Origin of the sequence: Arthrobacter oryzae (genome assembly GCF_030718995.1) — a bacterium.
GTDB lineage: Bacteria > Actinomycetota > Actinomycetes > Actinomycetales > Micrococcaceae > Arthrobacter > Arthrobacter oryzae_C.
The window spans coordinates 57,672-115,342 of the sequence record NZ_CP132204.1; the positions used below are offsets into that span (position 1 = coordinate 57,672).

Annotated in this window: 46 protein-coding genes (1 of these 46 only partly in view); 16 read left to right on the top strand and 30 right to left on the bottom strand. The window is 64.9% G+C overall.

The window, feature by feature from the left end:
* Positions 1-675 carry the beginning of an acyltransferase family protein gene (locus tag Q8Z05_RS00285; protein ID WP_305941562.1) on the bottom strand. 1,317 nt of this gene lie to the left of the window's left edge, so only the first 675 of its 1,992 coding nucleotides appear in the window; the start codon lies at positions 673-675; its stop codon lies off the left edge, out of view.
* Positions 676-984: 309 nt separating this feature from the next.
* Between Q8Z05_RS00285 and Q8Z05_RS00290 the strand changes: the two genes are divergently transcribed.
* Positions 985-2,118 carry a polysaccharide pyruvyl transferase family protein gene (locus Q8Z05_RS00290; protein WP_305941563.1) on the top strand — a complete coding sequence of 378 codons (1,134 nt, stop codon included), beginning with the start codon at positions 985-987 and terminating at the stop codon, positions 2,116-2,118.
* Positions 2,119-2,177: 59 nt separating this feature from the next.
* Here Q8Z05_RS00290 and Q8Z05_RS00295 read toward each other — a convergent pair whose 3' ends face one another.
* The 5 genes from Q8Z05_RS00295 to glf are packed head-to-tail and all read right to left on the bottom strand — an operon-like array spanning position 2,178 to position 7,528.
* A complete protein-coding gene (locus Q8Z05_RS00295) occupies positions 2,178-3,080 on the bottom strand; it encodes a glycosyltransferase family 2 protein (protein WP_305941564.1) in 903 nt (300 codons plus the stop codon).
* Positions 3,077-4,702 carry a glycosyltransferase gene (locus Q8Z05_RS00300; RefSeq protein ID WP_305941565.1) on the bottom strand — a complete coding sequence of 542 codons (1,626 nt, stop codon included), beginning with the start codon at positions 4,700-4,702 and terminating at the stop codon, positions 3,077-3,079. The genes Q8Z05_RS00295 and Q8Z05_RS00300 overlap by 4 nt, the downstream gene beginning before the upstream one ends.
* 44 nt (positions 4,703-4,746) lie before the next feature.
* Positions 4,747-5,478, bottom strand: coding sequence for an ABC transporter ATP-binding protein (locus Q8Z05_RS00305; protein WP_305941566.1), 732 nt, complete (start codon positions 5,476-5,478; stop codon positions 4,747-4,749).
* The gene (locus tag Q8Z05_RS00310) at positions 5,478-6,344 is read right to left on the bottom strand and encodes an ABC transporter permease (RefSeq protein ID WP_305941567.1); all 867 of its coding nucleotides are present in this window, start codon (positions 6,342-6,344) and stop codon (positions 5,478-5,480) included. Before Q8Z05_RS00310 ends, Q8Z05_RS00305 begins: the two co-directional genes overlap by 1 nt.
* The gene (gene glf, locus Q8Z05_RS00315; RefSeq protein WP_305941568.1) at positions 6,341-7,528 is read right to left on the bottom strand and encodes a UDP-galactopyranose mutase; all 1,188 of its coding nucleotides are present in this window, start codon (positions 7,526-7,528) and stop codon (positions 6,341-6,343) included. Before glf ends, Q8Z05_RS00310 begins: the two co-directional genes overlap by 4 nt.
* Positions 7,529-7,726: 198 nt before the next feature.
* Between glf and Q8Z05_RS00320 the strand changes: the two genes are divergently transcribed.
* The gene (locus Q8Z05_RS00320; protein WP_305941569.1) at positions 7,727-11,767 is read left to right on the top strand and encodes an FtsK/SpoIIIE domain-containing protein; all 4,041 of its coding nucleotides are present in this window, start codon (positions 7,727-7,729) and stop codon (positions 11,765-11,767) included.
* On the opposite strand, the gene Q8Z05_RS00325 is transcribed toward Q8Z05_RS00320, so the two are convergent.
* Complete coding sequence (locus Q8Z05_RS00325) at positions 11,724-12,230, bottom strand: hypothetical protein (RefSeq protein ID WP_371745900.1); 507 nt, start codon at positions 12,228-12,230, stop codon at positions 11,724-11,726. The genes Q8Z05_RS00320 and Q8Z05_RS00325 overlap by 44 nt on opposite strands.
* Positions 12,231-12,469: 239 nt before the next feature.
* On the opposite strand from Q8Z05_RS00325, the gene Q8Z05_RS00330 reads away from it, so the two are divergent.
* A complete protein-coding gene (locus Q8Z05_RS00330; RefSeq protein ID WP_003804966.1) occupies positions 12,470-12,718 on the top strand; it encodes a WhiB family transcriptional regulator in 249 nt (82 codons plus the stop codon).
* 116 nt (positions 12,719-12,834) lie between these two features.
* On the opposite strand, the gene Q8Z05_RS00335 is transcribed toward Q8Z05_RS00330, so the two are convergent.
* The 4 genes from Q8Z05_RS00335 to Q8Z05_RS00350 are packed head-to-tail and all read right to left on the bottom strand — an operon-like array spanning position 12,835 to position 21,206.
* Positions 12,835-14,304 carry a sensor histidine kinase gene (locus tag Q8Z05_RS00335; protein WP_305941570.1) on the bottom strand — a complete coding sequence of 490 codons (1,470 nt, stop codon included), beginning with the start codon at positions 14,302-14,304 and terminating at the stop codon, positions 12,835-12,837.
* Positions 14,305-14,337: 33 nt separating this feature from the next.
* Entirely contained in the window at positions 14,338-19,191 is a 4,854-nt protein-coding gene (locus Q8Z05_RS00340) for an NAD-glutamate dehydrogenase (protein WP_305941571.1), read from the bottom strand.
* A 57-nt stretch (positions 19,192-19,248) separates the two neighbouring features.
* Complete coding sequence (locus tag Q8Z05_RS00345; RefSeq protein ID WP_305941572.1) at positions 19,249-20,565, bottom strand: AAA family ATPase; 1,317 nt, start codon at positions 20,563-20,565, stop codon at positions 19,249-19,251.
* Positions 20,562-21,206, bottom strand: coding sequence for an SAF domain-containing protein (locus Q8Z05_RS00350; protein WP_305941573.1), 645 nt, complete (start codon positions 21,204-21,206; stop codon positions 20,562-20,564). The genes Q8Z05_RS00345 and Q8Z05_RS00350 overlap by 4 nt, the downstream gene beginning before the upstream one ends.
* Before the next feature lie 153 nt (positions 21,207-21,359).
* Here Q8Z05_RS00350 and Q8Z05_RS00355 point away from each other — a divergent pair, with 153 nt between their 5' ends.
* Positions 21,360-21,575: a helix-turn-helix domain-containing protein gene (locus tag Q8Z05_RS00355; RefSeq protein ID WP_305941574.1), complete on the top strand. Its 216-nt coding sequence runs from the start codon at positions 21,360-21,362 to the stop codon at positions 21,573-21,575.
* A 75-nt stretch (positions 21,576-21,650) separates the two neighbouring features.
* On the opposite strand, the gene Q8Z05_RS00360 is transcribed toward Q8Z05_RS00355, so the two are convergent.
* Positions 21,651-22,223 (bottom strand): hypothetical protein, encoded by a 573-nt coding sequence (locus Q8Z05_RS00360; protein ID WP_305941575.1) that lies wholly within the window; start codon positions 22,221-22,223, stop codon positions 21,651-21,653.
* Between the two features lie 158 nt (positions 22,224-22,381).
* On the opposite strand from Q8Z05_RS00360, the gene Q8Z05_RS00365 reads away from it, so the two are divergent.
* Positions 22,382-23,146 (top strand): LysM peptidoglycan-binding domain-containing protein, encoded by a 765-nt coding sequence (locus Q8Z05_RS00365; RefSeq protein ID WP_305941576.1) that lies wholly within the window; start codon positions 22,382-22,384, stop codon positions 23,144-23,146.
* Between the two features lie 57 nt (positions 23,147-23,203).
* Positions 23,204-23,764 (top strand): Rv3235 family protein, encoded by a 561-nt coding sequence (locus tag Q8Z05_RS00370; protein ID WP_305941577.1) that lies wholly within the window; start codon positions 23,204-23,206, stop codon positions 23,762-23,764.
* A 151-nt stretch (positions 23,765-23,915) separates the two neighbouring features.
* Here the strand turns inward: Q8Z05_RS00370 and secA are convergent, their stop codons facing one another.
* From secA to mtrA, 7 genes are all read right to left on the bottom strand, one after another.
* Positions 23,916-26,657 (bottom strand): preprotein translocase subunit SecA, encoded by a 2,742-nt coding sequence (gene secA, locus Q8Z05_RS00375; RefSeq protein WP_305941578.1) that lies wholly within the window; start codon positions 26,655-26,657, stop codon positions 23,916-23,918.
* Between the two features lie 70 nt (positions 26,658-26,727).
* Complete coding sequence (locus tag Q8Z05_RS00380) at positions 26,728-27,975, bottom strand: winged helix-turn-helix domain-containing protein (protein ID WP_305941579.1); 1,248 nt, start codon at positions 27,973-27,975, stop codon at positions 26,728-26,730.
* A gap of 49 nt (positions 27,976-28,024) precedes the next feature.
* Entirely contained in the window at positions 28,025-28,750 is a 726-nt protein-coding gene (hpf, locus tag Q8Z05_RS00385) for a ribosome hibernation-promoting factor, HPF/YfiA family (RefSeq protein WP_305941580.1), read from the bottom strand.
* A 177-nt stretch (positions 28,751-28,927) separates the two neighbouring features.
* Positions 28,928-29,845: a ComF family protein gene (locus Q8Z05_RS00390; protein ID WP_305943439.1), complete on the bottom strand. Its 918-nt coding sequence runs from the start codon at positions 29,843-29,845 to the stop codon at positions 28,928-28,930.
* 180 nt (positions 29,846-30,025) lie between these two features.
* Positions 30,026-31,747, bottom strand: a complete 1,722-nt coding sequence (locus Q8Z05_RS00395) for an LpqB family beta-propeller domain-containing protein (protein ID WP_305941581.1) — start codon at positions 31,745-31,747, stop codon at positions 30,026-30,028.
* On the bottom strand, positions 31,744-33,534 hold the full coding sequence (gene mtrB / locus Q8Z05_RS00400; protein WP_305943440.1) for an MtrAB system histidine kinase MtrB: 1,791 nt from the start codon (positions 33,532-33,534) through the stop codon (positions 31,744-31,746). Before mtrB ends, Q8Z05_RS00395 begins: the two co-directional genes overlap by 4 nt.
* Before the next feature lie 97 nt (positions 33,535-33,631).
* Positions 33,632-34,306 carry an MtrAB system response regulator MtrA gene (mtrA, locus tag Q8Z05_RS00405; RefSeq protein ID WP_043482640.1) on the bottom strand — a complete coding sequence of 225 codons (675 nt, stop codon included), beginning with the start codon at positions 34,304-34,306 and terminating at the stop codon, positions 33,632-33,634.
* A 259-nt stretch (positions 34,307-34,565) separates the two neighbouring features.
* Between mtrA and Q8Z05_RS00410 the strand changes: the two genes are divergently transcribed.
* From Q8Z05_RS00410 to Q8Z05_RS00435, 6 genes are read left to right on the top strand one after another with little or no spacing between them, the layout of a single operon-like run.
* Complete coding sequence (locus Q8Z05_RS00410; protein ID WP_305941582.1) at positions 34,566-35,975, top strand: DUF7847 domain-containing protein; 1,410 nt, start codon at positions 34,566-34,568, stop codon at positions 35,973-35,975.
* The gene (locus Q8Z05_RS00415) at positions 35,972-36,694 is read left to right on the top strand and encodes a DUF4129 domain-containing protein (RefSeq protein ID WP_305941583.1); all 723 of its coding nucleotides are present in this window, start codon (positions 35,972-35,974) and stop codon (positions 36,692-36,694) included. Before Q8Z05_RS00410 ends, Q8Z05_RS00415 begins: the two co-directional genes overlap by 4 nt.
* On the top strand, positions 36,691-37,908 hold the full coding sequence (locus tag Q8Z05_RS00420; RefSeq protein ID WP_305941584.1) for a DUF4350 domain-containing protein: 1,218 nt from the start codon (positions 36,691-36,693) through the stop codon (positions 37,906-37,908). Before Q8Z05_RS00415 ends, Q8Z05_RS00420 begins: the two co-directional genes overlap by 4 nt.
* The gene (locus Q8Z05_RS00425; RefSeq protein ID WP_305941585.1) at positions 37,905-38,933 is read left to right on the top strand and encodes an AAA family ATPase; all 1,029 of its coding nucleotides are present in this window, start codon (positions 37,905-37,907) and stop codon (positions 38,931-38,933) included. Before Q8Z05_RS00420 ends, Q8Z05_RS00425 begins: the two co-directional genes overlap by 4 nt.
* Positions 38,934-38,937: 4 nt before the next feature.
* Positions 38,938-40,230 carry a DUF58 domain-containing protein gene (locus Q8Z05_RS00430; RefSeq protein ID WP_305941586.1) on the top strand — a complete coding sequence of 431 codons (1,293 nt, stop codon included), beginning with the start codon at positions 38,938-38,940 and terminating at the stop codon, positions 40,228-40,230.
* A gap of 28 nt (positions 40,231-40,258) precedes the next feature.
* The gene (locus Q8Z05_RS00435) at positions 40,259-40,972 is read left to right on the top strand and encodes a DUF4166 domain-containing protein (protein ID WP_305941587.1); all 714 of its coding nucleotides are present in this window, start codon (positions 40,259-40,261) and stop codon (positions 40,970-40,972) included.
* Here the strand turns inward: Q8Z05_RS00435 and Q8Z05_RS00440 are convergent.
* The 6 genes from Q8Z05_RS00440 to Q8Z05_RS00465 all read right to left on the bottom strand — a co-directional run bounded on the left by Q8Z05_RS00440 (position 40,969) and on the right by Q8Z05_RS00465 (position 48,121).
* Positions 40,969-41,994, bottom strand: coding sequence for a hypothetical protein (locus Q8Z05_RS00440; RefSeq protein ID WP_305941588.1), 1,026 nt, complete (start codon positions 41,992-41,994; stop codon positions 40,969-40,971). The two genes, Q8Z05_RS00435 and Q8Z05_RS00440, sit on opposite strands and share 4 nt — an antisense overlap.
* A 3-nt stretch (positions 41,995-41,997) precedes the next feature.
* Positions 41,998-42,441 carry a chorismate mutase gene (locus Q8Z05_RS00445; RefSeq protein WP_305941589.1) on the bottom strand — a complete coding sequence of 148 codons (444 nt, stop codon included), beginning with the start codon at positions 42,439-42,441 and terminating at the stop codon, positions 41,998-42,000.
* A gap of 106 nt (positions 42,442-42,547) precedes the next feature.
* Positions 42,548-44,242 carry an ABC transporter ATP-binding protein gene (locus tag Q8Z05_RS00450; RefSeq protein ID WP_305941590.1) on the bottom strand — a complete coding sequence of 565 codons (1,695 nt, stop codon included), beginning with the start codon at positions 44,240-44,242 and terminating at the stop codon, positions 42,548-42,550.
* A complete protein-coding gene (locus Q8Z05_RS00455) occupies positions 44,239-45,264 on the bottom strand; it encodes an ABC transporter permease (protein ID WP_305941591.1) in 1,026 nt (341 codons plus the stop codon). The genes Q8Z05_RS00450 and Q8Z05_RS00455 overlap by 4 nt, the downstream gene beginning before the upstream one ends.
* A gap of 1 nt (position 45,265) precedes the next feature.
* Positions 45,266-46,357, bottom strand: coding sequence for an ABC transporter permease (locus Q8Z05_RS00460; RefSeq protein ID WP_305941592.1), 1,092 nt, complete (start codon positions 46,355-46,357; stop codon positions 45,266-45,268).
* 129 nt (positions 46,358-46,486) lie between these two features.
* Complete coding sequence (locus Q8Z05_RS00465) at positions 46,487-48,121, bottom strand: ABC transporter substrate-binding protein (RefSeq protein WP_305941593.1); 1,635 nt, start codon at positions 48,119-48,121, stop codon at positions 46,487-46,489.
* Positions 48,122-48,415: 294 nt separating this feature from the next.
* Between Q8Z05_RS00465 and Q8Z05_RS00470 the strand changes: the two genes are divergently transcribed.
* Positions 48,416-49,243 (top strand): caspase family protein, encoded by an 828-nt coding sequence (locus tag Q8Z05_RS00470; protein WP_305941594.1) that lies wholly within the window; start codon positions 48,416-48,418, stop codon positions 49,241-49,243.
* Between the two features lie 37 nt (positions 49,244-49,280).
* On the opposite strand, the gene Q8Z05_RS00475 is transcribed toward Q8Z05_RS00470, so the two are convergent.
* Positions 49,281-50,921: a hypothetical protein gene (locus tag Q8Z05_RS00475; RefSeq protein ID WP_305941595.1), complete on the bottom strand. Its 1,641-nt coding sequence runs from the start codon at positions 50,919-50,921 to the stop codon at positions 49,281-49,283.
* Between the two features lie 132 nt (positions 50,922-51,053).
* On the bottom strand, positions 51,054-52,175 hold the full coding sequence (gene mnmA, locus Q8Z05_RS00480) for a tRNA 2-thiouridine(34) synthase MnmA (RefSeq protein WP_305943441.1): 1,122 nt from the start codon (positions 52,173-52,175) through the stop codon (positions 51,054-51,056).
* A 254-nt stretch (positions 52,176-52,429) separates the two neighbouring features.
* On the opposite strand from mnmA, the gene Q8Z05_RS00485 reads away from it, so the two are divergent.
* The gene (locus Q8Z05_RS00485; RefSeq protein WP_305941596.1) at positions 52,430-53,680 is read left to right on the top strand and encodes an NAD(P)/FAD-dependent oxidoreductase; all 1,251 of its coding nucleotides are present in this window, start codon (positions 52,430-52,432) and stop codon (positions 53,678-53,680) included.
* Here Q8Z05_RS00485 and Q8Z05_RS00490 read toward each other — a convergent pair.
* Positions 53,659-54,888, bottom strand: coding sequence for a cysteine desulfurase family protein (locus Q8Z05_RS00490; protein ID WP_305941597.1), 1,230 nt, complete (start codon positions 54,886-54,888; stop codon positions 53,659-53,661). The two genes, Q8Z05_RS00485 and Q8Z05_RS00490, sit on opposite strands and share 22 nt — an antisense overlap.
* 57 nt (positions 54,889-54,945) lie before the next feature.
* Between Q8Z05_RS00490 and Q8Z05_RS00495 the strand changes: the two genes are divergently transcribed.
* A complete protein-coding gene (locus tag Q8Z05_RS00495; RefSeq protein ID WP_305941598.1) occupies positions 54,946-55,824 on the top strand; it encodes a DMT family transporter in 879 nt (292 codons plus the stop codon).
* Here the strand turns inward: Q8Z05_RS00495 and Q8Z05_RS00500 are convergent.
* A complete protein-coding gene (locus Q8Z05_RS00500; protein ID WP_305941599.1) occupies positions 55,811-56,473 on the bottom strand; it encodes a helix-turn-helix transcriptional regulator in 663 nt (220 codons plus the stop codon). The two genes, Q8Z05_RS00495 and Q8Z05_RS00500, sit on opposite strands and share 14 nt — an antisense overlap.
* Positions 56,474-56,561: 88 nt before the next feature.
* Between Q8Z05_RS00500 and Q8Z05_RS00505 the strand changes: the two genes are divergently transcribed.
* Positions 56,562-56,981 (top strand): hypothetical protein, encoded by a 420-nt coding sequence (locus Q8Z05_RS00505; protein ID WP_305941600.1) that lies wholly within the window; start codon positions 56,562-56,564, stop codon positions 56,979-56,981.
* 4 nt (positions 56,982-56,985) lie between these two features.
* Here the strand turns inward: Q8Z05_RS00505 and Q8Z05_RS00510 are convergent, their stop codons facing one another.
* Positions 56,986-57,639 (bottom strand): hypothetical protein, encoded by a 654-nt coding sequence (locus Q8Z05_RS00510; protein WP_305941601.1) that lies wholly within the window; start codon positions 57,637-57,639, stop codon positions 56,986-56,988.
* Between the last annotated feature and the right edge of the window lie 32 nt (positions 57,640-57,671).

Genomic DNA, 57,671 nt, shown 5'->3' on the forward strand with positions numbered 1-57,671 from the left:
CACAGCACTGGCAATCAGGCCGCCGAACCCCAGGAGCGCGAGTACATTTGCGGCGACGGCGGGGAATTTAAGCCTGTTGACCATCAGGGCCAGCCCGGCACCAACGCCGAATTCCCAGAGCCTTACATGCGTGTAGAAGTAGGCCTCGTGGTGCCCTGCCCCGGCAAGATAGGCGGAGAAGGCGAACGACCCGGCGGCTGCCACGGCGATGCCCGCAGCAACGACAACCCGGGGACGGACCCTTAAGCGCGCGGCGAGTGTTACCAGGCCTACCATCAGCAGGGGCCAGAGCAGGTAGAACTGTTCTTCTACGGAGAGCGACCAGTAGTGCTGAGCCACGGTGGCGGATGCGGTTGATGCGGAATAGTCAACGGCGTTGGCCGCCAGCACCCAGTTCTCGGCATAGAGCGCACTGGCCAGGACCTGCTGGGCGGTGTCCGTCCATCTGGAGTACGGAAGGATCATCAGGGCCGCAACGAGGGAGACGCCAAGTACTGCGAACGCCGCCGGCAGCAGCCGCCGGATGCGCCTGGAGTAGAACGCCGCCAGGCGCAGCTTCCCCGTCGCGAAGATTTCCTTCGACAGGTGGGACGTAATGAGGAAACCGGAAATGACGAAGAACACGTCAACACCCACATAGCCGCCGGTGAGCTTATTGGGCCAGAGATGGCTCAAGACCACCATCCCCACCGCAATGGCGCGGAGGGCTTGGATATCGGCGCGAAATCCGCTTTTCGTTCCGGAAACGGGCCGGGGTCGGCGTTCGCGCTGCCGGAACTCCGCCCCTTGCCCCAACGGCATCGTTCGACTAGTCGACAAACCCACCCAACTCCTCAGACTTTCGCATTAGTGGGTCGCGTAGAGCCGGGCCCATGGTAGCTTATGTCATCGTCAGCCACCGGCCCAAGTTGGCGGCCGCAAGGACGCCCTATTGCCGGCTGTATCAATTGGGTTGGCGCCAACGGAAAGTGTTAACCTTGGCCGATGACTGAGAACCTCTATCTCGTTGCCTCCGGTGGAAATCCGAACTATGGCGATGAGCTGATCGTTGCTGCGTGGCTGCGGTTCCTGGCCCGCATCCGGCCTGACGCCGCCGTCTGGCTGGACTGCCCGCAGCCGGGTACCGCAAGCGCCCTTTTTGCCGGAATCCATCCTGGGTTCCGCGCCACGAATACGCTCTGGCGGGCGTGCGCCGAGGCTCCGGACCAGTCTGCCCAGGGCGTATGGGAGCATGTGGCCAATATTGTTGCCCACGGCGGCACCCCCATGTACGACGTCGGCCTGATGGTGCTGGGCCAGGCCGACTCGATCCACCTTCTGGGCGGCGGCTATGTCAATGGTGTCTGGCCGGACCACGTGGGACTCGTCGCGGGCATGGCGGCCGCGCGCAAGCTGAACGGCTGCCGGCTGTTGGGGTCCGGGCTTGGCCTGATGCCGCTGCCTGAGAACGCCGAACTATTGGCGAAAACCTTCGCGGACTTCTCGGCGGTCAGCGTCCGTGATGACGCCAGCGCGGAATTCCTCGGCCTCGAAACGGGGCTGGATGATGTCTTCCTGGGCCTGCTCCATGAGCTGCGCCGGAGTGCGGAATCCGAGCGTGTCCAGTCCCGCGCCAAGGATGTGATGTTGTGCATCCAGAGCGACATGACCGATGAACCGACGTTCTCCCGGCTCAGGAACAAGCTGCGGGTGGTTGTCGAAAACTCCCTGGCCAAAGGACTCTCAGTGGGCTATGTGGAGGCGATTCCGGGATCGGACCGTCGAATGTTCGATGCCCTTGAAGGACTCATTCCGGAGGAGAACTTCACCCCGTTCACACAAGTGTGGGGTGAAGGCTTGCCGGTCCGCCGGGGACAGCAGTGGTACACCTCCAGGTTCCATCCGCACATGGTTGCGGCCGCCGCGGGCGCCAAAGGCGTCGCCATCGGCATCCTTGATGACTACTACGACATCAAGCACCGCTCGCTGCTGGAGCTCGGCTCCGGTTGGACCTACGCCGCCGCGGGCAGCGATGCAGAACTTCCGGAAGCAACCGGCTCGGCCGGCTTTGAAGCTGCTGCGACCCGGTTGGCGGGCAGCAAGAGGACCGAAGCGCTGGCTTTGTATCCGGTCCGCTAGGCCGGAACATCAACAAAAGGGGGCCCGCCCGGGCCCCCTTTTGTTATGCCGTTGACGCCTCAGCGGACGCTTCGGGCCATTTTCGGCTTGGGATCAAACTTCAGACCGGCCAGGATCTGTTTTGCCACCCGCAGCTGCAAACGCCGCCCAACGCCGCCCTTGACCATCCAGGCATACGTTGTGGCCACAAACTGCACCCACGCAAGCTTGTCGTCGTGGTGCCAGCGGTATGACGATTCGTTCCGCGCTCCGTAGAGGAACTTCCAGGCGTTGCCGGGATTCAGATCCCCGAAGTTCACGCCGCGGTTCGTAGGCATATCGTGGGTCACCACGCTGTCGAGGATCTGGACGCCAGGTCCGTCAGCGCTGATCCGGAGCGTGTACTCCATGTCGTCGAACCAGATGAAGTACTCAACCAGCGGCAGGCCATATTTCGCGATGGAACGGCGCGGAATGAGGACCGAAACGAATGAGCAGTTGGTGATCAGCACCGCACGCTGGCCTTTGGCGATCAGGCGCCCCCAGTCCCACGTGGCGCCGGCGTTGTTCATCTCGCAAATCGAGCCGTCGGTGTAGCGGACGAGGGAGCAGCTGTACGGCACGTTGCGTCCGAGTTCCTGCTCAGCATCTGCGTGGCCCGCAAGAAGCTTCTCCAAGGCGTTTTCCTCGGTGTAGCAGTCGTCGTCCATGATCCACACCCAGTCGGCGCCGCGCTCGTAAGCTCGCTCCATGCCGGCAGCAAAACCCCCTGCACCGCCCGTGTTGGAGTCCAGGCGGACAACTTCCACCCGCGGGTCGTCTTCGTAAACTGCCAGGAGTTGTGGCGTGGAGTCCGTGCTCGCGTTGTCGATGACAATCAGCCGGTCAACGGACCGGGACTGGGCAAGGATCGAGTCGAGAACCCTCCCGAGCTTGTCAACACGGTTGTAGGTGACGACTACGGCTGCGACCTGGTCGGTCATGCTTTCCATCCTTCGTAAAGTTCTGTGGTCCATTCCCGTGCTTCCGGGAGTTCCTTCAGGGCGGCGATCTTTTGCCTTTGCTCTTCAACGATCAGTTCGCGCAGCTCCTCCGAGGCCATGATGTCCTTGGTGCGCTCGACAGCTTCCTTGATAAAGGCCAAGGGCTGTCTGGGAACGAGCACCTTGTCGGACACGAGCGACGCCTGCGATCCAACGTCGGTGGACAGGACCGCAACGTCCTGGGCTGTCGCCTCAAAGGTCGTCAGGGTGAGTCCCTCATTGTCCGAAGAAATCACCAGCAGGTCCGACTCAGCCAGGGTGTCATCCACGGAACGCGGCGGCTGACGCAGCTCAAGGCAGTCCGACAGGCCGTACTTCGCGACGAGCCTCGACGTCTCTTCAGCCAGGGCCCCTGATCCGTGCAGGATGAACCTCACCTCCTGGTCCGTGGAGCGCCGAAGCTGGGCGGCGTAGCGGAGGAAGAGGTACGGGCGCTTCTGCTGGCTGAGGCGCCCGATGAAGGACACCGTAAAGGGACGTCCGGGGGCTTTTTCAACCCGTTCCGCATTCCCTGCCCCGCTCAGGCCGTACAGCGGAGCGAGGGCCACCCGTTCCTTCGGCACATCCCGCTGCAGGACCATGTAGTCCCTCAGCTGTGGCGAGATGACATGGTGCATATCGATGGCATTGGACAGTTTGACAGCCACTTCAACGAAGCCGCCGGTCCTCCATTCAATGACGTGGAGCGAGTCGGCTGTCCGGATCCTTGGATCCATGGCTTTGAACCACGCAAGGCGGTGGTAAAGCCAGCCGTTGTGGTGGACGTGGATGCCGTGAACAGAGAACTTCGTCAGCAATGCCAGCAGGAGTTCCGATTCCTCCTCGTCCGAAATGGGAAGCGTCAGCGGCAGGACCAAGGCGCCGTCCAGTTCGGGGCGCACGATCCACGGGTGGGCTGACTCGCGGTCGGTCAGCACGATGGGCAGGAAGCCGGCCTCACGTGCGAGGGCGATGGTTTCGATGGCCCATCGTTCTGCCCCGCCCATCTCCAGCCAGTGCAACCCGAAGATGATGGCAGGCTCGCCGTGCTCGGACGGGATGCGCGGCGGTGCAGTGGATTCGATCGGGGCCATCCGCGGCGGCCGGCGGTTCGGAGTGACGCGCTTTTCGTAGTAGTCGGTCAGTCCCTGGCGCAGGGCGTCGAAGGCGATCGGCGCTCCGAATCGGGCCCGGCGAAGGATCTTAGCTTTGCGGCCGGGACGGTCATAGTAGGTCGCTCCCCCTTCTGAACGCTCTCCGCCCAGATCGAGCACGAGGGGAACGAGGGCCGGGTCTGCGGATGCTGTTGCCGGAACCGTACTCCTGACTCCCACGGTGCACACTACTGTCCGGTTCGGCTCCCACTCGTGGCGGTGGCAGGCATAGCCTGTCAGGCGCGGAAACTCGCCGTCCGGGGCGCGGAGGACAATGACCTTGAATTCACGGCCAGGCTGGATCAGTGAGTGGTAGTTCAACCCGCCAACAAGCAGGCCGAGCTCCCGATCGGAGAGTCGGCCCTCTCCGCCTGCCAGACCTGAACCGCCGTCGTCTACAACTTCGAAGAGCTTACGGGCCCTACTCATCTAAACTCCCTACTGCAATCGTGTTCATATGCGTCAGCTCCGTCTCAGCCTTCCCGGAGAAGGCGTACTGCTTCCCCGATAGGCCCGTCCGCGACTTTCTTGCCCTGCCGCAGCACGACGCCCCTGTCGCAAACTTTGCTCACCATGTCGAGGTCGTGGCTGACGACTACGAGCGTGCAACCCGACTCCCGGAGTTCCTGGATGCGCGCCAGGCACTTCTTCTGGAACGGTTCGTCGCCGACCGAGAGGATCTCATCGATCAGGAAAACATCGGGATTCGTGTGAACGGCGACTGAAAATGCCAGGCGCAGGAACATCCCTGAGGAGTAGAACTTCACCTCCGTGTCGATGAATTTTCCGATTTCGGAAAATTCAACGATCTCGTCAAAGCGCGCTTCTGTTTCCTTCTCCGTCATTCCCAGGAGTACACCGTTGAGGAACACATTTTCGCGGCCTGTGAGGTCCGGGTGGAATCCCGCGCCGACTTCAATAAGACCGGCAACCTTGCCGCGTGTCCTGACACTGCCTGTATCGGTGCTCATGACGCCGGAAATGAGCTTGAGCAGGGTGGATTTTCCGGAACCGTTGAACCCCAGCAGCGCCACCGATTCACCGACGCCGACCGTTACGTCCACACCATCCAGTGCCATGAACGTCGAGGAGAGGTCCCCCCTGCGTCCTTTGAAAAGCCAGACCACGGTCTCTTTCAGGGACCGCGTGTGCCGGAGGTTAAAGCGTTTGGATACCTTTTCTACAATGATTGCTTCTGCGGCCATCACAACTCCTGCGCGAATCTGCCCTCAAGGCGACGGAATACGGTCTGGCCAATGGCGAGCAGCACCAACGAAATCAACAGACCCACCGGCAACCACAGCGAAATGAGATTGTCCGGCATCCTGGCGCCTTCGGCGGCCGTCCGCACCGCAGTTGTTGGCGCCCAGAACGCGAAGTGGAACAATTCGACGGCGATCGTCATAGGGTTCAGCTGGTAGAAGAAGTAGAACGTCTCCCCCAGCGTGTCCCGGACCAGGTACCAGGCATAGAGGACGGGCGAGAGCCACGTGGCCATCATGAGCATCAGGTCAACGATGTTTTCAGAGTCCCGGAACATCACATTGGCAGCCGCAAACAGCAGTCCCAGGCCCAGCGACAGCATGGCGACAATGCCGAAAGCACCTACGGCGCCCAGAAGCTGCACGATGCTCGGGGTCCACCCAAAGAAGAAGCACGCCACCAGCAGGATCAGGAACTGGGGCAGGAAATGGACCATCGCCACCCAGACCGACGCCACCGGAAAAAGCTCGCGCGGCAGGAAGATCTTCTTGACCAGGGCCCCATTCGCAACAATGGAGCGCGTTGCGTTGCTGAATGCCTCCGAAAAAAAGTTCACCAGGATGATGCCCGAGAACATGTAGATGACGAAGTTGGGCTGCTTGTTCAGGCCTAGGAAGACTCCGAGGGCGAAATAGAACACGATGAACTGCACGCCCGGCTTGACGTAGCTCCAGAGCAGGCCCAGCACGGAGCTGCGGTAGCGGACCTTGAGTTCCTTCCGCACAATAAGCCGGAGCAGTTCACGGCGCCGGAACACGTCAAGGAGGCCGCCGCCCTTGTCGGGAGCAGCCAGTAACTCAGCGCTCACGCGTCTACCCCTCCGCTTTCAAGCGTTGTTCCACTCTCGAAGTGCGGACGGATTTGGTTGTCAAACATGGTCAGGGCCGAGCCGATTGCCATGTGCATATCGAGGTACTTGTACGTTCCCAGCCTGCCGCCGAACAGCACATCCTTCTCGGCAGCCGCGAGGTCGCGGTATTTGAGCAGTCGTTCGCGGTCTGCTGCGGTGTTGATCGGGTAGTACGGTTCGTCACCCTTCTCAGCGGCCCGGGAGAACTCACGCATGATCACGGTCTTCTCGGTCTGGTAGTCGCGTTCCGGGTGGAAGTGGCGCGGTTCGATAATTCGCGTGAAGGGGACATCGTCGTCGTTGTAGTTCACTACGGACGTACCCTGGAAGTCGCCGACCTCGAGGACTTCCTCTTCGAAGTCGATGGTCCGCCAGGACAAATCGCCTTCCGAGAAATCAAAGTACCGGTCAACTGGTCCGGTATAGATCACCGGGATGTTGCCGACAACCTTGTTCTTGCTGTATTCGTGTGACTCATCGAAGAAGTCTGTGTTGAGCCGGACCTCGATGTTCGGGTGCTCCGCCATCTTTTCAATCCACGCAGTGTAGCCGTCGGTCGGAAGGCCCTCGTACGTGTCGTTGAAGTAGCGGTTGTCGTAGTTGTAGCGCACCGGTAGGCGGGAGATGATCCCCGCAGGCAGGTCTTTCGGATCCGTCTGCCACTGCTTGCCCGTGTAGTGCTTGATGAAAGCCTCGTACAGCGGCCGGCCGATCAGCTGGATGCCCTTGTCGTTCAGGTTCTGCGGATCGGTGCCCGCGAGCTCGCCGGCCTGCTCCTTGATGAGGGCCTGCGCCTCCCCCGGAGTCAGGTTGGAGCGGAAGAACTGGTTGATCGTGGCCAGGTTGATCGGCAGCGAGTACACCTCGCCCTTGTGGACCCCATAGACCTTGTGCACGTAGTTGGTGAACGTGGTGAAACGGTTGACGTACTCCCACACGCGTTCGTTTGACGTGTGGAACAAGTGGGCCCCGTAGCGGTGCACCTCGATGCCGGTCTGCTCTTCCTTTTCGCTGTAGGCATTCCCGCCGATATGGTGGCGGCGGTCGAGAACAACGACCTTCAAGCCCAGCTCAGTGGCGGCCTGTTCTGCGATTGTCAGGCCGAAAAAGCCCGACCCTACGATGACGAGGTCAGCGGTCACAAAATCTCCTGATTCGAATGCGGGCAGCCCAATGTTGTGCATTGGCTGCTGCTCTAGCCTACCCGAGCCTGCAGCGCCACCTGTGAATCCCGGGTACGGGCCGGGCTTTTCCACATAGACCTTTTCGGGCAGTGCCCCCGCGGGGTGCCCGCAGGTAGCTTGGGCAGCAAGCGCCTCCGCCCCAAGGGAAAGCACCCGATGAAGCTTCACTGCACGCTTGTCCGTGGACCCCATGCCCCCAGCCCCGGTCCGCCGCTCGAACTGACGGTTGAGGCGCCGCAGGGATGCGCCGGGACCGAACTGCAGCACGCTTTGGAGCGCCAATTCGGCGCGGGAGACCTGTCCGTTTCCGGACAGCCGCTGTCCTGCCTGGTACTCGGCGTACCGCCGCTCGCCACCGGGGCTGTCATCGTCGACGGCGCCGGCGGACGGACTTCGCGAATCGGTGCGGAAGACTCCGCGTCGCTGCTGGTTGCCGTGCACAGCGGTCCCGCTGCAGGGACAGTGTTGCCGCTGCGACGCGGTACGTACCGGATCGGCCGGAGCGGCACGGATATCGCGCTGCCGGACCCCGCCGTGTCTCGTGAACACGCCCGGCTGGATGTAACTGACACAGCCGTCACCATCGCCGACCTGGACAGCGTCAACGGATCGTTCGTGGACGGGAAGCGGGTGGCGCAGGGTGAGGTCTCAACGGACTCGGTCATCAGTTGCGGGAGTTCGACGCTGTCCGTCGTGTTCGGCCCACGGCCCGCAGGACGGCCCCTTGAGTGGGACGCTGCCGGGGCCAGTGTGACGGAGCCTCTGACGATTCCGCATAGGCCGGAAGGCGGAAACCGGGGCCTACTCCTGCTCACCGCGGTACTGCCGCTGCTCATCGGCGTGGGCCTGGCTGTCGTCACTGGCATGTGGATGTTCCTTGCCTTTACGGCGGTCTCTGCCGTCTCCATGCTGGTTCCCCTGATCGCCGGCCGCCGCCAGCGGCGCCGGCTCAAGTCACTTTTGGCTGCCGCCGTCCACGAAGACAGGGAACGACGACGACGGTCCGCACCGTCGGCGGCCGAACTCGCGCTGAGGGGCCAAACACCACCTGCCGGCAGGTCAGCCGGACCAGCTGCGCCCGACGAAATCGCGCTACGTCTTGGGCTCGCGGAACAAGTGGCCAACATTCGCCTGGATCCGGTCGACCCTGATTTCGAGGCGCCGGCTGCCGGACTCATGCCATTCATCCTGCAGCTGTCAGGCATTGCGTTTGTCCGTGGCCCGAAGCAGGACGTCGCCGGTCTGGTCCGGTTCATGATCATGCAGCTCACCAGTTACCGGTCTGCAGCACGGACCCGGATCCTCGTGCACGGGCCGCCCTGCACCCTGCCGCTGTCCGCCCGGTACCTTGCGCCGGTTGTCCTTTCGTCGAATGCACAAACGACATTGGCGCTTCTGGAGCGTGGCATCGACCGGACCCAGGAACGGGGCATTCTCGTCCTGACTGGCAGCGGTGACGAACCGGCGGAAGCTCCAGACCTCTCTGACACCGCAGTCGGTCGCGGCTGGCAGGTTCTGGACTGCACCCTGGATGGTCCCGCGGAGTCCGGCGAGGTCATCGAGCTGCGCGGAGCCATCGCGCGGTTGTGCAATACGGACTCCGCGAAGGACTTCCTCCCCGACCTCGTTCCGGAGGGGGTCTTCGACCAATATTGCCGGAGCATGGCGCTGCAGCGTGAGTGCAGCCCCCAGGCTGAACCTGTTGTGCCGCAGAACTGCTCGCTGGCCGAGGTCCTTCCCTGGTCCGCCGCAGATGTATCGGCCCGCTGGCTTGCCGGAGACCTGCGGCCCGGGCTCTCCGTCCCTATCGGGATGGCGGCCCAGGGTCCCCGCACGCTTGACCTTGAGTCGGACGGCCCCCATCTGTTGGTGGCCGGAACCACCGGTTCCGGAAAGTCCGAACTCCTCCGGAGCCTCGCGGCCGGCCTGGCTCTCAGCTACCCCCCGTCCAGGATCAACTTCCTCTTCTTTGACTTCAAGGGCGGTTCGGGCCTTGGACCGCTGACCGGGCTTCCCCACTGTGTGGGGATGCTCACGGACCTCACCAGGAGTGAACTGGACCGCGCCCTGAGCTCCCTGCGCGCCGAAATCCGGTACAGGGAGGAAGTTCTTTCGGCTGCGCAGGCGTCGGATCTGGAAGACTACAGGGCCGCGGGCTCCCCGGCCGGTCCGCTGGCCCATCTGGTCCTCGTCATCGACGAGTTCAGGATGCTCGTCGAAGATGCCCCCGAGGCCTTGAAGGAGCTGATGCGGATTGCGGCCATCGGCCGGTCACTGGGCATACACCTGGTCATGGCCACACAGCGCCCCCAGGGGGCCCTCACAGCTGACATCCGTGCAAATGTCACGAGCAGTATTGCGCTGCGCGTCCAGTCCGAGATGGAATCGGTCGACATCATCAATTCCCGGGTCGCCGCCGGCATCGGGGTGGGCAGTCCCGGCCGCGCCTACCTCGCCCGCGGAACGGAGGACCCGGTCGAGTTCCAGACCGCGTCTCTCGCTGGCGCCAGTGCCGCGGGGAACACTTCCGCGGTCCGGGTCCGCCTCGCAGCGGAGGCTTCCGGCACGTCGGCGCCGGACGACGACGGACAATACGCTGGCAGGCCTACTTCGCCGGCCGAGGCAGCTGGTCCCCTTGTTGAATCGCTGGTGAATCTCTGGGACGGTATGGGATGCGTTGCGCCACGCCGCCCCGTAGCACCGCCGTTACCCGCGCAGGTCGCCCTTCCCAAGACCGCAGCCACCTGCGGATCCACGCCCGGCGCCTGGACCGTAGAGATGGGGCTGATTGACGAGCCGGACCGGCAGCGGGTGTCCCCGCTGACGTGGTTGCCCTCCGACCATGGCCATCTGGGATTCATCGGCTCCACAGGGAGCGGAGTGGACGAAGCCTTGGACCTGGCATTGCAGCAACTGATCGGGCATGACGTGGAGTCCCACGTCTACCTCCTCGACGCGGGAAACTTATTAAGCTCCGCCGACTCCCAGCCGCGGGTGGGCGCGGCCGCCGGACCACATGAACTCCGCCGGGCTGTTCGGATCCTGGAACGCATTGCCCTCGAAATGTCCCTGCGGCTCAACCGGCCGGCGAAAGAAGTTGCGCCGCCTATTGTTCTGGTGCTTGGCGGCTGGGGCTCATGGGTTTCGTCGCTCCGGGCCGGGCCGCTGGCCTGGGCCGAAGACCTGGTCCAGGACATCGTCCGGGATGGCGCCAAGGCGGGCGTGACGGTGCTCATTGCCGGCGACCGGGAGGTTGTCACAGCCCGCTTTTTCGCGTCCGTCCCCAACCGGGCATACTTTCCAACAGGCTCCACCGACGAAGGCCGCCTTGCGTGGCCTCGGCTGCCGGACGTCACGCGGCTCCGCGGACGGGCGGTAGTCTTCGGCCCGCTGACAGGCAGCGCGGGATCGGTGGCCCAGTTTTATGATCCACCCCCAACAGGATGGGCAGACGCAGCACTGGTCAAGGAACCCGCTGTCAGGCCATTCAGAATCGAAGCCCTGCCTACGCGCATAGGTGCACCCGAGGTCCTGGCACGTATCGAGTGCCATTCCGCGTCATCCGGAGGCACGGCGGCTGCCCTCCGGGGCGGAAACAAGAACCGCAAGATCATCGTCGGTATTGGCGGTGACGAACTCATCCCGGCAGCTGTACGTCTTCAGCCTGCAACCATTTTGCCGGTTCTGGGGGGTCCAGCGTCCGGCAAGAGTTCCCTGCTGACAACCATTCCACTCCTGAACCCTGACGTTTCCGGCTGGCTCTTTCCCGGCCCGGAAGATGACGTCGCCAGTTATTGGGCGGAGGTGATGGCGCGCGCTGACGCCGGCCGGCTCGATAAAGACTCGATACTGCTCGTGGATGATGCGGACATGCTGTCACTGGAAGCCGGCCGGCATCTCGCGGCCCTGCATGGGCTGGGGTTGACGGGCATACTGACGGCGGGGTTCAGCCCGTCACTCGCCCAGCGCGTACCTCTCGCCGCTCAAGCCCGCGGCCAGGGAAACGGAATCCTCATCGCGCCGCGGACCATGCTGGACGGGGATTTCTTCGGCGTTCGCTTTGAGGTGGAACCCAACCCTCCGGCAGGGAGAGCCGTGCTCATTGCCGAGGGCCGGGGAACAGCCGTTCAGCTGGCCGCGCCCGGGCTACCGATCACAGCGCCGGGGGCGCCCCGCCGGCGCGCGAAGCAAATCTGATCACGCCCTTGTTAAACAACAGGACTACGGCCACGACGGCCGGAACCAGCATGGCGAATCCGGCAGCAATGTAACCACCGGTGAGTGTCGGAAACCCGATCGTCAGGACAAACAACTGGGCCACCAGGGCCCCCGCCCGTGGCCAGCGGAATCCCCGGAACAGAAAATAGGCAACGGCATACAGCCAGGCCGCAAAGGAAAGCAGGAGCGCCAAAGTGAAAACAGCACCCCAGAATGACAAGACGGGTGCCCCCGTGACCAGTTGGATGGCATACCAGGCCGCAGCCACAAGCAGGGCGGTTGCTTCAGCGCCCACAATCAGCGACAGGACTGTGACAGCCGGCGGTCGGGTGGCCCGGACTTCCGGGGACGAAGGACTCGGAGATGTTCCCGAACCGTCAGTGGAGCCGGGCACGCGGGGCTCAAGGCTGGGGTCGGAGTGGTCCTCTGGGGGTCTTGACACACTGGCACCATACCGGACATAGTCGACACCGGGGAGGGCGACGGCGACCTATGTGACGTATCGCTCACGCTTAAGAGGCACTTCTTGGACGATTACCCCTTGTTTACACAGCGTTAACATGACACGCTTAATTCAGATGACCAAGGGGACCCGGCAGGGTCCCTTTCTTATGTAGCCTCTAGTGAATATTTTCACAAGAGGTCTTTAGCGAGTTCCCAGGAATGGAGTGACTGATCAGCATGGATTGGCGTAACCGCGCAGCGTGCCTCGACAAGGACCCGGAGCTGTTCTTCCCGGTAGGAAACACCGGGCCTGCTCTCCTGCAGATCGAGGAGGCCAAGAGCGTATGCCGCCGCTGCCCGGTGGTGGACACGTGCCTTCAGTGGGCCCTCGAATCGGGACAGGACGCCGGCGTCTGGGGCGGAATGAGCGAAGACGAACGCCGGGCTCTTAAGCGCCGCGCAGCGCGCGCCCGCCGGGCTTCCTAACGGATAACTCCGGCCACAGGGCCAGCAAAAAGGCGGCCGCGGACTTCACAGTCCGCGGCCGCCTTCTCTTTTGAGCTACCTTCCCTTTTAAGCTGCCTGGCCTTCAGTGGCTGGCGTCACCGTTTCTGCAGGTTCAAGACGATCTGCACCGCAGTGCCGCCCCCCTCGCGGGGCTTCCACTGAATGCTCCCGCCGAGTTCGCTGGTGACGAGGGTTCTGACGATCTGCAGTCCCAGGCCTTCCACATGGGGCGTGTCCGGAAGCCCGACACCGTCATCGGCAACTGTCACGGTCAGGAACTCGTCGCCGTCGTCGCCCTCCGACCGGTCGGCCAGGAGCCAGACAGTACCGGTTCGCCCCTCCAACCCGTGTTCGACGGCGTTCGTCACCAGTTCGTTGATGACCAGGGCAAGCGGAGTGGCAAAGTCGCTCGGCAGCTCACCGAACAGGCCGGACCTGGCAGTCTTGACCTGCTGCGACGGGGAGGCGACCTCTGCGGAGAGCCGGAACTGCCGGCCGATCAGTTCATCGAAGTCGACGCTTTGCGTCAAGCCCTGGGACAGCGTCTCGTGGACGAGGGCGATCGTTGCAACTCTTCGCATGGCCTGCTCGAGGCCTTGTTTGGCCTCATCACTGACCATCCGGCGTGACTGCATGCGCAGCAACGCTGCAACAGTCTGCAAATTGTTCTTCACCCGGTGGTGGATCTCCCGGATGGTGGCGTCCTTCGTCACCAGTTCCATTTCCCGGCGCCGGAGCTCGGAGACATCACGGCAAAGCACCAGCGCCCCGAACCTCTGCTGCTCATCGCGCAAGGGGATGGCCCGAAGTGACAGGCTGACTCCGCGGGATTCAATTTCGCTGCGCCACGGCATACGTCCCGTCACCACCAGGGGTAACGTTTCATCTACCATGCGGCGATCCCGCAACAATCCAGCCGTGACTTCGGCCAGCGACCTGCCCTCGAGGGATTCACCATCACCCAGGCGTCGGAATGCCGAGACGCCGTTCGGACTGGCGTACTGCACAATCCCGTCTGCATCAAGCCGGATCAGACCATCGCCCACGCGGGGAGCCCCACGGCGGGACCCGGTGGGCGAGGCGAAATCGGGCCACAGTCCAAGGGTTCCCATCCGCAGCAAGTCGTAGGCACATTGCCTGTACGTCAGTTCCAGCCTGGACGGCATCCGTGAACTCGACAGGTCCATGTGCGTGGTCACGACGGCCAGCGTCCGGCCGTTCCGCACCATGGGGACAGCTTCAACCCGAAGCGCCATGTCGCTGCTCCAGTTGGTTTCGCTCGAGCGCTCAATGGTGCGGCTGCTCCAGGCCTTGTCCACAAGCGGTTGCAGGTCCGACCTGATCCCCTCCCCCACGAAATCGGCGTGGAACACCGTATGCGTGGTGGAAGGGCGGACGTGGGCCAGGGCCACGTAGCCGAACTCAGGATGCGGGAACCACAGGGCCAGGTCCGCGAAGGCGAGGTCGGCGACCATCTGCCAGTCGCCCACCAGGAGGTGCAGCCACTCGGCATCCCCCGGCCCGAAATCAGCGTGTTCCCTGATGGGGTCCGTAAAGATTGCCACTACACCTCCAGATTCGGCGCTTGGAACGAATCCCTAACGCCGGACGATTGACCTCAAGAGCCTCAATGCTACCGACAGTGATGCCATATCGTCCGCTTCAAGCGAGTTGACCTCTTCAAACATGCTCCTGGCACGGTCCAGCTGTTCGGCGTTCTGGCCTTCCCAGTTCACAACGCGGTCCTCTGCCGGGGCTCCGGGCGACGTCGACTCAAGGACCGACGTCGTAATGTCCGAAATCGTGGAGTAGAGGTCATCCCGCAACGCAGCGCGGGCCAGCGCCTGCCAGCGGTCCCGCCTCGGCAGCTTGGTGATCCGCTCCAGCAGGGAGTCCACGTGGAAGCGGTCGAACACCGTGTAGTAGACATGCGCGATGCTTTCCACGGGCTCCGGGTTGTTGTGGGCGATCTTGGCAATGTCCAGCAGCACGAAGCTTTCGAACAGTTCCGCCCAGCGATGGGCGAGATCCTCCGGAAGGTCCCAGCTGCGGGCCTTTTCCAGCCACTCGGACACGCGGACACGGTCGTCGCCGCGCAGATAATCGAGAAGGCGGGCGCGCATCGGATCCATCAGCGGCTTGAACTCGTCTACGATCTCCGAGATCGGCCGGGAGGCGCCACCCTGGCTGAGGACCCACCGGACGGCCCGGTCCAGCAGCCGCCGAATGTCCAGGTGCACCGTGCTCCAGTGTTCCGTGGGGAAGGACGCCGGCAGTTCATTGAGCTCGCCGACCATAATGTCCAGCTCGTAGACTTCGCGAAGGGCCACGAACGCCTTGGCAACGGCGGCTTCATTAGCTGATGTCTCTTCAATGGTGCGGAACGCAAACGTGATGCCGCCCAGGTTGATCATGTCGTTGGCCACGACAGTGGCGATGATCTCGCGCCGCAGCGGATGAGTGTCGAGCTCGGCGTCGAACCTTTCCCGGAGTTGCTCGGGGAAGTAGGCACGAAGCGTCTGCCTGAACCAGGGGTCGTCGGCGAGATCGCTCTCCCGCAGTGCAGTTGCGAGTTCGATCTTCGCGTAAGCCGCCAGCACTGACAGCTCCGGCGAGGTCAGCCCTTGGCCCTGGGCCAGGCGTTCCCTGAGCGTCTCAGTAGTGGGCAGGGCCTCAAGGTCGCGCTTGAGGTCGGCGGATTTCTCCAGCCAGTCCATCAGCCGTTCGTAGCTGGGGCTCCACTCCGCCACACGGATGCGGTCATTGAGCAGCAGGATGTTCTGGTCAATGTTGTCCTCCAGTACCAGCCGCCCCACTTCGTCCGTCATGGATGCAAGGAAGTCCGCCCGCTCTGCGGTGTCGATCTTGCCCGCCGCCACCATCCGGTCCACAAAGATCTTGATGTTGACCTCATGGTCCGAGCAGTCAACGCCGGCGGAGTTGTCGATGGCGTCGGTATTCAGGATGACTCCCTGAAGTGCGGCTTCAATGCGTCCGCGCTGGGTCATGCCCAGGTTCCCGCCTTCTCCGACCACCTTGACACGAAGGTCGCGGCCGTCGACGCGGATGGCGTCGTTGGCTTTGTCCCCCACCTCAGCATGCGTTTCTGTGCTTGCCTTGACGTATGTGCCGATGCCGCCGTTGTACAGCAGGTCCGCGGGCGCCAGGAGAATGGCACGAAGGAGTTCCGGAGGGCTGAGTTCGGTGGTGCCGTCCGGCAGGCCAAGGGCCGCCCGCACTTGCCCGGACACGGGAATGGATTTTGCCTGCCGGCCAAAGACGCCGCCGCCTTCGCTGATGAGGCCCTTGTCGTAGTCGTCCCAGGAGGACCGGGGCAGATCGAAGAGCCTCTGTCGCTCCGCAAAGGATGCGGCCTCATCGGGATTCGGATCCAGGAAGATGTGGCGGTGGTCAAACGCCGCCAGCAGCCGAATGTGCCTGGAAAGCAGCATTCCGTTGCCAAAGACGTCCCCGGACATGTCGCCCACGCCCACCACGGTGAACGGTTCCGACTGGGTGTCCAGGTCAAGTTCGCTGAAGTGTCGCTTGACCGATTCCCACGCCCCGCGGGCGGTGATCCCCATGGCCTTGTGGTCGTAGCCCACAGAGCCGCCGGAAGCGAAGGCATCCCCCAGCCAGAAGCCGTATTCCGCCGAGAGCCCGTTTGCGATGTCCGAAAACGTTGCGGTTCCCTTGTCTGCGGCGACAACAAGGTAATTGTCGTTGTCGTCATAGCGGACGACGTCGGACGGCGGAACGACTGCTTCTCCGTCAGGGGTGGTGATCAGGTTGTCCGTCAGGTCCAGCAGGCCGCGGATGAATGTCTTGTAGCTCTCGACGCCTTCGGCCATCCAGGCTGTCCGGTCCGCCGCAGGGTCGGGGAGCTGCTTGGCAAAGAATCCGCCCTTGGCGCCGGTGGGCACAATAACGGCGTTCTTGACGGTCTGCGCCTTGACAAGGCCAAGGATTTCGGTGCGGAAGTCCTCCCGCCGGTCCGACCAGCGAAGCCCGCCGCGGGCCACCTTGCCGAAGCGCAGGTGCACACCCTCGACCCGGGGCGAGTACACCCAGATCTCAAACATTGGCCGGGGGTAGGCCAGCCCGTCGATCGCGGCCGGGTTTAGTTTGAAGCTCAGGTACGGCTTCTGCTGGTAGAAGTTGGTCCGGAGTGTGGCCTCGATGAGGTTGGCAAAAGTACGGAGCACGCGGTCGGCGTCGAGGGTGGCTACCTGTTCAATGGCAGCTGCCAGCTCGGCGCGGACGGTTGCCTGGCGCTCGGTACGGACGTCGTCCTCAAGTGCGGGGTCAAAGCGCGCCGCGAACAGCGCGCCCAGCGAACGGGTCACCTCGGGATTGGCCAGCAGCGTGTCGGCAATGAATCCAAATGAATTCGTGTTGCCCATCTGGCGCATGTACTTCGCGTAGGCGCGGAGGACCACAATCTGGCGCCAGTGCATGCCTTCGCGCAGGACCAGACGGTCAAAGCTGTCCGACTCGACGTCACCGGAAACGGCGGCGCCGAAGGCGTCCGCCAACAGCTGGCCTGTGGCGAGGGGAGCCACGCCGGGCGGGTACTTCAGTCCCAGGTCGTACAGGAAGAAGTCCCGTTTGTCCGCCGTCTCGATTTCAAAGGGCCGCTCATCGAGCACTTCAAGGCCAAGGTTATGGAAGTACGGCAGGATCTGGCTGAGGCTCTTCGGCTCGAGCATGTAAAGCTTGACCCGGGCATCCTCTTCAAGCGTGGCTCCTGCCCCCTCGGGAAGGTACACATGGACGCCGGGCCTCTCGTGCGTGCCCCTTTCAGCCAGTTCAGCAGATGATCCGTACTTCTCGAACCGCTCGATGTCCGCGAGTGCGTCCTCGACCTCGTAGTCCACGCGGTAGCTGACGGGGAAGGCTTCGGCCCAGGCCGAGGCAAGTCCCTTGTTGTCACCACCGGCACCGCTGTCCCGCAGCACTTCCGTGATCCCTTCGCTCCATGAACGCGCAGCCCGGACAAGCCTCTTCTCCAGCTCCTCGACGTTGACGTCGCTGACGTCTGCATCCTTCGGCAGCCGGATCCGGAAGAACAGCCTTGCCAGCGCCGATTCGGTCATCCTGGCTTCGTAGTCAATGGAGACGGCGTGGAAGGTCTCGCGGAGTTCCTGCTCGATGCGGAGGCGCACGTTCGTTGTGTACCGGTCGCGGGGAAGGTACACCAGGGCGGACATGAACCGGCCGTAGATATCGGGCCTCAGGAACAGCCGGGTGCGCCGCCGTTCCTGCAGCCGCTGGATTCCGGTGGCTGTCGCAGCGAGGTCGGAAACCTCGATCTGGAACAGCTCATCCCGGGGGTAGGTCTCAAGGATACCCAGCAGGTCCTTGCCTGAATGGGAGTGCGGCGGGAACCCGGCGCTGCGCAGCACGGCCTCCACCTTCTCGCGGACAACAGGGATGTTCCTGACAGAGCCCGCGTAGGCACTGGTGGCGAAGAGCCCGATGAACCGCTGCTCACCGTTGACGTTTCCGGCAGCGTCGAAGCTCTTGACCCCAATGTAATCGAGGTACGCCGGGCGGTGCACGGTGGAGCGGGAATTAGCTTTGGTGATGACCAACGCGCGCTTCTCGCGCGCCTTCTTGCGACCCGCAACGGTGAGGTGCTGGACGTGGTGTCCTTCGGCGCCGCTGCGGAGCAGGCCGAGGCCGCTTTCTTCCCGCAGTTCCAGGACGTCCTCGCCTGATTCGTTGACGAGGTCATATTCCCGGTAACCGAGGAAGGTGAAGTTGCCGTCGTCGAGCCATCGAAGAAGCTCCTGGGCCTGGCGCAGTTCCTCGATCTGTGAGGGGTTGGCCACGTTGTCGAGGTCCTGTGCGATCTGCAGCGCCTTGTTGCGCATCTTCGGCCAGTCCTCTACGGCCGCCCGGACGTCCCCCAGGACACGTTCAATACCTTCAATCAGCCGCCCATGGGATTCCTCGCTGGCAGGGCCGATCTCGACCGCGATCCACGATTCCATATGGGAGGCGTTGTCGCCTTGGGCAATCAGGTGTGACAGGCTCGGCATCGCCGCAGTGTCGCCGCTGGAAATGCCGATGCTGGACGGCACCCTGTCCACTTTTGCCAGCTGCGCGCTCTCCCGGTTGCGGGTGACGACAAACAGCGGGTGGAGGACAAGGTGGATGGCAGAGTTCTGCCGCACGAGCTCGGCATTGACGGAGTCCACCAGGAACGGCATGTCGTCCGTGACGATATACACAACACTGCAGTCCGCTTCGTCAACGATCCTGATGTTGGCCGTGCCCGGCACGCGGACAGCCGCAACCTCGCGGTGGGTTTCGGCGCGGGCGGCCAGGACGTCCGGTGAATAGGCCCGGAAATCTTCCTCCGGAAGGTGCTCGTAGTAGTCTCCGAAGTACCCTTCACGGGCTCCGAGCAAAACGGACTGATCCTCCACGCTGGACCCAGACGACATCGACAAACGCCTCCATCACAAATTCATAGCTGCCTCTTTGCAGCCCTTATGGTGAGCCTAGCCCTTTAGGTGACGCTTCGCTGTGGAAGAAAACATAGAGGATCGGCGCTTTTGCTGGACAGGTGCACAAACTAATTCGGCAATGGCCAGGCGCAGCCCGGACTCGGGGGCGGTTTCCAGCAAGAGGCTCCCGGACAACAGCGCCGCGTCGCTTGCTGCAGCGTCAGAGGGAAGGAAGGCGGCGATACCCTCCGCAGGCCCGTACCTTTCCCACGCATCCCGGAGCTGGCGTTCCGGAAAGCGTCCGGCGGCCGAAGCACGGACCTTGTTCAGGATCACCCGCGGTGACGCCTGGGGAACCGCTGCCTCAAGCTCGGAAAGACCCCGGACGAGCCGGGGCACGCCGATGGAGTCGGCCGAACCCACGGCATAGACAGTGTCCGCGACTTCGAGGCTCCTGAGGGTGGCGGCGTTCCTTCGTGGAGCCATGGTGTCAAAGCTGAGCTCTTCGTCTGCCTCCAGGCAGAATCCGGTATCCACAACGACGTAGTCCGCAACCTCACGTGCTTTCTCAAAAACCACACCGAGGGCCGACGCACGCAACTCGGTCCACCGGTCCGCGCGCGTGATCCCGGTAAGCACCCTGAGCGTTCCCGATTTGAGGGCGACGGGCGTCGCAACCTTCAGCAACGCGCCGGCGTCGAGTTGCCCGAGATCGGCCAGCCGGCAGGCCTGGGCCAGACCTGCGGATTCGTCCAACAGCCCCAGCAGTCCCGCCACGCTTGCTCCGTAGCTGTCAGCGTCGACCAGGAGCACTGAGTTGCCCGCGGCGGCCAGTTCACCGGCCATGTTGGCGGCCACCAACGTCCGGCCGGGAGAGCCTGCGGGACCCCAGACGCTGATGATCTGTCCGGTACCGGCCGGCTCCGCCGGGACGTCATCCTCTTCACGTTCACCCGGCAGGGTCCGGATGGCTGCACCCGTGTCTGCAAAGCCGCTGCCCCCTGCCTGAAGCGACCCGGGACGGGCCCACTGGGCAACCGCGCCCGAGATCCTGGCCGCGAGTGCCGCCGAGTCCACGCCGGCCGGGGCAACCGTCACGCCGATCGCCGTCAGCCTCGCCGTTTCGGTTGAGCTATCCGTCAACGCAACGATCACGACGCCCACGGCGGTGAGTCGATCGACCAGCGAAGCAGTCAGCTCGTCGCTCCCTTCCGCGACGACGGCTGCCCGGGCAAGACCGCTCTGGCAGGCGGCCAGGAGCTCAGTCAGTTCGGAGCACCTCCTCACCACCGTGACCGGTCCATGAAGACGTTCCAGGCCTCCCACCAGGTCCTCCCGGGATTGCCCCACCGTGACCACCGGAATGCTCATGGTGTTCCGCCGCCCGGGTTCCAGACCACGGAGATCTTGGCCTTGTTCGCCTGGGCACCCAGCAGTCTGGGCATCTGCTCGTCCGTGACAAGCACCATGACCACCGTGGACCGCGAAGATCCGAGTGTGGTCGAACCCGGGGTAACTTCCGCGATCTCGGCTCCCGGAAGCAGCAGCGTCGGCTCACTGAACCCGTTGCGGGCATCCGGCAGCGCCACCCAGGCATCCACCCGCGAACCGGCGGCCGCCTGCTCCGGCAGGGCCTCGTCGATAGTGATGGCTACCGGTTTGCGGTCCAGGGAGTCGGGCTTGCCAAGGCTGTCCCTTGGCACCAGCTGGTCCGGGCCAATTCTCTGGACTGCAACCATGCCTTCGGGAAGTCCGGCCTCAGCGGTGACGTAGTGCGGTTCGACGTCGCCGAGCCTGACTTTCACCCGGTTAACGTTCTCCGGGGTGAGTTTCTCCCCTACGGCAATCGGTCCTTTGGCCGCGAACACCTCGGTAGTCCGGTCGGCGGCACCGACCAGCGTCACAACGCCGGCAACGGAAGCCAGGACCAGCAGGAATCCGAGCAAAAGCCGCGGATCCTTCCAAGACGGCTTCTTCAGCCTGCTTGCCGTCGTCGTCGCTGCTCCACTCACGTACCGCTCCCCCCTCGGTGCCGACGGAACTCGTTTACGCGCCGGGCTCCCTCATTCTTACGGCAAAACGGCCGGACCGAAAGTCACAGCATCAAACAACACCAAACTGTGGATAACCCCGTCATTCGACAACAATGGTGGCAAAATAGAAGCATGCCCCGCTTCCTCACCCTCGCAGACGTAGCCGAACAACTGCAGATCAACTCCCCGGCGGCCTATGCGCTCGTGCGAAGCGGCGAACTGAAGGCCATCCAGGTGGGCGGACGCGGACAATGGCGTGTTGAAGAAAAGATGCTGGAACAGTACATCGAAGAGCGTTACGCCGAGGCAGACCGCGTGATCCAGGAAGCAAAGTCCAAGTCGGTCTGAGGCAGTCTCGCCACGTAAGTCCCTCTGGTTGGTGACAACCGGGCCGGCGACGGCGCGTGTGCACCCCGAATGCTGTCAGAACTCCGAGCCGCGGACGGACCGCAGGGCACCGAGCGAGGAAAAGGGCACGGACGCGACCTGGCTGACATTGGCGGCGCGACGGACTTCTCCCGGCCGGGTAAGGGCCAGATCGAAGTAGTCCCGGCCCACCCGATCGATGACGCCGTTCAGTCCTGCCGCTTCTTGTGTGGCGCCTCCAAGGGTTACCGCCACATCAGCCCTGTCACGCGCCAAGCCACGAAGTGCGCTGGCCAGCCCCAGTTTCCGCCTCACTGATGACGGCTCCGCCATAGCGAACCGCCCCAGGCCGTTGTATCGGGACACGGATGCAAATGGAATCAGCACCTGGTGACGATGGTCGTTGAGCACAAGGCTCTCTGCTCCCACATGGCCAAGCGTCCCCTCAAACACGGTTCCCGATCCCAGGTGGACAGCCACTATGAGGCCCATGGATGCGCGCAGCCTGTCCGCCAACCCCATACCCGCGACGTCCGCCCGCGACCGCTCGGCGATTTCCGACTCAAGCTCCAGCCGGTCCACGGAGGCCATCTGCGCCTCCATGTCTTCAAACAATGCATCCCAACGCATGCCGCAAATCTAGGCCCGCGCCCTGCCAGGGTCAATTCGCGCACCGTCGCCGGGGGATAAAAACAATTTACTGGACAAAATTCTGAAGGTGGGGTCAAACTTGATCTAGATGTATCAAACAACACCAAACTGCATCAAACGGTCATAAGGACGGGGTCATGGACGTTTCACGCGACAGGTTGCTCGGCTCGGACGCAACGCTGGCAGTGGCAATTCTTCTTCTCGGCACTTTCCTGGCGGCAACGGGGGCGTCGCAAGTGGAGCGCTGGCAACGGTCCTCTGCGCGGGCGCAGTCGTTGGACGTCGAAGACCTCCTCGGCTTTGTCGCCAACACAACAGGGCTCATCATTGTGGCCTGGTGGATTTTGTCGATGTTGATCGCGCTGGCGTCCGCCGCTCTTGAGCGGGCGGGCAACAGACGGGCGGCGGAAATCACCGGAAAGTTCAGCCCGGTTTTCATGCGCCGGCTCGCCCTGGCCGCAGTCGGACTGCAGCTCCTTGGCGCACCGCTTGCCCATGCCGCTCCGGAGACTACAGACCCGCGATGGGGTCCGACATCTGCCCCGGCCGTTGCAGCGGATTGGGCACCCACGGATCAGGCAGCTCCGAGGGCCACTCCGGGCCCCGGCGGAATCGATCCAGGGTGGAAGCCGAATGCCCCCGTCGTGAGCCCGGGGCCGTTGGCCGCACACCCCGCGAGGTCGGCCCGCCAGCAGCCCATTGACGAAACCGGGACCGTCACCGTGATGGCCGGGGACTCGCTCTGGAGCATTGCGGCAAGGCACCTGGGCGGCTCCTCCGCCTCTGACCTGGACATCGCAGTGGCGTGGCCCCGCTGGTATGAGGCCAACCGGGCTGTCATAGGAGACAACCCTGGCCTCCTCCTGCCGGGACAAGTCCTTAAGCCGCCGTCCACGACCTGAACCCGCAGCCTGCAACCCGCAATTTTCAGAAATCCGATCTCAATCAGAGGAAACGTCATGAGCGCATTGCATCTGGTCCCCTCATCAGCGGCAGCGGAACGCCCCGCCCCCGGCCCTTCACCGGTCCGCAGGCTGGCAGCAGTCCCGGACGGGGCTACTCCTTCCCCGGAGCCGCCTCAGGCTTACGCTGCGCCGGCGTCCCGGCCCGCCGCCGCCCTACGTGAAGGCCGTGAAGCCCCTGAAGCCCGGCGCATCCTTCAGATGGCGGGCGAAAACAGGGAAGTCTGCGCGATCACACGAGGAACCGTGCAGGCCGCCGTCGAAGTCTTGGCCGGAACGCGTCCCATCCAGCAACTTTCACGCCGCCTTGACCAACACTGCCTGGCCTCGCTGCAGCACCGCGCCGCATTGACCCGCCGGCTTGCGGCAGGGTCCTCGCCAACAGCAGGACGCCTGCACAGGAATCCTGCCGTCCGGTCTGTCCGCGCCTGCGAAGTCGCCGACGGAATCTACGAGGCCAGCGCCGTCGTGGTGGATGAGCTGAGGGTCCGGGCAGTCGCCGTCAGGCTGGAACGCAGCAACCAGGTGTGGCGGATCACGGCGCTGGAGATCGGCTGACTGGTGTCACGAAGGGCGCGGTCCCGCCACCCGGCCTTGCGTACAGGAGTGGGTCAGGAGTGTTCAGAAGCAGATACGCGTGAGGACCGGAACCTTGGTTCCGATCCTCACGCGTCTTTACGGTGCTACCGCCCCGGCAGCCGTCAATTTCCTAGCGCTTTTTCTTCTTCGGAGCCGGCTTCCGGGCTCCGTCCTGGGCCGCCGCCTTCGCCGGATTGCCTGAACGTCCCGACGACCTGGCCTCAACGCGCGTCTGGCTGGCGCCGTCTTCGCCCGGTGCCGTGTACTGCAGCTGGGCAGGCTTTTCCGGAGCTTCCAGCCCGGCCGCCCGGATCTGCGGCTCATGGTGCTCCGTGTGTTCCCCGGCGCCGTCGGCAACCACAACGTCCTCCGCGCGAGTCACTTCGACCTCAAGGTTGAACAGGAAGCCCACACTTTCTTCGCGGATCGCCTCCATCATGGCCTGGAACATGATGAATCCCTCCCGCTGGTACTCCACGAGCGGATCACGCTGTGCCATGGCCCGCAGGCCGATACCTTCCTTCAGGTAGTCCATTTCGTAGAGATGTTCCTGCCACTTCCGGCCGATCACGGACAGCACAACGCGGCGTTCCAGTTCGCGCATGCTCTCGGAGCCGATGGCCTGTTCCCTGGCCTGGTAGACCAGGCGGGCGTCGGAAAGAATCTCTTCCTTCAGGAAGTCCACTGTGATCCGGGATTTCCCGCCAGCTTCGTCGATGACGTCGTGGGATGTGACGCTCACGGGGTAAAGCGTCTTCAGGTTCGTCCAGAGCTGGTTGAAGTCCCAGTCGTCCCCGGTGCCTTCGGCCGTCGCTTCGTCAATGAGGGCCGTGATGGTGTCCTCCAGGAAGAACTGAACCTTCTCGTGGAGGTCGTCGCCCTCGAGGATGCGGCGGCGGTCCCCATAGATGGCTTCGCGCTGGCGGTTGAGGACGTCGTCGTACTTGAGGACGTTCTTGCGCTGTTCCGCGTTGCGGCCTTCGACCTGGCCCTGGGCCGAGGCGATGGCCCTGGATACCAGCTTGGATTCCAGCGCGACGTCGTCCGGAACGGAACTGTTCATGAGCCGTTCGGCTGCGCCCGAATTGAAGAGGCGCATCAGGTCATCGGTCAAGGACAGGTAGAACCGGGACTCGCCGGGATCCCCCTGGCGTCCGGAACGTCCCCGGAGCTGGTTGTCGATGCGGCGGGACTCGTGGCGTTCGGTGCCCAGGACGTACAGGCCGCCCAGGTTCAGGACTTCCTCGTGCTCATCCTTGACAGCCTGTTTGGCCGCTTCGAAGGCCGCAGGCCACGCGGCCTCGTACTCTTCCGAGTTCTCCTCCGGATCCAGTCCCTTGGCCGCCAGCTCGGCTACCGCGGTGAATTCAGCGTTTCCGCCCAGCATGATGTCGGTGCCGCGACCGGCCATGTTCGTGGCTACGGTCACGGCGCCCTTACGGCCCGCCTGCGCGACGATCGCGGCTTCCCGGGCGTGGTTCTTCGCGTTCAGGACCTCGTGCCGGATGCCTTCCTTGGCCAGCAGCCGGGAGAGGTATTCGCTCTTTTCCACGCTGGTGGTTCCCACCAGGACCGGCTGGCCCTTTTCATGCCGTTCAGCAATGTCCTTGACGACGGCGTCGAACTTGACGGCCTCGTTCTTGTAGACGAGGTCCGACTGGTCGATGCGCTGCATGTCCCGGTTGGTGGGAATGGCCACCACTCCGAGCTTGTAGGTGCCCATGAACTCTGCGGCTTCGGTCTCCGCAGTACCCGTCATGCCGGAAAGCTTGTCGTACATACGGAAGTAGTTCTGCAGCGTCACCGTGGCGAGGGTCTGGTTCTCCGCCTTGATCTCGACGCCTTCCTTGGCCTCGATCGCCTGGTGCATGCCCTCGTTGTAGCGCCGACCCGCCAGGATGCGGCCCGTGTGCTCATCAACGATCAGCACTTCGCCGTCGAGGATGACGTAGTCCTTGTCCCGCTTGAAGAGTTCCTTGGCCTTGATGGCGTTGTTAAGGAAGCCGATCAGCGGAGTGTTGGCCGACTCGTAGAGGTTGTGGATGCCGAGGTAGTCCTCAACCTTCTCGATGCCTGCCTCGAGCACACCCACGGTGCGCTTCTTCTCGTCAACCTCGTAGTCTGTCTCGGGCTTGAGCCGCAGGACCACTCTGGCGAACTCGCTGTACCAGCGGTTCGTGTCGCCCTGGGCCGGACCGGAAATGATGAGCGGGGTGCGGGCCTCGTCAATGAGGATGGAGTCAACTTCGTCAACGATCGCGAAATGGTGGCCGCGCTGGACGAGTTCCGACTTGTCCCACGCCATGTTGTCGCGCAGGTAGTCGAAGCCGAATTCGTTGTTGGTGCCGTAAGTGATGTCTGCCGCGTACTGTTCGCGGCGCACAGCGGGGTCCTGGTTGGACAGGATGCAACCGCTGGTCAGGCCGAGGAAGCGGTAGACGCGGCCCATTAGGTCTGACTGGTATTCGGCGAGGTAGTCGTTCACGGTGATGACGTGGACGCCGTTGCCGGCGAGGGCGTTGAGGTAGGCCGGAGCAGTGGCCACGAGCGTCTTGCCTTCACCGGTCTTCATTTCGGCGATGTTGCCGAGGTGCAGGGCGGCGCCACCCATCAGCTGGACGTCAAAGTGGCGCATTCCCAGTGTTCGTGAGGACGCTTCACGGACGGCGGCGAAGGCCTCCGGCAGGAGGTCATCCAACTTTTCGCCGTCTTGGTGGCGTCCCCGGAGCCGGTCGGTTTCTTCGCGCAGTTCGGCGTCCGTGAAGGTCTGGAAAGAGCTCTCCAGGGCATTGATGGAATCGGCATAGTTCCTCAGTTGCCTCAGGGTTTTTTTGTCACCCGTACGGAGAAGTTTTTCGATAAGTGATGCCACGTGAAGTTGCTCCCAGTCTCAAGCTGCCGAATTCTGGCGTGTTCAGTCTACGGGAGACACGCACGGCAAGTTACGTCTGTTCCCTGAGAGCTGATAGTCCCGTTCCGCAGGCTGCGACTGCCTCGGCAAGGGACGGCGCCAGGTCCCCTGCGGGCGAAACGACCACCGCGTCGAGCCCCAGCCATTCGGCCATGAGGTGCAGTTCCGCGGCGAGTTCGACGGCGGTGTCCGCGGGCGCGTCCGGCTCGGCGTGCGCAGCCCTCGCCAGCAGTAGCCCGGCCGCCCTGTCAGCTTTGAGGTCCACGCGCGCCACGATGCTATCCCGCAGAAGGAAAGGCAGGACGTAATAACCGAACCGCCGTTTGGCCTCCGGGGTGTAGATCTCAATCCTGTAGTGGAAGCCGAATAGCTCTTCCAGCCGCCGGCGCTCGAAGACAAGCGAGTCAAAGGGGCTCAGCAGCGCCCGTCCGGTTGCCTTCCGGGGAAGCCGTGACTCGACGTGACGGTAGACCGGCCTGTTCCAGCCCCGGACCGAGACGTGTTCAAGGGTTCCGAGTTCAACCAGGTTCTCCACCGCGATGGCGGCCGCCCGCAGGGGCGTGCGGAAGTAGTCCGAAAAACAGCGCACGGTGCCAATGCCGTGGGCCCGGGCCGCGGCGTCGATAAGCCGGTCCATCGCCGCCGCAGGGTCAGCGTGTGCCCCTCCCCCGCCGTCGAACGCTGAATAGACCTTGGCGGTGAGCGTATAGCGGCGCTCGAACTGTTCCGTCCGGGAGGAAGCCGAGACGAGCCCGTCTTCGAAGAGATGCTCCAGGACGCGTTTTACTGCGTTCCAGTTCCAGCCCCAGTTGTCCGTGCGGCGGTCCTCGACGTGCCCGATCCGTGCGGTGAGCTCGGCGGCGGTGAGGGGTCTTCCCTTCGCGAGCTCGTCAAGGATCCTGGCGGCGACGCCGGTCCGCAGCTCCGGGTCCATGCCTGCTGCGCCGACCCATTTCCGGTTCTGCCACAGCAGCAGGTCCGGAAAGTGGTCCGGCCGGATAAAGCTGGCTTCGTGTGCCCAGTACTCAGTCATCCTGCGCGGATGCGTGGAGGCCATCCGATGCAAAATGGCGCGGTCGTAGTTTCCGAGCCGGGAAAAGAACGGCAGGTAGTGGCTGCGGGCGAGCACGTTGACTGAATCGATCTGCACCAGGTGGAGCCGGTCAAAGGTCCGGCCCACCGCCCGTGCAGTCACGGGTCCGGCGGGCCGTCCTTTGTCCAATCCCTGGGCTGCCAATGCGATCCGCCGTGCCTGCTCGAGGCTCAGCGATGCGCCCATGTCAGTCCTTCCTTTGGCTGGTCAACACCAGCTTAGGCGGACGCGCGGCTCAGGCGCGCGCAGGCTCATCCTCCGAGCGGTAAGCGAGGATCTTCTCTTCCACGGCCGCTTCGCCCGGTTCACACGTCTGGTCCAGGCTGATGACACCGTAGGTCCAGCCGTCGCGACGGTACACAACCGACGGCGCCTTGGTTTCCTTGTCCACAAACAGGTAGAAGTCGTGACCCACGAGCTCCATATTGTCGACGGCGTCGTCGAGCGTGAGGGATGCCGCCGGGAACACCTTGCGGCGGATCAGGACCGGCGAATCCCCTGCAGGGATGTCGTTGTCGACGTCGTACGGCGACCTTTCGACCGGGGCGGGCTGGGGCTCCTGGTGATTGCTTGCCTCCACGTACAGAGGCTCCGTGGCGCTTGCCGGCTCAAGGCTGGCTGTCGCCTCGCGGACGGCCTTGGGTGTATGCCGCCCGTGGTGGACCTTCTTCCGGTCCTTGGCCCGGCGCAGGCGCTCAAGAAGCTTGTTGTAAGCGAGATCGAACGCGGCGAACTTGTCGGCGGCGCTGGCCTCCGCACGGATAACGGGGCCGCGGCCCAAGACAGTCAGCTCAACCGTGAGCAAGTCTGCGGTCTGGCGGGCCTTGGTCTCCTTGGAGACCTTCGCGTCCACCCTTTGGACCTTGTCTCCCAGCGATGCGATCTTTGAGATCTTCTCGTCGGCGTATTCGCGGAAGCGGTCTGAAACCGTCAAATTCCGTCCGCTGATCATGAACTCCATGGTGCCCTCCAAATGACTTCGGTGACACGACGGCGGCACTTCCCGGGGCCGATCTGACTGACAGTCGAGCCCCTTTCCGAGCCGCTATCGACAGGTACAACTGATCTTGGTACCCACAACCGACGTTAGTTCATCGCTACCCGTTATTCACCTTTTCTTCGTTTATTTTTTTCCGAGTCAGCCGCCCTTCGCCGCGCTGGCGCCGGGAGCGGCCGGCGGATCGGCGACGTCGGGCGGGCGTGTCGCCGCAAGAACGACGGCACCCACCACTACCCCTCCCGCCTGGTGCACTGCCCGCGCCGCTTCCGCCAGCGTGGCGCCGGTGGTGAGGACGTCATCCACGAGGATGCACCGGCGCCCCCTGATATCCGGTGCAAGGAGCATTGGCCTTGCCCGCATGGAGCCACGGACACGCCTAACGCGGGCGCCGCGTCCCAGGCCTTTCTGTCCTCCGGCCAGGGCATGCGCTGGGACCAGCGCCTGGAGGCGCTCAGGCAACCCGCCGGCGGCCCGGCCTCCCTGCGTGAGGATGCCTCCCTTGCGGAGTATGCTGGCGGTGCGCCCCGCCCCAAGGCTCCCGCTTCTGGCCAGGTTCCGGAGCATGAGATGCACGGGGCTGAAGCCACGTCTCCTGAACGCGCTGCTGGTAGTGGGAACGGGCACCAGGCAGAATCCCGACATAGTCCCCGCCGCCCCTTTGATGGCCCGTCCCAACGCTTTGGCCAACACCGATTCGAGCTGGCCCTGGCCGTGTTTCTTGAAGGAGAGCACGGCCTGTGCGAGCTCCTCGCGGTAAACCCCCGCCGCAACGACAGGCAGGATCACCGACCCGTTCACGTCCATCAGGGCGGGTGCCTGCCCGTCAGCCCGGAACGGGGTCCTTGTGAGCACACGCACGGCCCGTTCACAGTGGCCGCACAGGGAGAAGTCTTCGGTCCCGCAACACACGCATTCCACCGGGGCGGCGAGTGCCAGTAGCTCCCGGCCGGCGTTCGCTGCACCATCCGCGGCCCGCATCCACCACTGCGCATAGTCGCTGCGGTGCTTTGCCGGCGTGGGGGCGGCCGGTTCAAGATCCGGATCGGAGCTTCTCATCACATCATCAAGGCTGCCTGACGGGATACCCCCGGCGGCAGTCCCCAATCCGCCTGTGTGGACAGTTCCGCCGATGTGGACGGACGCCCACTGCGCACATGCCCGCTCAGGTGGACATGCCCGCTGATGTGGATGGGCGGCGCGCCGGGTGGAGCCCCTGGTGGAGGCCATGCCGCGACGTCAGCCGGGGAAAGACGGATCCACAGGCCCTTGCAGCTGGGGCGACCAGCCGTTTCCGAGTCGCTGGAAAATGCCGTCAGCAGACTGTCCGAAAATTTCTTCCGGCCCGTTGCCTGCACTGATTGCCGTAAGCCCTGGCCAGGGTGCCAGCTGCTGGGCCTGCGTTGATGCCAGGGAGAGCAGTTCCGGTGTGACGTTGTCAGTGGCCGATGCCTTCATAACCACCACGGTGGTGTCGCTGACCCACACGCCCTGGTCCGGCTGCCGGTCCGTCAGCAGAGTCGTCGGCGCTGTCAGGTCCCGGGGCGTGCCGTCGGCATTGCGCACGATGCCCGTCACCTGCACGCGGGTCTTCCCGTTCTGCTCCGAAATAACCAAGGCACGCACCCCTTCACGCGATATGCGGAACTCCTTGACTGTGCGTCCGGCAAGCCAGGCAGGGGCCAGCGTGACTGTAGGCACGGCGGCTCCTTCCGTCACGCCTGTGGGACGGTAGGCAAGTACTTCCGTGGCACCGTTGGCTCCGGGGCCAGCCGTCCAGACCCAATCCTGCTGGCCGAACGACGGATGAGTCAGGGTGGACCGTGTGGTCAGCGCACGCGCGGGCTGGCCAGGCACGATCGAGTACAACGTGGTCCGGCTGCCGTTGAGGAATGCCACCGACTGTGATACCGGCGATTCGGCAGGGGAAACAGGACCGAGGGCCCCCACCGGCTGGATATCCGGCAACGGTGAAATACGGTTGTTCTCGTACCTGACCAGCTGGCCGTCGTTCACGGCAATCTGCCGGGCGGGGACATTCTTGTCCCGGACCGGAGGCAGCACGGACCCGTTGTCCTCGACACGGACGAGGTCCTGGTTTGCCCGCAATTCCACGTTGACGACATCCGGCTGGCCACGGAAGGTGAGGGCCAGCTGCGTCTGCATCCTCAGCCTGTCCTCGTTGGAGGCTTCCACGAGTTCCTTGGCCGAAAGGTCCACCTGGGCTGCGCCTGAGACGACGGGAACGGACTCCCGCGTCAGCTTCATCCCGGAGGGGAAGGCGCTGACCACGGCGCCCTTGAGGTACGGGGCAGGGCCGCTCAGCAAAGCGCTGGTCATCGCCTTGACCGTCCTCTTCTTGTTGAACCATCTGACGTCGGGCACGGCGTAGGTGTAGCCGGGATCGTAGAAATAGATGGGGTAGGCGCCGTAAATCACCTTGAACGTCTGCTCCGGGATGGCGATCCCGTCAGGAACCGCCGAGATACGCCATTCCCCGTCCACCTGCGTGAGCGTGACGGGAATGTTCTCCTTTGTGCCTTCGGGGAACTGCGTGGCGATCCCGTCCGCGTCGACCGAGTAGGCGACATCCAGTTCGTAGTTATAGACGTTCTCGACTCCGGTCCGGACCACCCTCGTCGAGCGGAAGACCAGGGTGCGCTGGTCCGGTTTCCAGGCTACTGAGGCTGCCTGTGTCAGGTATTCCCGCGCCACGGCATAGTCGTCTTCGTAGCCACTGCCGGCGAGGTAGAAGTCTTCGATGACGGAATCAGGTCCGGCGCCCTCACGCGGCGCCACCGGAAAGAATACGGGGGCGTTGTTTGGCTTGCCCGCGCTTTCATCAGTGCTTTTACCGACCGGCCCGGAGCGCGGAATCTGGGCGCACGAGGTCAGCAACAGGAGCAAGGCTGTCATCAGCGCAGCAGCCAGGGCGCGGAAGCGACGTGATCCGGCGGTCATTTCGCTTCTTCCCGGCCCGCAGCGGGCTTCGGTCCCGGCGCGGCGGCGTCGGGCGAAGCAACACTGTCAAGAAGCAGCATGGTGCCCTGCCCCGCTCCACCAGGCAATTCGACGTCGGCAGGTTCCAGCAGGAGCGGAGACTTCGAGATGGCCTCGCCCTGCCTCAGCGGAAGCGTCAGCCTGAAGTTGGATCCCGTTCCCTTGTTGCCCCAGGCCTGGAGCCATCCATTGTGGAGTTTGGTGTCTTCCGCGGCGATGGACAGGCCCAGCCCGCTGCCCCCTGTGGTCCGTGCCCGGGCGGGGTCTGCCCGCCAGAAACGGTCGAAAACCCTTGCGGCCTCGGCCTGCGTCATTCCGATGCCGTGATCACGGACGGCGACGGCGACGGCGGTTTCGTTGGCAGCTACGGAAATGTTGACCGGTTTCCCTTCACTGTGTTCGAGCGCGTTAAGCACGAGGTTGCGGAGGATCCGCTCGATGCGCCGGTCATCCATCTCCACGACGACGCTCTCTTCCTGCGAATTGATGGTGACTTCCGAGCCGTACTCCGCCGCGACGGGCTGAGCGTCTTCCACGACATTCGTGAGGAGCTGCAGGATATCGGTGGGTTCGGCGTCGAGCACGGCCACGCCTGCGTCGAAGCGGGAGATTTCCAGGAGATCAGCCAGCAGTGACTGGAACCGCTCCACCTGGTTGTAGAGCAGCTCGGCGGAGCGCTTGTTGATGGGGTCGAAATCATGCCGTGCGTCGTACAGTACTTCCGCAGCCATCCGCACCGTGGTGAGGGGCGTGCGCAGTTCGTGGGACACATCGGAGACAAAGCGCTGCTGCATCTGGGACAGCGTTGCCAGCTGGGTGATCTGTTCCTGCAGGCTGGCGGCCATGTGGTTGAATGATGCGCCCAGCCGTGCCACCTCGTCTTCGCCCTTGACCACCATGCGTTCCTGGAGCTGCCCGGCCGCCAGTTTCTCCGACACCACCGCAGCATGGCTGACCGGGCTGACCACGTTCCGGGTCACGTACCACGCGATGGCACCGATGATCAGAACCAGGACTGCCCCGCCGGCCAGCAGGACGTTCTGGATTTCATCCAGGGTTTTCTGCGCGGTATTCAGGTCGTAGATAAGGTACAGCTCGTACACGGTGCCGTTGAACGTGACCTTGTTGCCCACGGCAATACCCGGCCGGTCTTCCGTGCCTACCGGGAATTCGGTGGATGCCCAGTACTGGTCTTTCCCCGACTCCTGTACGGCCTTCCGCAACTCCGGCGGGATCACGCTGATGGTGAGCTGGTCCGAGGCCCGCGATTCCACCCAGCGGTTTCGGGGCTTCGTCTGTTCCGGCATCGCTTCGAACACATACCGCCGCTGGATGACGTTTCCCCGCCCCTCAACGGCATTGAGGGTGTCGTAGACCAGCGTGATGACGCTGGACTGATCGGTGACCTGGGCCCCGTCGAACGTGTCCTGGACCTGTTTGACGTGGTAGAGCGTCTCCGACTCCGCCTGGGTCAGCCGTTCCTGGAACAGGTTGTTGGCGATCTGGTTCGACAGGTAGGCACCGACCACGGCGAAGGAGCCGATAGAGAGCAAGAGAGTGGTGAGGACCGTGCGGAACTGGAGGGACCGGCGCCAGCGCCGGTGCACCGCACGCAGCAGGAACCGGACGCCGGGCAGGAGCCGGATCAGGCCTGTCCGGACGAGCCGCAGGACCCGCAATCCGACGATCCGGGCGCGGCGGAACCAGATGCGGGTCCGGAACGGCAGTTCCGAGAACACCCCGGCCATGGCGTCGGTATGCTCCGGAGCGCCGTGGACGTGGCCATGCTCCGTTTGTTGGGGCCGGGCACCATCCGGCTCATGGCCGGCTTCGCCGCTGGACGGTTCAGGAACCTGCTTTGTAGCCGACACCACGGACCGTCAAAACTACTTCGGGGGCTTCGGGGTCGCGCTCGATCTTCGACCTCAGCCGCTGGACGTGGACGTTCACGAGTCGCGTATCCGCGGCGTGGCGGTATCCCCAGACCTGTTCCAGCAGGAGTTCCCTGGTGAAGACCTGCCACGGCTTGCGTGCCAGGGCTACGAGCAGGTCGAACTCGAGAGGCGTCAACGAGATGCGTTCGTCGTTCCGGCTCACCAGGTGGCCGGCCACGTCGATGGTGATGTCGGCAATACGCAATGTTTCAGGTGCCTTCTGGTCACCGGGCCGGAGCCGGGCCCTGACGCGTGCCACGAGTTCCGCGGGCTTGAAGGGTTTGGGAACGTAGTCGTCAGCACCCGATTCCAGGCCGCGGACCACGTCCGAGGTATCCGACTTCGCGGTGAGCATGACGATAGGCGAATCCGACTCGGCGCGGATCTGCCGGCATACTTCGATGCCGTCCGCACCGGGGAGCATCAGGTCCAGGAGCACAAGATCCGGCTTGGAGGAACGGAAGACTTCCAGCGCCTGCCCGCCGTCTGCGCAAAAGACCGGCTCAAAACCGTCATTGCGCAAGACAATCCCGATCATCTCGGCCAGCGCCTCGTCATCGTCCACTACCAGAATGCGTGCCTTCATAGTTATATATTCGCCTATTGAATGGCCTTTGTCCCGTTGACGGCCGACACGGCATGGCGTGGCAACCTGCAGCCAGGGTCCGGGCTCGGGAAGCGAACCGGCGCCACAGCGGGAAGAATCAGCCGGAAGCTATGAGGCATGCGGGCAAAACTATAGGCTGGGAGCGGGCCGGACACTGCACGACACTCCCGGTCCTGAGACATCCGGCGGGAGATCCCGCCGGGTGGCTCGCGGACAGCGTCTTGTGGGGAGGAACAGGTTGTCAGAGCAGGATCCGAACGCGCAGCCCTGGGAGGGCAGGCCGCAGCCGGTACAGCCACGCCCCTGGGATGCGCCTGCGCAGTGGAACTCACCCCCGCAGTGGAACGCATCGCCCGGCTATGGCGGACAGCCTCCGTGGGGGTCCCCCTACTCCGGCCAGCAGCCGGGTCCCCATCAGCCGCAGTACGTAGCCCCGCCAAAGCCAGGCATTGTTCCCCTGCGTCCCCTCTCGTTCGGCGAAATCCTTGACGGTTCATTTCAGACCATCAGGCGCAACGCCGCCGCGATGCTGGGTGCGGCGCTTCTGGCACAGACCCTGGCAACGGTCGTCGGTGAGGTCCTAGTGGCAGAGACCGAGTCGCGCGGCGACTCGATCGGGGCGTGGGTGTCAGGCATGGCTCCGCCTGAAATGGTCGGCCTGGGCATCGGCCTCCTTATCGGGGCCGCGCTGCTGGGACTCGTGTCCTTCTTTATCTCCATTGTGCTGCAGGGCGTGATGGCCGTTCCCGTGGCACGGTCGGTCCTTAACTGGCGCACCGGATTCAGGAAGATGTGGACGCTGTCACGGTCGAGGATCGGATCGTTGCTCGCGCTTGGCGGGCTCCAGATACTCGCCGGCATAACCTTCGGCGTCGTTCTGGTGGGCGCGACTGTGCTGTTGGTGGATTCCATGCGCGGATCGTCGGCACTGATCCTTGTCCCCCTGTTCCTCGGCAGCATGCTGGCCGTCGTGTGGCTCTCCATCCGGTTCCTTCTGACACCGGCGGCGATTGTCGTCGAGGAGCGTGACGTCCTGGACGGCCTGCGCAGATCGTGGCAGCTTACCCGGCACAACTGGTGGCGGATCTTCGGCATCGTCCTGGTTACGTCCCTCCTCATCGGCATCATCGGCCAGATCGTCCTGATCCCCCTCGGCCTCGCGTCCGGGGGGCTCTCCTCAGTCATCGCGCCCCACGGCGACGACGACGGACAGCGTGCCCTCGATGCCGGCCTCGGGATCGCTTCGATCATCGTCACCGCCCTCATCGGGGCAGTCGGATACGCCTTCCAAACGTCCGTGATGGGTCTCTTGTATATGGACCTCCGCATGCGGAAGGAGGGCCTGGACCTCGCCCTCCAGCGGCAGCTCGAATCAGGAAACGACGACGACGGCGTCCCCGGGCGCGGTGTGGCACCGGAGTTAAACTCCGCGGGACTTCCGGCCTCCGGAAGCTGGCCCCGTCTCCATGACGGCCCGCCGCCCGGTTACGGCCCGCCGCCCGGTTACGGCCCGCCCGGCTATCGTCCCCCGCCGTCCTACGGTCCACCGCCGGGATCCGGCCAGCAGCCTTACGGCCCGCCGCCCCCTTCCGGCCAGCCCCCTTACGGGCCGCCGCCAGGCTATCGGCCACCGCCGGGCGCAGGATGAGCCGGCTTTCCCTGTTCGATGCGGCATCCCTGCCGGGAACAGTGCTTGATGAGGTAGGCCGCGCGCAGACCGAGGCTCCGGTGGACCCCGACAGGCAGGAAGCCCGCCGGTGGGCCGTCGAAGAGCTCGCCAGGCCCGTCTACCAGAATGCGCAGCCCGACTGGCTGACCGATCTGTGGCGGCAGTTCACTGAATGGCTTCGATCCCTGGGCAACGGCGACCCTGCCATGGACAGCGGTGTGGCCGTACCCGTCATCGGCGTGACAATCGTTGTCCTTATTGCTGCGGCAATCCTCCTCGCGCGCCCCCGGCTGAACGCCCGGCGCCGGCGCACGGCCGTGGACGACGTCGACGTCGATCCGTCCATCACCCCGGCCGAGTACCGTCGGCTGGCAGCAGCAGCGGCAGCGCGTGCCGAGTGGCGCACCGCCGTCGTCGAACAGTTCCGCGCCATCGTCCGGTCCGCGGAAGACCGTACGGTGATCGACCCGCTGCCCGGCCGGACGGCGGACGAGGTGGCCGGACAGCTGGCCGGCGCCTTTGGCAGCCACGCGGCTGAGCTCCGGCGGGCCGCGGGTGTCTTCGACGCCGTGAGGTATGGCAGCGCCGGGGCCTCCGCCGCTGACCACGCGGAAATGCAGGCCCTGGACCGGCTCCTCGAAGCGGCAAAGCCCGACTTCGGCAGGCCGGTAGCGGACCGACTGGCGCTGCCGCAATGACCTCCGTGCTCGAGTCCGGGAACCCGCCCGCACCGGCCGGCTCCCCCGCCGCGGCCGGAGGTGCGGGGCGCGCCCTGACGGAGTGGATCCGACGGCACCGGACGTGGACCGCGCTCATCCTGGTGTTCTCGCTGGGAGTAGGGCTGACTATCGTGGCCCAGCTCTCGCCCCGGGGGGACAACGGTCCTCTCTCTACGCGCAACGCCGCTCCCGAGGGCGCCAGGGCCGCTGCCGAAATACTGAGAGACCAGGGTGTGGATGTCAGCCAAACGGACACCCTGGCCGACTCACTAGCCGCGCTGGACCGTGCCAAAGCCGGCGGGAGGGGTGCCACCTTGCTGCTTTACGATCGGAACGGCTACCTGGACGGTGGGCAGCTGCAGGCGTTGCAGCAGGCCACGGACAGACTTGTGGTGGTGACGCCCCGGCTGAACACGCTCAGCGCCCTCGAGGCCGGCATCGCCCCGGCGGGCGTTGTACCGCAAAATGTCTCAACCTTGGAACCCGGTTGCGGGCTGGACGGTCCTGCTGCGGCGGGGGCGGTCACTGCGGAGTCTGCGTATCTCTACGAGGCCGACCGTGTCTGCTACCAACCCGTAGAAGGGCTGGGCGGCATCTACGCGAGCAGCGACGATGGCCGCCTGGTGGTGCTGGGAAGCGCGCAGATCATCAGCAACCGCCTGCTGGACGAACATGGGAATGCGGCGCTGGCGCTCAGGACGCTTGGGGCCTCGGACAATCTGGTCTGGTACCTTCCCGGCATCGCCGACGTCACGGTTGAGGACCGGCCGAAGACCCTGGACGAACTGGCCCCGCCGTGGGTGGCGTTCTTCGGCCCCTGGCTTGCCCTGGTTGCGGTGCTGGCGATGGTTTGGCGGGGACGGCGGCTGGGACCCCTGGTCTTCGAACCGCTTCCGGTGGTGGTCAAGGCAGTGGAGACCGCCGAGGGCCGCGCCCGTCTGTACCATGACGCACACGCCGTGGACCGCGCAGCCGATAACCTCAGGGCGGGAACCCTGGTCCGGCTCGCGCGGTTCCTCCGGCTGGGCCCGGACGCTGAGTCCACGGCAATTGTCCACGGCGCCGCACGGCACCTTGGCCGGACTCCTGAGGAGATGGCCCAGGTGCTGGAGGCCCGTCCCCGAACGGAGAGCGAGCTGGTCCGTTGGGCCCAGCAGCTGGAATCACTAGAGAAAGAGGTAACCGCCCGATGAGTGAGCAGACCAACGGATTCACGCAGGGCGGCCCCGGCGGTCCGGCCCTGGCGACGGCGGAAGCCATACCCGGCACCGATCCCGTCCGCCAGGCCCTGCTCGATGTGCGGCACGAGGTCGCCAAGGCGGTCGTGGGCCAGGACTCAACGGTCACCGGGCTGCTGATCGCGTTGCTGTGCCGCGGGCATGTCCTGCTGGAAGGGGTTCCCGGCGTGGCCAAGACCCTGCTGGTCCGCACGTTGTCCGCCGCCCTGAGCCTGGACACCAAACGCGTGCAGTTCACTCCTGACCTGATGCCCGGGGACATTACCGGCTCGCTGGTTTTCGATTCCCGCACCTCAGAGTTCAGCTTCCGTGAGGGCCCTGTCTTCACCAATATCCTGCTCGCCGACGAGATCAACAGGACACCGCCAAAGACGCAGGCATCGCTGTTGGAGGCCATGGAGGAACGCCAGGTTTCGGCGGACGGCGTCTCACGGCAGCTTCCCGTGCCGTTCATCGTCGCAGCCACGCAGAACCCGGTGGAGTACGAGGGGACCTATCCGCTCCCTGAGGCCCAGCTGGACCGTTTCCTCCTGAAGCTCGCGATGCCGTTGCCGGGGCGCGCCGACGAAATCGAGGTCATCCGCAGGCATGCAGCGGGCTTTGACTCGCGGAACCTGGCCGCCGCCGGCGTCCGCGCCGTCGCGGGAGCGGCCGAGCTGGAACAAGCGCGGCAGGCAGTGGCTGCCGTGGTGGTGGCGCCGGAGGTGGCCGCCTACATCGTTGACATCGCGAGGGCCACCCGGGCGGCACCGTCCTTCCAGCTTGGGGTCTCCCCGCGTGGCGCAACTGCCCTGCTGAGCGCCGCCCGCGCATGGGCGTGGCTGTCCGGCCGGCAGTTCGTGACACCGGATGACGTGAAGGCCTTGGCGCTCCCCTGCCTGCGCCACCGCGTTGCCCTGCAGCCGGAAGCGCAGATGGACGGCGTGAACGTTGACGGTGTCCTTGCCAGCATCCTGGCCACTGTTCCCGTGCCCCGCTGACGACATGGCCATTTCCGGACGGTTCGTACTTCTGGCGCTTGCGGGGCTGGCGCCTGTAATGCTGTACCCCGGCTGGGGCACGGTGTTGCTGGTCTGCGCGGTGCTGTCCGCTTTGCTGCTACTGGATCTCGCCCTGGCGGCCTCGCTCCGGAAGATCACGTTGGACCGCGCGCTCCCCGGCAATGTCACGCTGACAAGCAGCTGCGAATCCGTCCTGACCATCGGGAACACCGGTTCGCGCCCTCTCCGGGCCTTGGTGCGGGACGCCTGGCAGCCGTCCGCCGGTGCGCAGAATCCACGCCAGCGCATCAACGTGCCGGCCGGTGAACGGCGGCGCATGAAGGTGACGCTGCACCCTTCCCGGCGCGGCGACCTCAAGGCACCGCACGTGACCCTGCGCGCCTTGGGCCCGCTGCAGCTCGGCGCGCGGCAGCGGACGCTTCCCTGTCCCGGCGCCGTGCGGGTGCTCCCGCCGTTCCACTCCCGCCGCCATCTTCCGTCCAAGCTGCGCAGGCTGCGCGAGCTCGATGGAAAGGCGGCGGTCCAGATCAGGGGTGCCGGCACCGAGTTCGATTCCCTCCGCGACTACGTCCGCGGGGATGACGTGCGTTCCATTGACTGGCGCGCCAGCGCACGGCGGTCCCCCGTCGTCGTCCGCACCTGGCGTCCCGAACGGGACCGGCGCGTGGTGATCATGCTGGACACCTCACGGACTGCCGCTGCCAGGATCGACGACGAACCCCGCCTCGACACCGGGATCGAGGCCGCGCTCCTGCTGGCGGTCCTCGCGGAACGCGGCGGTGACCGCGTGGATTTTTTCGCCTTCGACCGGCGCACCCGGGGACGGGCCGGATCCGCGTCAAAAGGCAACCTGCTCGGTCAGCTCGTGCAGGCCATGGCGCCGCTGGAACCGGAGCTCATTGAGCTGGACTGGAGCCAGGTTCCGGGCCAGATCCGGAAGATTTCCGCGCACCGCTCGCTGGTGGTGCTGCTGACCCCGCTGGACAGCGGCGCGCCGGAAGAGGGACTGCTGCCGATGGCAGCGCAATTGGCGCAGCAGCACGTTGTGGTGGTTGCCTCAGTGCGGGACCCGATGCTCGGTACGATGCAGATGGAACGCGCGACGGCGGCGGAGGTGTTCCGCGCGTCAGCCGCCGAACGCGCACTGCTGGAACGAGAGGCAGTGGCCATCCAGCTGCGCCAGATGGGCGTTGAAGTGGTGGACGCCGAGCCCCATCAGCTGCCGCCGGCACTGGCCGACGCGTATATCCGTCTGAAAGCGGCGGGAAAATTATGACCGATGTGTCGAAAACCGGGAGGCTACCGTGAACACGCCCATCTATGAACGTGCCCTGGGCGGCGACTTTGCCCGCCTGCAGCCCGAACTCCAGGAGTACTTTTCGCTCGCTCCCGGTTCAGGCCAATACGGCGTTGGCGAGGGGGTGTTCGACGTCGTAGGGTGCCGGCAGCAGTGGCTGCGTCCGCTGTTGCGGCTTACCACCGGGGAGGAGGCATTCTTCCCGGAATACGGTGAGGGCGTTCCGTTCCGGATCGAAAACCACGCGCACCTCGATCCGTTCGGACGATCGAGCCTCACCGCCAGGCGCGAAATCCACTTTCCCGGCCGCACACGGCTGTTCCATGACACCACCAGCTTTGACGAGTCCCGCAGCACCCCGGGGCTGGTGGACTACGTCGGCCGCTACCGGCGCCTGGTCACGGACCTCAACCTCAGCGTGACCGCCGAAGGCAGGCTGCGCGGCGTCTCCGAAGCGTCCCGGCTGTTCCTGGGTCCCCTGCGTATCCCCCTGCCGGCGGCCGTGGATGCCAAGGCTTACGCGGAGCAGTGGTGGGAACCGTCCGCCGGAACGCAGGGCAAGCACCGGATCCAGGTCAAGGTGATCCAGCCCCAGCTGGGACTCGTGCTGGTTTATGCCGGGAGCTTCGACTACAGGCTCCGCTCCTACCCCGGCGGCGCAACGGGGCCGGGCCATCTCCCCGGCTACGCCCGGCCGGACAGGTGGGAGAGCCGCCTCTAGCCGAGCGCCAGCTGGTTGAGCCCGTCCGCCACCTGGGTGAGACGGGTCAGCACGGCAGTCGCAGACGACGGCGTATGCCCGGCCAGCCCCTCGGACGGCGTCACCCGGATCGAGCCGAGCGAGGAAGCCGGAAGACCCAGCTGGCGCCAGGGCCGCCACACGTTCTCCACGGCGTCCTGGACGCGCGGCAGGGCGGTGCCGGGGCTGCCAGCCTGCACAACACCGGCCCACAGGCTCTTTCCAGCCTCTACCGCACCGGCGAGCTGTTCCCATTGGCGGGAGGTGAGCGCCTTGAGCGGGACGGCAATCCCGTCGGCTCCTGAGGAGAGGATGCGCTCGAACGGCGCCTCGATCTCGGCCACCGCGATGACCGTTTCCGCGGCACCGGCGTCCCTGATCGCGTCGATGACCAGGCGCCACGCCTCCGTCACTTCCTGGCCGGGAACGGCGCGCAGGGTCCGGTAGCCGCTGGACGTGGGGATGGTGCCGGCGAGGACAGCAGCAATATCGGGTTCATCGATTTGGACCACCAGCCGGGCCCCCGGAACGGCAGTGCCGACCCGGGCCAGGAAGTCCCCGACGCCGGCTGCCAGCGATTCGGCGATATCCCGCCGGGCGCCGTAGTCCAGCAAGGCCCGCTCACCGCTGTGCAGGTGCAGCCCTGTGGCCAGGCTGAGCGGTCCGCGCAGCTGAACCTTGAAATCCCGTGCAGGACTTTCTTCCGTACCGGCGACGTCGGCAAGGACGTTGATGTCCGTGGACAGTGCCGACTTGGCCCGCATGACGTCCTTGCCGGGACGATCAACGATCCGCCATCCGTGGGGCTGAACATCGACGGGCAGGTCCACCAGGAGGGACGCCGTCCTGCCGAGGGCATCGGACCCGACGCCGCGTTCCGGCAGCTCCACCAGGAAGGGCAGGTGGGGGCTGCCTAGTTCGCCGCGCACTATCCGGGTTGCTTCCACCGGGTCCTCACCGGGCCACGGCCCGAGGGCGGTGGCAGTTACCTGCGATTCCGGCATGGCCTAGGCGTCGACGGCGGTGGACGGTGCGGGCGTGGAACGCAGCGGCTGGCCGGCAGTCGTTCCGTTGCTCTCCGCGGCCTGGTGGTCCTCGGCAATGGCTTCGTGGTGCCGGATCACTTCGCCGATGATGAAATTCAGGAACTTCTCCGCAAACGCCGGATCCAGGTGGGCTTCCTCGGCGAGGCGGCGCAGCCGGGCGATCTGGGCGGTCTCCCGGCCCGGGTCCCCTGCGGGCAGCCGGTGCGCGGCCTTCAGGAAACCGACCTTCTGCGTGGCCTTGAACCGTTCGGCCAGCAGGAAGACCAGAGTGGCGTCGATGTTGTCGATGCTGGACCGGATGGACAGCAGTTCCGCCATGACCGATGGGTCCACCTGTCCGGCCAATGAGCTGGCTGAGGGGTCGTAGGATTCGGCGTCCGGAAAATCTTGGTTCTGCTCGGTCATGGTTCCAGTCTATGGGCACCCCGCCGATTCCCTGTGGCGTGTTAAGCGGCCGACGAAAATGCCCGCTGCCCGGAGGGGCAACGGGCATCTTCGCGACCGGAAGGGGCTAGCCGGCGAGCAGCGAACGGTTCAATTCCCGGCGCTTGGCCTGTTCCTCCGGGTCAGGGACGGGCAGCGACGCGATCAGCCGGCGCGTGTAGTCGTGCTGGGGTGCGCCCATCACCTGGGTGCCAAGCCCCTGTTCCACGAGCTTGCCCTTGTAGAGCACCCCGACCCAATGGGACAGGATGTCCACGACGGCGAGGTCGTGGCTGATGAACAGCGCGGCGAACCCGAACTCCTCCTGGATGTCCTTGAACAGCTCCAGCACCACGGCCTGGACCGAAACATCCAGCGCCGAGGTCGGTTCGTCGGCGATCAGCAGCTTCGGGTTCAGGATCAAGGCCCGGGCCAATGACGCACGCTGGCGCTGTCCGCCGGACAGTTCGTGCGGGAACCGGTCAGCGTACGACGCCGGCAGCTGCACCGATTCGAGGAGCTCACCGACGCGCTTCCGCGCCTGGGCGGGCGTGGGATTGCTGTGGATGATGAGCGGTTCGGCAACGCAGTCGCCGATGGTCAGCTGCGGGTTGAAGGACGCTGCGGGATCCTGGAACACGAACCCGATGTCCTTGCGGAGGGGCTTGAACGTCCGCTCCTTGAGGTTCAGCATCTCGTAGTCCAGCACCTTCAGGCTGCCGCCGGTGGTGCGGTTGAGGCCGGCGATGGCGCGTCCGATGGTGGTCTTGCCGGACCCCGATTCACCGACGAGGCCGAACACCTCGCCTTCTGACAGCGTGAAGCTCACGCCGTCCACTGCCTTGAAGCCGGGGCTGCCGAGCCTTCCGGGGTATTCGATGGTCAGTCCCTTGGCTTCCACCAGGACCTTTCGGTCCTGATGGGCCCGCGCCGTCATTCCCTGGGACGCGGAATTCCTGCCCAGGTGTGGGACGGCGGCCAGGAGTTTCCGCGTGTAGTCCTGCTTCGGCTCGGCGAACAGGACCTTGGCCGTTGCCTCCTCGACGACGTCGCCCTGGTACATCACCACTACCCGGTCGGCCAGATCCGCCACCACGCCCATGTTGTGCGTGATCAGCACGATTGAGGTGCCGTACTTGTCCCTCAGGTCCCTCAGGAGCTGGAGGATCTCCGCCTGGACCGTGACATCCAGGGCTGTTGTGGGTTCATCGGCAACGATCAGGCCTGGGTTGAGTGCCAGCGCGGCGGCAATGACGACACGCTGCTTCTGGCCCCCGGAAAACTGGTGGGGATAGTAATCCACCCGTTTTTCGGCGTCCGGGATCCCCACTTTCCGGAGGGCTTCGACGGCACGCGACTTGGCTTCCTTGGCGGACACCCGGCCGCCTTTGCCCTCGGCGTGGGCCCGGATGCCTTCAGCGATCTGCCACCCGACGGTAAAGACGGGGTTCAGCGCGGTGGACGGCTCCTGGAAAACCATGGCGACGTCCCTGCCGCGGATCTGCCGGAGCTTGGCGGGGCTGACGCTGATCACGTTGTTGCCGTTAATCAGGACCGCTCCGGAGCTGATGGCCGTTTCCGGAAGCAGTCCCAGGATGGTCTTGGCGGTCACGGTCTTGCCCGAACCGGATTCGCCGACAATTGCCACGACTTCGCCCGGATTGACCTCAAGGCTGACGTCCTTGACGGCGTATACGTCACCGGCATCGGTGGCGAACGTGACCTTAAGGTGGTCGATGTCCAGGACCGGCCCGGTGCGGCGCTTGTCGATGTTGATGGTCATGAACTGCTCACTTCTGCTCGGAGCGCCGCCTGCGCGCCTGCGGTGGAATCCGGACCGCCCTTGCCGGACGCTGCCTTCTTGCGTCCGCGCAGCCGCGGGTCGTTGAGGTCGTTGATGCTCTCGCCGACGAGCGTGAGTCCCAGGACGGTCAGCACAATCGCCAGGCCCGGGAACACGCCGGTCCACCAGATGCCCGAGGTGGTGTCTGCCAGGGCCTTGTTGAGGTCAAAGCCCCACTCTGCCGCCGACGTCGGCTCAATGCCGAAGCCCAGGAAGCCCAGGCCGGCAAGGGTAAGGATTGCCTCGGAGGCGTTGAGCGTGAAGATCAGCGGCAGGGTGCGGGTGGCGTTCTTGAAGATGTGCCGGCTCATGATCCGGACATTCGACGCTCCTACCACCTTCGCGGATTCCACGAAAGGCTCGGCCTTGAGACGGATGGTTTCGGCCCTGATCACCCGGAAGTACTGCGGGATGAACACCACGGTGATGGAAATTGCCGCCGCCACGATGCCGCCCCACAGGCTGGACCTGCCGCCGCTGATGACGATGGCCATCACAATGGCCACCAGGAGGGACGGGAAAGCGTAGACGGCGTCGGCGATCACCACGAGGATCCGGTCCAGCCAGCCGCCGATGTAGCCGCTGACCAGGCCCAGGACAACGCCGATGAAGATGGACATCACCACGGCAACAACAATCACCATGACGGCGGTCTGCGCACCCCAGACAACCCGGGAGAAGACGTCATAGCCGCCCACGGTGGTGCCCCAGAGATGCTTTCCGCCCGGCGCCTGCTGGGCAGGGAACCCGCCGTCGGCGTCGGAAATCTGCGAGAAGCCGTAGGGGGCGATGAGCGGCGCGAAAATTGCGGTGAGCAGGAAGACGGCAGTCAGGACGAGACCGGTGACGAGCATTCCGCGCTGTAATCCGACGCTCTTGTTGAAATGTGAGACCACGGGCAGGCGGCCGAACCACGAGGCCCGCGGGTCCTTGTAGGCAGTAGTCAGGGAATCGGTGCTCATGTCAGTACCTCACGCGGGGGTCGATCAGCGCGGCGACGATGTCCACGATGAAGTTGGTCACGGCCACGATCACTGCGAGGAGGACCACGATGCCCTGGACAGCCACGAAGTCACGGGCCGTCAGGTAGGTGGCCAGCTGGAAGCCCAGGCCTTTCCATTCAAAGGTTGTCTCGGTCAGCACCGCGCCGCCGAGCAGGACGGCGATCTGCAGGCCCATCACGGTGATGATGGGAATGAGCGCCGGCTTGTAGGCATGCTTGGTCACCAGGCGGAATTCGCTGACTCCGCGGGAACGGCCGGCTTCCACGTAGTCCTTGCCGAGCGTGCCGATGACGTTGGTGCGGACCAGCCGCAGGAAGATGCCCGCCGTCAGCAGTCCGAGCGCGAGGGCCGGCAGCACCGCATGGGCCGTGACGTCGGCCAGTGCAGCCATATTGCCGCTTCGGAGGGCGTCCAGCCAGTAAATCCCGGTGGGTGCCTGCAGAGCCGTGAGCTCCAGTTCACTGGATGTTTTGGCCCGCCCGGCTACGGGGAGCCATCCCAGCCACACCGCGAAGGTCAGCTTGAACAGCAGTCCGGAGAAGAAGACCGGCGTGGCGTAGCAAAGGATCGCAAAGATGCGCAGCACGGCGTCGGGCGCCTTGTCGCGGCGGTGCGCGGCAATCATGCCGAGCGGGATGCCCACCAGAAGGGCAACCAGCAGCGCATTGATGGTCAGTTCCAGAGTGGCCGAACCGTAGGTGGTCAGCATCTCCGTCACCTGCCGGTTGTCTGACAGCGTGGTGCCGAAATTGCCGGTCATCAGTTGCCCGAGATACTCGAAGTACTGCACGAGGATCGGCCGGTCATAGCCGGCCGCAGTGATCCGCTCCGCCAGTTGTTCGGGCGGGAGCCGCCCGCCCAGCGCGGCAGTTATGGGATCACCGGTGATGCGCATCAGGAAGAACACCATCGTGACCAGGATCAGGATGGTTGGAAAAATCAGGAGGAACCTGATCAGGATGTATTGGCCCAGTCCCCCGCCGGACGACTTCTTCTTTGACGGCAATAGCCCGTCGGCGTCGGTTGGCGGCGCCTCAATCAGTGTTGTCATTGGTACCTAAATGTGTGTTTCCGGCGGCCTCGTGAGCCCCGGAATCTGTTTGCCCCGACCCAGCACGAAAGGCGGGACGCCGTGGCGCCCCGCCTCCTCGGCTAGTCAGGACCGGATGGGGAACTGGACCTACTTGGAAATTACGCCAAGACGGGTCTTGAAGGATGCATCGAGGGTCTTTTCGACACCCTTGACATCCTTGCCGGCGACCATGAGCTGGGCACCCTGCAGCAGCGGCAGCGTGGAGAGATCCTTGGCGACCGCCGTCTGGGCGTCACCCAGGACCTTCTCGCGCTCTGCCTTGTCAACCGTGGTGAGCTGCTTGGTGATCAGGTCCGTCACAGCCGCGTTCTCGTAGTGGTTCTTGAGGAAGTTGCCCGGAACAAAGAACGGCGTCAGGTAGTTGTCCGCATCCGAGTAGTCCGGGAACCAGCCCAGCTGGTACACGGGGTAGACGTCCTTGGTTCGGTCCTTTGAATACGTGACCCATTCGGTGGACTGCAGGTCCACCTTGAACAGGCCGGACTTCTCCAGCTGCTCCTTGATCATGGCGTACTCGTCGCCCGAGGACTTGCCGTAGTGGTCCGGGTTGTACTGCAGCTTGATGTTGACCGGAGCCGTGACGCCTGCATCGGTGAAGGCCTTCTTGGCCTTGTCCAGGCTGGGCTTGCCGCTGCCGTCGCCATACATTTCCTTCAGGGGCTGGATCGCCCCGGCGAAGCCGTCAGGGACCACGGAGTACGCCGGCAGGTAGGTGCCCTTGTAAACCTGGGTTGCGATGGCGTCCCGGTCCACGATGTTTGCCATGGCCTGGCGAACGGCGAGTGCCTTGGCGGGATCCGCGTCGGCGGCCTTGGCACCAAACGGCATGGTGTCAAAGTTGAACACGATGTAGCGCAGCTCGCCGCCGGGGCCCTTGTGGACCGTGACCTTGGAGTCCTTCTCAAGGTCGGCGGCGTCCGTTGCCGTGAGGCTGCGGCCGGCGACGTCGATGTTCCCCTGCTGGACGTCCAGCTTGAGGTTGTTCGAGTCGGCGTAGTACTTGATGCTCGCGCCGTCGTTGGCGGGCTTGCCCAGCAGGCCCTTGTAGTCCGGGTTGGCCTTCAGGCTGACGAGCTCGTTCTTCTTGTAGCTCTCGATGGTGTAAGGGCCGGCGAAAGGCTTGCCCTTGACGATGTCGTCGTCGCTCATCAGCTTGTCCGCCGGGAAGACCTCTTCATCGATGATCGGTCCGGCGTTGGCGGCCAGAACACCGGGGAAGACCTGGTCGTTGCCGGCTTTGAGCGTGAAGACGACCGTGGAGTCGTCTTTGGCTGTGACCGAGTCCAGGTTTCCGAGGAGGGAGGCCGGACCGTTGTCGTCCGCGATGCTGACAACGCGGTCGATGGAGAACTTCACGTCCGACGACGTGAGGGCGTGACCGTTGGCAAATTTGAGGTCCGACTTGAGCTTCACGGTGTATTCCGTGGGGCTGGTGAATTCGGCGGATTCCGCGATGTCGGGAGAAGCATCAGCCGTGCCGGGCTTGGCATTGAGCAGGAAGGGGTAGATCTGGTTCATCACCATAAAGGAACCGGCGTCGTACGAGCCCGCAGGATCGAGGGTGACGACCTTGTCGGTGGTGCCGTAGGTGATGGTTCCGCCTCCGGCGCCGCCGGTGGAAGTTCCGCCGCCGCCGGACGGGCCCGTGCAGGCTGTCAGTGCAAACGCGGAAACACCCGCGAGCGCGATAGCGCTGTGCAGGGCCTTTTTGTTCATTGCCATCTGTGGACTTTCTGTTCGATGAGTACACGCGCGCCGCCGCGCAACTGGATGAGCTGGACTCGGTGGGCGGGACGGTGTCCTGATCACCCGATTCAACCAGACCGAAGCGCGCTGAATCGTTACAACCTGTGAGTTGAGACACAAAATTTACCTGAATGGGGGAAAACTATCGTTTTCTTCCGCCGACCGGGCGGATCGGGGCCCGGCGGAATGATTGCCCGTGCTGTGGTCATTGCCATTGAAGAGCCTCACTCCCGGGAATAGAGTTGCCCTACCTGGCCGAAGGAACACATCATGAGCAAAGCCGCCCTCTGTGTGGGGATCAACGAATTTGAACATCTGCCGAAGTCCAGCTGGCTGCAGGGTTGCGTCAATGACGCCCGCGATCTCGCCGGACTGCTGCAGTCCGGGTATGGCTTCGCCGAGGCGGACATCTCCCTGTTGCTCGATTCGCAGGCCACGAAGAACCAGGTCATGGCGGAGCTTGATTCTCTCCTGGACCGCGCCGCCGCCGGCGAACTCCAGCACATCGTCTTTACGTTCTCCAGCCACGGAACGCAGATTCCGGACAGCAGCGATGACGAGGCGGACCGGCTGGACGAGGCCTTCGCCTGCTACGACATCAACAACACGGGCGACTCGTGGGATCCTGCCACGGTGATTTCGGACGACGAATTATTCGCCCTCTTTGCGCGGCTTCCGGACGGTGTCCTCATGGACGTTGTCTTGGATACCTGCCACAGCGGTACCGGCCTGAAATCGCTGGACCTGCTGCCCGGGCGAAGGCCCCGGTTCCTGCCGGCGCCCACAGCGCGGGGCGTTGCCGACACCGAGTTCAGGGACACCAGGGCCCTGCGGGACCTGGTCAAAGCCGGCCGGGGTGTCAAACCGGTCCTCCTGGCCGCCTGCCGGGCCGACCAGACCGCCGCCGACGCCTTCCTGGAGGGCCGCTACAACGGGGCCTTCACGTACAACTTCATCCGAGCCGTCAGGGGCGACGGCGCGCTGGGCCGGGCGGAGATCCTGAAGCTGGTCAGCAAGGGCCTGCGGGCAGGCGGCTTTGACCAGGTGGCACAGCTGGAGGGCTCGACGGCGGCGCGGAAGGCTCCCTGGGGAAGCTGACACAGGGGGCGCTGACACAGGGGGCGCTGACGGAGGCTCACTCCCGGCGTTCGTCCTCCGGGTGGAACGTTGCCGCCGGCATTCTGATCCCGGCTTCCCGTTTTATGGTCTCGAGTTTCTCCTGCTGCCATTCCGCGTCCATGACCGGCTTGAGTGCGGCGAAACACAGCCGGCCGCCTTCGTCAAACCGCAGCAGGCCACCGCCACGGACTGTGTAGTAGTCAGTGTCGACGCGCAGGCCGAGCTTGTTCCTCGCTTCTGATCTGGACAGGGTGACTGACTGTACGTAGGAGGCTCCGATCTCGGAGACGACGAACCCGTCAGGGCCCACACGCGTACTGGGGCGCACCCGGTTCACAACAATGCTCGTGTTCTGGTCGATGCCGGACGCCTCGATCAGCCGTGGATTCTCCCAAATGAACCGGTTGACCTCTTCAGGGTCGGCGGCCAAGGCTGACAACCGGACCGGATAGCGCAGGTCGCGGAGGTGCTTGAGCCCGTCCAGGAGTTCATCGGGTTCCGTGGACAGGTCTATGTCCCAAAAAGCGTCGCGGACGGCCTGCCTGTATCCCATCATGTCCGTCGGCACCAGCACCGCGTCAGCTGCGAGAATTCCACGCAGCAGGTCTTCCCAGCCCGGGTCCACCGGCGGCATGTAGGCAAGCCCCCGCAGCACCATCCCCAGCATCTGGTGCCCGAGGTGCGCCCCGGCTTCGGCCACCTGGTACCGGCTGGACCGGCCGCCAGGCCTTTCCAGCCGCTGCAACCAGAGTTTGACGACGGCGTCCAGCACCGCCTTCACGGCAATCTCGCCCCGCCGGTGGGGTTCGGGATCCAGCCGCCACTCGAAGGGAACATCCATGGCCAGCGGCCGTCGGGCGGCGCCGCGGGAGAACAGTCCGTCTGCCAGCCCGAACAGCCCGGACGCCAGGACTTCCTGTTCCATGTTCCGGGCGGCCACTACTCCCCGCTTGCCGTCCGCGCCCGGAACAGCCACTGACAACTGTTGCTCCACCCGCTCAGGCGACGAAAAAACGCTCAGCATGGCCACAAGGTCCGCGATGCATTCGTGCAGGGCATAGCCGTCGAGCAAAGCATCGCTGTCCGTCCACAGCCGCCGGTAGCCGTCCAGGACTGCATGCGTCACCTCGTGTGCCACGAGGTCGTGATAAAGCGCCAGAGGCACGGAACGCTGGGAACGGCCATCGGTTTTGTGGCCAAAGCGGATGAGTCCGCGCTCGCGGTCGTAGCCGGTTGAGGTGTAAGGGATCTTGTCATACACACTGATGACCAGCCGATGGCCCGAGGCCCAGCCCATCCGGCGTCCGAGGGTGACTTCAAAGGCCTGGAGCGTGGCCGTCGCCACCGCATAGACGTGCTGCGCCAGGAAGCGGCTGTCGGCCAGCAACTCATCGAGCCCGGATGGCGCGGCCTGGTCGTCAATGCACCATTCGTTGCGGTCTACGGCCAAGGAAATAGGCCGGGGACCGTCAGCCCCGGGAGCCCGCACCCGCAGCGCCAGCCGCGCCCCCACCGGGCCGTTGGCGAGTCTCTCCACGGGAACCCGGATACTGGTGGTCAGCGGCTTGCCCGACTTGCGGGTAAAGGGGCCCTCGGCAAGCGCCGTAAGCGCGACCATTTCGAGGCCATGCCCGATGCCGAGCGCTGGTGAGACCATAACGGGCCCGCTTTCCTCAACTGTGCAGCCTCCCGGGTGAGGGGGCCTGCATCAAGTCTGGTTCCCAGGCCTCAATTATTGCGGTCGCAGGCGTCATTGACTACGGCTGGCCGCAGCGACTTGCATCCCGGGCTAGAGTGCTGCGCGCTGCAGCGAGCGCGCTGCGTCGATGGTCGCCTGCCCCAGGACCCGGCTTCCCTGGTACAGCACCACTGTCTGTCCGGGAGCCACTCCGCGCAGCGGAGTAGTCAGCGTCACCACAAGGTTCGTCCGCTCCGCGCCGTCGTCGTCCGTCAAAAGTTCCGTATGGGCGGTCGCGGGAACGGGATCGCCATGGGCGCGGACCTGAGCGTGGCAGTCAAACTCCTCGCCGGTGGCAATTTCCGCGATGGGCACGCCGGCCCAGGAGACCTTGATGCCGCGGATCTCATCGATGGCCAGCAGCGCCTCAGGGCCCACCACCACCTTGTTTTCCTTGGGCCGGATCTCCAGGACGAACCGCGGCTTGCCATCGGCGGCGGGAGTGCCCAGCTTGAGGCCGCGGCGCTGGCCCACCGTGAACGCGTTGGCGCCGGGGTGCTCGCCCACCTTGGACCCGGTTTCGTCCACGATGTCGCCGGTGGTCATGTCAATCTTTTCCGCGAGCCACCCGGCGGTATCGCCGTCCGGAATGAAGCAGATGTCGTGGCTGTCCGGCTTGTTGGCCACGGAGAGCCCGCGGCGTTCAGCCTCCGCGCGCACTTCAGCCTTCGAGGGAGTGTCCGCCAGCGGGAACATGGAGTGCTTGAGCTGTTCGTGGGTGAGCACGCCGAGCACATAGCTCTGGTCCTTGGCCCAGTCGGCCGCCCGGTGGAGTTCCGGGTTTCCTTCTGCGTCCGTGATCACCTTGGCGTAGTGGCCGGTGCAGACGGCATCGAACCCCAGCGCGATGGCCTTTTCCAGCAGCGCCGCAAACTTGATGCGTTCGTTGCAGCGCATGCAGGGGTTCGGAGTGCGTCCGGCGGCGTACTCGTCGATGAAGTCCTGGACTACGTCTTCCTTGAACCGCTCGGAGAAGTCCCACACGTAGTACGGGATGCCCAGCACGTCACAGGCACGCCAGGCGTCGCGGGAGTCCTCGATGGTGCAGCACCCGCGGCTGCCGGTACGGAGCGTTCCGGGCATCCTCGACAACGCCAGGTGGACACCGACGACGTCGTGTCCCGCCTCGACGGCGCGGGCGGCGGCTACGGCGGAATCGACTCCGCCGCTCATGGCTGCAAGAACTCGCATGCTGGCTTTCTTTAGGGGGAAGGTTTGGTGGTGCGGCCGCAGCCCGTCCTGGCCCGGCGCGTGGCACGCCGGCTGGACACACTGCATGCCCGTCTATTCTACCGCGCCGGCAAAGAGTGCCCGGAAATCACCCCTGCGCCCCTTGACTGCCCGCTGGATGCCTTCTATCGTCAAGATTATTGTTTTTAGAATGGACGCGGCCTCATCGCCAGGCCCTTCAGGAATCGAGCGGCACCATGCCCGTGGAACGCAACATCGAAGACATCGTCATCGCTGGCGCCGGCCTGGCCGGGGCCACTGCGGCCCGGACGCTGCGCAGCGAAGGCTTTTCCGGCCGGATCACCCTCATCGGTTCTGAGCTGCACCACCCGTACCTTCGCCCGCCGCTGTCGAAGGACTACCTGCTGGGCACAGCGGGCGAAGACGCCGTGCCGGTGGCGCCTGAGGCGTGGTACACCGAGAACGACGTCGACCTCCGCCTCGGTACGCACGTCGCCGCCATCGACCCCGGCGCGCGCACGGTACATCTCAGCAGCGGCGGTTCGCTGGAGTACGGCGCGCTCCTGCTGGCTACGGGTGCCGTCCCCCGACGCATGCAACTGCCAGGGAGCGGGCTGGACGGTGTCAGCACGTTCCGGACCCTGGACGACAGCCGCCGCCTCCGGGAGCAGATCTCGACGGGCGGAAAGAACCTGGTGATGATCGGCTCCGGCTGGATCGGGATGGAACTCGCGGCTGCGGCCACCACTTATGGCAACCATGTGACCCTGCTCGGGCTTGAGGACATTCCGCTGGCGGCCGCGGTCGGACCGGAACTGGGCGCATTTTTCCGCTCAGTCCACGAAGCCAACGGGGTCAGGTTCCGGCTGGGCACCACGGCGTCCGAACTTCGGGGCGACGCCGGCCGCGTCACCGCGGTGGTCACCGGTTCGGGCGATGTGCTGCCGGCCGACATCGTGGTGATCGCCGTGGGCGTGCTGCCGGAGACTGCGCTGGCGGAAGCCGCAGGCCTGGCCCTGGACAACGGCATTCTGGCGGACGCCTCCCTGCGGACGAGCGTCCGGGGCATCTTCGCCGCCGGAGACGTGGCCAACGCCCTGCACCCGTTCACCGGGCAGCACCACCGCAGCGAGCATTGGTCCAATGCACTCAACGGAGGAAAAATCGCCGCCAAATCGATCCTCGGCCAGGATGCGCAGCTGGACACGATTCCGTATTTCTACACGGACCAGTACGACGTCAGCATGGAGTATTCGGGTTTCCCCTCGCTGGCGGCGGGCGCGGAACCGGTCATCAGGGGCTCGCTGGCCAGCAGGGAATTCATTGCGTTCTGGCAGCACGAAGGCCGGGTGGTGGCAGGCATGAACGTCAACGTTCCCCGCACCCAGAAAGCCATCAAGGCCCTGGTCTCCAGCCGCGCTCCGGTCAACGCCGCCCGCCTGGCCGATCCCGCCGTCGCGCTGGATCAGCTCCTGGCAGAGGACTGACGCGCCACCGTGGCAGCGGTCTGGATGGACGATTCATGTCCGGCCATCCCTGCCTGGCGAGCACGTTGGTAGGCGCCCGGCAGCGCTGCCAGCAGGGCGTCGACATCCGCGTCGGTGGAAGCATGCCCCAGGGAAAAGCGCTGCGCGCCCCGCGCGGTCTCCTCGTCGAGCCCCATGGCCAGCAGCACGTGCGAAGGCCGCGGCACGCCGGCGGTGCAGGCCGAGCCGGTGGACGATTCGACGCCGGCGAGGTCCAGCAGGAACAGCAGCGAGTCACCTTCGCAGCCAGGGAACGTGAAGTGCGCATTGCCGGGCAGGCGCCCGTCCCCCGGCGCGCCACGCAGGACAGCTTCGGGGACGGCGTCCAGTACGCCGGCGATCAGCCGGTCCCGCAGCCCACTGATGCGCGCCGCTTCCCCGGGGAGGTCCCTGGCCACGGCTTCCGCCGCGGCGGCGAAGGCGGCAATCGATGCCGTGTCCAGCGTCCCTGAACGGACGTCGCGCTCCTGGCCCCCGCCATGCTGCACAGGCGTCAGCTTGACCGAGCGGCCGAGCAGCAGGGCGCCGACGCCCACCGGCCCGCCGATCTTGTGTCCGGAGATGGACATGGCGTCCAGTCCGCTGGCCCGGAAGTCGACGGGCACGGACCCGAAGGCCTGGACCGCGTCGGAATGAACAGGAACGCCCGCGGCGTGGGCCGCTTCAACCACAGCCTGCACCGGCTGAATAGTGCCGACCTCGTTATTGGCCCACATCACCGAGACGAGGGCGATGGACTCCGGATTCCGGGAGAGTTCCGACTTCAGCACGTCGAGGTCCACCACACCCTCGGAATCCACGGGGAGCCACGAAACCTCCGCCTGCTCGTGACGTTCCAGCCATTCAACGGTGTCCAGGACGGCATGGTGTTCGACGGCGGAGCAGAGGATCCGCGTGCGTCCCGGATCTTCGGCGCGGCGGGACCAGTACAGGCCCTTGACAGCCAGGTTGTCAGCCTCCGTGCCGCCCGAGGTGAAGATGACCTCCGACGGATGGGCCCCGGCTGCGGCGGCAATGGCCTCCCGGGCATCCTCCACCGCGCGGCGGGCGCGGCGCCCGGAGCCGTGCAGCGACGACGGGTTTCCGGTCCTGGCGAGCTCGCGCGTGAGTGCCGCCAGGGCCTCGGCGGCGATGGGCGTGGTGGCAGCATGATCGAGGTAGACGGACACAAGCCAATTCTAGCCGCGGACACCCGGCACGCTCCGGCGCCCGTGTAGATTCGAGCGGTGAAAGCCTCGATTTACCTGGTGCTGGCGACCCTGTTCTGGTCCGGGAACCTTGCGGTGGGGCAGGCAGCCGTCAACACCCTGACGCCGTTGGAACTCACCTTCTGGAGGTGGGCACTGGCGGCACTTCCGCTGATGGCACTGGCCCACTTCCTGGAACGCCCCGACTGGCGCGCCGTCCTGGGCCGCTGGCGGGTACTGCTGCTCCTGAGCGTTCTGGGCATGGCCTGCTACACCCTGCTGCTCTACACAGCCCTCCAGCACACCTCGGCACTTAACGCCTCACTGATTACGGCCGCCAACCCCGCCCTCATCGTGGTGATGGCCATTTTCATCCTCGGAGAAAAGCCCGGCATCTCCGGCTGGCTGGGCATAGTCCTGGGCCTCGCGGGAGTCCTCCTGGTCCTGACCCGTGGCGAACTGCACCGGGTGTTCAGCATTACCTTCAATGTCGGCGAGCTCCTGATGCTCGGGGCCATCGCCGTGTGGGGCTTCTACACCATCATTTCGCGCCGGCTGGGGCTGCCTGCCATTGCGTCCACGGCCGTTCAGGTGGTGATGGCCACCGTCCTGCTGGCTCCAGCTGCCATCGCCGCGGGAGTCCAGTTCCCCGCGACTGCCGCCGAAGGGTGGTCGATCGCCTACATTGCCGCGTTCCCGTCGCTGGGGGCCTACCTGTGCTGGAACCTCGCACTCAAGACAACTCCACCGGCAACCGCCGGCAATTACCTGAACCTGATCGTGGTCTTCACGGCGGCCATCACCGTGATGATGGGTATTCCGGTCACCCTGCCCCAGGCCATCGGGGGCCTGCTTGTCATAGCGGGCGTCCTGCTGGCCGGACGGCCGAACAGATCGCCGGAGTTCAGGACGGCGTAATCCTGGCGCAGCACTGGCCGGGTGCGTCGTTGCCCACGATGCGGCTTTCCGCAACACCACAGCCGGCCGCAGCGCCGCTCAGGAAAGCTCCGTTCATGGCGCAGACTGTGTCCGCATGTCCGTCCGCGAGCCGGTGGAACGGGCAGTTGCCCAGGGCAAAGCCTCCGTCGCCGTCAGGAACCGGCAGGTAACCCTCCGCCGCGAGGAACTCCTCGAGGCCTGGGCTGCCCTCGACCATCGCCAGGCCCTTTGCATGAGAAGTTGCCAGCAGCGCATCCCGCACCGGCTCTCCCACTGCGGTGGAATGTTCGATGGCGGCCACCATCAATTCACCGGCCAGATCGTAATTGCGGTCAGGCACGGAGGCTCCCACTTCCGGCTGGGCCGCCCGGTACGTTTTTGCGGGCCGGCCGGAACCGGGCCCGGCCTTGCCGCCCAGTTTGCGGAACTCCGCGGTGAGCACCCCGTCCTGCAGCATTCTGTCGAGGTGGAACGACGCAGTGCTTCGCGGGATTCCGAGCGCTGCGGCCGCCTCGTCCCGCCCCACCGGGCGCGGGGATGACGTGACGAACCCGAAGAGCTTTCGGCGGTTTTCATCGCCGAGCGATGCCACGGCCGCAAGCCGGCGGTCCCACGGAAGTCTGCGCATGGAACACCCTAACTCTAAAAACAAGATTCATTGCTTAATTGGGTCTGATTTTCTAAAATTAGGATACCTACTTTTAGAAGGAGTCGTCATGAAATCGTCCTCGGTCTTGAGCTCCCCGGGCCGCACGCTGGCCTCCGAACCGGGCAGGCAGGCTTTCGTGTTGCTGCGCACGGTTTTCACGGTCGCCCCGATCCTGTTCGGCTTGGACAAGTTCACCAATCTGCTCGCCGACTGGACCGTGTATTTGGCCCCTGTGGCCACGGCGGTGATTCCACTCCCGGCCCAGACCATCATGTACGGCGTGGGCGTCGTGGAGATTCTCGCCGGCATCGCGGTTGCAGTCCGGCCGCGCTTTGGATCGATGCTGGTGGCCGTGTGGCTTCTGGGAATCATCGTCAACCTGCTGCTCCTGGGCAGCTTTTTCGACGTCGCGCTTCGCGACTTTGGCCTGCTCGTGGGCGCGCTGGCCCTCAACCGGCTGTCACCCCGGATTCACCGCGGGCAATAGCAGCTCAGTTTCCTGGCGGAACAACAAGCAGGCGTTCCGCAACGTCCGTCCGGGCCGCTGCGAGCGCGGCCGCGTCCGGGCACGCGAGGGAAACGTAGACGGAGGAACCCGCCTTGCCAAAGAGGCGTGCCAGCACTGCAGTGGACTTCCCGCCCGGCGCTGCTCCGCTCTCGTAGACCAGAACCTCTGTCCGGGGTCCCGGCTTGTCCGGCTCGCCGCCCCAGCGCAAGGTGTCGGTTTTCAGGTAGCCGGGGAGGATGGCGGGGTCCAGGTATTTGAACAACTCAACGGTGGAGGCCTTGTCATCGCCAGTAACGGCCAGTGTCCCCTGGTTCATGCTGACCCGGGCGGAGGCCACGCATCCGTCGGCTTTGAGGTAACGGTTCTCCCCCGCCACGTTCTCCTTGATTGGCTTCCAGCCCGGGGCCTCGCGGAGGCCGTCGGACAGGCCGACGGCGACTCCCGGGGCCAGGGAGTCTCCGGCCGTAAAGGGAAGGTCCCGGGCTGCCACCGCTGCCGCGTCGTGACCGGGCGTAATGGTGGGAGTCGCGAGCGCGGACGTGGTCTGGATGTCGCGCGGGGCGGCGGGGTCGGGGACGCCCACGCTGCAGCCGGCCCCGCCGGCAAGCACCACGGCCAAGGTCAGTGGCCGGGCCATCCGCCGGACGGCCCCCGACACGGGTCGGGACC

Bases quoted from the DNA above. Each gene is read 5' to 3' on its own strand.
- mnmA (WP_305943441.1), bottom strand. From the start codon at position 52,175: ATGAGCGGCGGAGTCGATTCCGCCGTAGCCGCCGCCCGCGCCGTCGAG.
- Q8Z05_RS00500 (WP_305941599.1), bottom strand. From the start codon at position 56,473: ATGCGCAGACTTCCGTGGGACCGCCGGCTTGCGGCCGTGGCATCGCTC.
- Q8Z05_RS00430 (WP_305941586.1), top strand. From the start codon at position 38,938: ATGGCCATTTCCGGACGGTTCGTACTTCTGGCGCTTGCGGGGCTGGCG.
- Q8Z05_RS00360 (WP_305941575.1), bottom strand. From the start codon at position 22,223: ATGCGTTGGGATGCATTGTTTGAAGACATGGAGGCGCAGATGGCCTCC.
- Q8Z05_RS00370 (WP_305941577.1), top strand. From the start codon at position 23,204: ATGAGCGCATTGCATCTGGTCCCCTCATCAGCGGCAGCGGAACGCCCC.
- Q8Z05_RS00345 (WP_305941572.1), bottom strand. From the start codon at position 20,565: ATGAGCATTCCGGTGGTCACGGTGGGGCAATCCCGGGAGGACCTGGTG.
- Q8Z05_RS00450 (WP_305941590.1), bottom strand. From the start codon at position 44,242: ATGACCATCAACATCGACAAGCGCCGCACCGGGCCGGTCCTGGACATC.
- Q8Z05_RS00365 (WP_305941576.1), top strand. From the start codon at position 22,382: ATGGACGTTTCACGCGACAGGTTGCTCGGCTCGGACGCAACGCTGGCA.
- Q8Z05_RS00440 (WP_305941588.1), bottom strand. From the start codon at position 41,994: ATGCCGGAATCGCAGGTAACTGCCACCGCCCTCGGGCCGTGGCCCGGT.
- Q8Z05_RS00330 (WP_003804966.1), top strand. From the start codon at position 12,470: ATGGATTGGCGTAACCGCGCAGCGTGCCTCGACAAGGACCCGGAGCTG.
- Q8Z05_RS00465 (WP_305941593.1), bottom strand. From the start codon at position 48,121: ATGGCAATGAACAAAAAGGCCCTGCACAGCGCTATCGCGCTCGCGGGT.
- Q8Z05_RS00415 (WP_305941583.1), top strand. From the start codon at position 35,972: ATGAGCCGGCTTTCCCTGTTCGATGCGGCATCCCTGCCGGGAACAGTG.
- Q8Z05_RS00305 (WP_305941566.1), bottom strand. From the start codon at position 5,478: ATGGCCGCAGAAGCAATCATTGTAGAAAAGGTATCCAAACGCTTTAAC.
- Q8Z05_RS00380 (WP_305941579.1), bottom strand. From the start codon at position 27,975: ATGGGCGCATCGCTGAGCCTCGAGCAGGCACGGCGGATCGCATTGGCA.
- Q8Z05_RS00510 (WP_305941601.1), bottom strand. From the start codon at position 57,639: ATGGCCCGGCCACTGACCTTGGCCGTGGTGCTTGCCGGCGGGGCCGGC.
- Q8Z05_RS00290 (WP_305941563.1), top strand. From the start codon at position 985: ATGACTGAGAACCTCTATCTCGTTGCCTCCGGTGGAAATCCGAACTAT.
- Q8Z05_RS00445 (WP_305941589.1), bottom strand. From the start codon at position 42,441: ATGACCGAGCAGAACCAAGATTTTCCGGACGCCGAATCCTACGACCCC.
- Q8Z05_RS00460 (WP_305941592.1), bottom strand. From the start codon at position 46,357: ATGACAACACTGATTGAGGCGCCGCCAACCGACGCCGACGGGCTATTG.
- Q8Z05_RS00320 (WP_305941569.1), top strand. From the start codon at position 7,727: ATGAAGCTTCACTGCACGCTTGTCCGTGGACCCCATGCCCCCAGCCCC.
- Q8Z05_RS00455 (WP_305941591.1), bottom strand. From the start codon at position 45,264: ATGAGCACCGATTCCCTGACTACTGCCTACAAGGACCCGCGGGCCTCG.
- Q8Z05_RS00485 (WP_305941596.1), top strand. From the start codon at position 52,430: ATGCCCGTGGAACGCAACATCGAAGACATCGTCATCGCTGGCGCCGGC.
- mtrB (WP_305943440.1), bottom strand. From the start codon at position 33,534: ATGGCCGGGGTGTTCTCGGAACTGCCGTTCCGGACCCGCATCTGGTTC.
- Q8Z05_RS00420 (WP_305941584.1), top strand. From the start codon at position 36,691: ATGACCTCCGTGCTCGAGTCCGGGAACCCGCCCGCACCGGCCGGCTCC.
- Q8Z05_RS00295 (WP_305941564.1), bottom strand. From the start codon at position 3,080: ATGACCGACCAGGTCGCAGCCGTAGTCGTCACCTACAACCGTGTTGAC.
- Q8Z05_RS00355 (WP_305941574.1), top strand. From the start codon at position 21,360: ATGCCCCGCTTCCTCACCCTCGCAGACGTAGCCGAACAACTGCAGATC.
- Q8Z05_RS00300 (WP_305941565.1), bottom strand. From the start codon at position 4,702: ATGAGTAGGGCCCGTAAGCTCTTCGAAGTTGTAGACGACGGCGGTTCA.
- Q8Z05_RS00470 (WP_305941594.1), top strand. From the start codon at position 48,416: ATGAGCAAAGCCGCCCTCTGTGTGGGGATCAACGAATTTGAACATCTG.
- Q8Z05_RS00425 (WP_305941585.1), top strand. From the start codon at position 37,905: ATGAGTGAGCAGACCAACGGATTCACGCAGGGCGGCCCCGGCGGTCCG.
- Q8Z05_RS00340 (WP_305941571.1), bottom strand. From the start codon at position 19,191: ATGTCGTCTGGGTCCAGCGTGGAGGATCAGTCCGTTTTGCTCGGAGCC.
- Q8Z05_RS00475 (WP_305941595.1), bottom strand. From the start codon at position 50,921: ATGGTCTCACCAGCGCTCGGCATCGGGCATGGCCTCGAAATGGTCGCG.
- Q8Z05_RS00395 (WP_305941581.1), bottom strand. From the start codon at position 31,747: ATGACCGCCGGATCACGTCGCTTCCGCGCCCTGGCTGCTGCGCTGATG.
- hpf (WP_305941580.1), bottom strand. From the start codon at position 28,750: ATGGAGTTCATGATCAGCGGACGGAATTTGACGGTTTCAGACCGCTTC.
- Q8Z05_RS00390 (WP_305943439.1), bottom strand. From the start codon at position 29,845: ATGAGAAGCTCCGATCCGGATCTTGAACCGGCCGCCCCCACGCCGGCA.
- Q8Z05_RS00505 (WP_305941600.1), top strand. From the start codon at position 56,562: ATGAAATCGTCCTCGGTCTTGAGCTCCCCGGGCCGCACGCTGGCCTCC.
- mtrA (WP_043482640.1), bottom strand. From the start codon at position 34,306: ATGAAGGCACGCATTCTGGTAGTGGACGATGACGAGGCGCTGGCCGAG.